The organism is Streptomyces sp. NPDC111520 (assembly GCF_055635295.1).
Window position 1 is genome coordinate 1 of the sequence record NZ_JBVKBW010000015.1, and the last position, 56,227, is coordinate 56,227.

The 56,227-nt window shown below is 73.4% G+C and carries 48 protein-coding genes and 1 pseudogene (1 of these 49 cut by a window edge); 38 read left to right on the forward strand and 11 right to left on the reverse strand.

Translation table 11 applies throughout. The features are described from left to right. A partial coding sequence (locus tag ACZ7MY_RS30365; protein WP_499606472.1) for an IS110 family transposase occupies positions 1–263 on the reverse strand: 263 nt, incomplete at its 3' end. A gap of 460 nt (positions 264–723) precedes the next feature. Between ACZ7MY_RS30365 and ACZ7MY_RS30370 the strand changes: the two genes are divergently transcribed. From ACZ7MY_RS30370 to ACZ7MY_RS30395, 6 genes are all read left to right on the forward strand, one after another. Then, complete coding sequence (locus ACZ7MY_RS30370; protein WP_499606473.1) at positions 724–2,196, forward strand: NAD(P)H-hydrate dehydratase; 1,473 nt, start codon at positions 724–726, stop codon at positions 2,194–2,196. An 80-nt stretch (positions 2,197–2,276) separates the two neighbouring features. After that, entirely contained in the window at positions 2,277–3,527 is a 1,251-nt protein-coding gene (locus ACZ7MY_RS30375; protein WP_499606474.1) for a L,D-transpeptidase, read from the forward strand. A gap of 35 nt (positions 3,528–3,562) precedes the next feature. Beyond that, entirely contained in the window at positions 3,563–4,699 is a 1,137-nt protein-coding gene (gene alr / locus ACZ7MY_RS30380; protein ID WP_499606475.1) for an alanine racemase, read from the forward strand. 32 nt (positions 4,700–4,731) lie between these two features. After that, entirely contained in the window at positions 4,732–6,012 is a 1,281-nt protein-coding gene (locus tag ACZ7MY_RS30385; RefSeq protein ID WP_499606476.1) for an alpha/beta fold hydrolase, read from the forward strand. An 11-nt stretch (positions 6,013–6,023) separates the two neighbouring features. Further along, entirely contained in the window at positions 6,024–6,548 is a 525-nt protein-coding gene (gene tsaE / locus ACZ7MY_RS30390) for a tRNA (adenosine(37)-N6)-threonylcarbamoyltransferase complex ATPase subunit type 1 TsaE (RefSeq protein ID WP_499606477.1), read from the forward strand. Between the two features lie 124 nt (positions 6,549–6,672). Beyond that, the gene (locus tag ACZ7MY_RS30395) at positions 6,673–6,843 is read left to right on the forward strand and encodes a hypothetical protein (protein ID WP_499606478.1); all 171 of its coding nucleotides are present in this window, start codon (positions 6,673–6,675) and stop codon (positions 6,841–6,843) included. A 128-nt stretch (positions 6,844–6,971) separates the two neighbouring features. Here the strand turns inward: ACZ7MY_RS30395 and ACZ7MY_RS30400 are convergent, their stop codons facing one another. Then, positions 6,972–7,514 (reverse strand): hypothetical protein, encoded by a 543-nt coding sequence (locus ACZ7MY_RS30400; RefSeq protein WP_499606479.1) that lies wholly within the window; start codon positions 7,512–7,514, stop codon positions 6,972–6,974. 164 nt (positions 7,515–7,678) lie between these two features. Between ACZ7MY_RS30400 and tsaB the strand changes: the two genes are divergently transcribed. The 5 genes from tsaB to ACZ7MY_RS30425 all read left to right on the forward strand — a co-directional run bounded on the left by tsaB (position 7,679) and on the right by ACZ7MY_RS30425 (position 11,002). Continuing rightward, entirely contained in the window at positions 7,679–8,332 is a 654-nt protein-coding gene (gene tsaB / locus ACZ7MY_RS30405) for a tRNA (adenosine(37)-N6)-threonylcarbamoyltransferase complex dimerization subunit type 1 TsaB (RefSeq protein ID WP_499606480.1), read from the forward strand. Positions 8,333–8,340: 8 nt separating this feature from the next. Beyond that, a complete protein-coding gene (rimI, locus tag ACZ7MY_RS30410; protein WP_499606653.1) occupies positions 8,341–8,844 on the forward strand; it encodes a ribosomal protein S18-alanine N-acetyltransferase in 504 nt (167 codons plus the stop codon). After that, positions 8,837–9,952: a tRNA (adenosine(37)-N6)-threonylcarbamoyltransferase complex transferase subunit TsaD gene (gene tsaD / locus ACZ7MY_RS30415; protein ID WP_499606481.1), complete on the forward strand. Its 1,116-nt coding sequence runs from the start codon at positions 8,837–8,839 to the stop codon at positions 9,950–9,952. The genes rimI and tsaD overlap by 8 nt, the downstream gene beginning before the upstream one ends. Next, a complete protein-coding gene (locus ACZ7MY_RS30420) occupies positions 9,949–10,209 on the forward strand; it encodes a hypothetical protein (protein ID WP_499606482.1) in 261 nt (86 codons plus the stop codon). Before tsaD ends, ACZ7MY_RS30420 begins: the two co-directional genes overlap by 4 nt. Before the next feature lie 139 nt (positions 10,210–10,348). Next, positions 10,349–11,002 (forward strand): HAD family hydrolase, encoded by a 654-nt coding sequence (locus ACZ7MY_RS30425; protein WP_499606483.1) that lies wholly within the window; start codon positions 10,349–10,351, stop codon positions 11,000–11,002. Between the two features lie 6 nt (positions 11,003–11,008). On the opposite strand, the gene ACZ7MY_RS30430 is transcribed toward ACZ7MY_RS30425, so the two are convergent. Beyond that, positions 11,009–12,193 (reverse strand): THUMP-like domain-containing protein, encoded by a 1,185-nt coding sequence (locus tag ACZ7MY_RS30430; RefSeq protein ID WP_499606484.1) that lies wholly within the window; start codon positions 12,191–12,193, stop codon positions 11,009–11,011. 361 nt (positions 12,194–12,554) lie between these two features. Here ACZ7MY_RS30430 and groES point away from each other — a divergent pair, with 361 nt between their 5' ends. Beyond that, complete coding sequence (gene groES, locus ACZ7MY_RS30435; protein ID WP_018562788.1) at positions 12,555–12,863, forward strand: co-chaperone GroES; 309 nt, start codon at positions 12,555–12,557, stop codon at positions 12,861–12,863. Between the two features lie 122 nt (positions 12,864–12,985). Then, on the forward strand, positions 12,986–14,614 hold the full coding sequence (groL, locus tag ACZ7MY_RS30440; RefSeq protein WP_499606485.1) for a chaperonin GroEL: 1,629 nt from the start codon (positions 12,986–12,988) through the stop codon (positions 14,612–14,614). A gap of 65 nt (positions 14,615–14,679) precedes the next feature. Here groL and ACZ7MY_RS30445 read toward each other — a convergent pair whose 3' ends face one another. The 3 genes from ACZ7MY_RS30445 to ACZ7MY_RS30455 form a co-directional block, all read right to left on the reverse strand. Further along, the gene (locus tag ACZ7MY_RS30445) at positions 14,680–15,465 is read right to left on the reverse strand and encodes an SDR family NAD(P)-dependent oxidoreductase (RefSeq protein ID WP_499606486.1); all 786 of its coding nucleotides are present in this window, start codon (positions 15,463–15,465) and stop codon (positions 14,680–14,682) included. A 10-nt stretch (positions 15,466–15,475) separates the two neighbouring features. Next, positions 15,476–16,135, reverse strand: a complete 660-nt coding sequence (locus tag ACZ7MY_RS30450) for an MOSC domain-containing protein (protein ID WP_499606487.1) — start codon at positions 16,133–16,135, stop codon at positions 15,476–15,478. Positions 16,136–16,200: 65 nt separating this feature from the next. Continuing rightward, on the reverse strand, positions 16,201–17,256 hold the full coding sequence (locus ACZ7MY_RS30455) for an aminotransferase class V-fold PLP-dependent enzyme (RefSeq protein ID WP_499606488.1): 1,056 nt from the start codon (positions 17,254–17,256) through the stop codon (positions 16,201–16,203). A gap of 84 nt (positions 17,257–17,340) precedes the next feature. Here ACZ7MY_RS30455 and ACZ7MY_RS30460 point away from each other — a divergent pair. After that, a pseudogene (locus tag ACZ7MY_RS30460) lies at positions 17,341–18,264 on the forward strand (LysR family transcriptional regulator). A gap of 68 nt (positions 18,265–18,332) precedes the next feature. Here ACZ7MY_RS30460 and ACZ7MY_RS30465 read toward each other — a convergent pair. Further along, positions 18,333–18,647 carry a WhiB family transcriptional regulator gene (locus tag ACZ7MY_RS30465; RefSeq protein ID WP_319138961.1) on the reverse strand — a complete coding sequence of 105 codons (315 nt, stop codon included), beginning with the start codon at positions 18,645–18,647 and terminating at the stop codon, positions 18,333–18,335. 470 nt (positions 18,648–19,117) lie between these two features. On the opposite strand from ACZ7MY_RS30465, the gene ACZ7MY_RS30470 reads away from it, so the two are divergent. The 11 genes from ACZ7MY_RS30470 (at position 19,118) to manB (ending at position 32,355) form a co-directional block, all read left to right on the forward strand. Next, positions 19,118–19,729 (forward strand): response regulator transcription factor, encoded by a 612-nt coding sequence (locus tag ACZ7MY_RS30470; RefSeq protein ID WP_003948568.1) that lies wholly within the window; start codon positions 19,118–19,120, stop codon positions 19,727–19,729. A gap of 262 nt (positions 19,730–19,991) precedes the next feature. Next, a complete protein-coding gene (locus tag ACZ7MY_RS30475; RefSeq protein ID WP_499606489.1) occupies positions 19,992–20,606 on the forward strand; it encodes a sigma-70 family RNA polymerase sigma factor in 615 nt (204 codons plus the stop codon). A gap of 99 nt (positions 20,607–20,705) precedes the next feature. After that, a complete protein-coding gene (guaB, locus tag ACZ7MY_RS30480) occupies positions 20,706–22,208 on the forward strand; it encodes an IMP dehydrogenase (RefSeq protein ID WP_499606490.1) in 1,503 nt (500 codons plus the stop codon). Between the two features lie 106 nt (positions 22,209–22,314). Continuing rightward, positions 22,315–23,436, forward strand: coding sequence for a GuaB3 family IMP dehydrogenase-related protein (locus ACZ7MY_RS30485; protein ID WP_499606491.1), 1,122 nt, complete (start codon positions 22,315–22,317; stop codon positions 23,434–23,436). A gap of 323 nt (positions 23,437–23,759) precedes the next feature. Further along, positions 23,760–25,373: a glycosyltransferase family 2 protein gene (locus ACZ7MY_RS30490; protein ID WP_499606492.1), complete on the forward strand. Its 1,614-nt coding sequence runs from the start codon at positions 23,760–23,762 to the stop codon at positions 25,371–25,373. Next, a complete protein-coding gene (locus ACZ7MY_RS30495) occupies positions 25,370–26,371 on the forward strand; it encodes a glycoside hydrolase family 26 protein (RefSeq protein WP_499606493.1) in 1,002 nt (333 codons plus the stop codon). Before ACZ7MY_RS30490 ends, ACZ7MY_RS30495 begins: the two co-directional genes overlap by 4 nt. Further along, positions 26,368–28,116 carry an ArnT family glycosyltransferase gene (locus ACZ7MY_RS30500; RefSeq protein ID WP_499606494.1) on the forward strand — a complete coding sequence of 583 codons (1,749 nt, stop codon included), beginning with the start codon at positions 26,368–26,370 and terminating at the stop codon, positions 28,114–28,116. Before ACZ7MY_RS30495 ends, ACZ7MY_RS30500 begins: the two co-directional genes overlap by 4 nt. Next, on the forward strand, positions 28,113–29,663 hold the full coding sequence (locus ACZ7MY_RS30505; protein ID WP_499606495.1) for a glycosyltransferase family 39 protein: 1,551 nt from the start codon (positions 28,113–28,115) through the stop codon (positions 29,661–29,663). Before ACZ7MY_RS30500 ends, ACZ7MY_RS30505 begins: the two co-directional genes overlap by 4 nt. 173 nt (positions 29,664–29,836) lie before the next feature. Next, the gene (locus tag ACZ7MY_RS30510; protein WP_499606496.1) at positions 29,837–30,619 is read left to right on the forward strand and encodes a polyprenol monophosphomannose synthase; all 783 of its coding nucleotides are present in this window, start codon (positions 29,837–29,839) and stop codon (positions 30,617–30,619) included. 114 nt (positions 30,620–30,733) lie between these two features. After that, positions 30,734–31,267 carry a GtrA family protein gene (locus ACZ7MY_RS30515; protein WP_499606497.1) on the forward strand — a complete coding sequence of 178 codons (534 nt, stop codon included), beginning with the start codon at positions 30,734–30,736 and terminating at the stop codon, positions 31,265–31,267. Further along, complete coding sequence (gene manB / locus ACZ7MY_RS30520; RefSeq protein ID WP_499606498.1) at positions 31,264–32,355, forward strand: mannose-1-phosphate guanylyltransferase; 1,092 nt, start codon at positions 31,264–31,266, stop codon at positions 32,353–32,355. The genes ACZ7MY_RS30515 and manB overlap by 4 nt, the downstream gene beginning before the upstream one ends. Positions 32,356–32,365: 10 nt before the next feature. On the opposite strand, the gene ACZ7MY_RS30525 is transcribed toward manB, so the two are convergent. Continuing rightward, positions 32,366–33,601 carry a nucleotide sugar dehydrogenase gene (locus ACZ7MY_RS30525; RefSeq protein WP_499606499.1) on the reverse strand — a complete coding sequence of 412 codons (1,236 nt, stop codon included), beginning with the start codon at positions 33,599–33,601 and terminating at the stop codon, positions 32,366–32,368. 1,041 nt (positions 33,602–34,642) lie between these two features. On the opposite strand from ACZ7MY_RS30525, the gene ACZ7MY_RS30530 reads away from it, so the two are divergent. The 8 genes from ACZ7MY_RS30530 to ACZ7MY_RS30565 all read left to right on the forward strand — a co-directional run bounded on the left by ACZ7MY_RS30530 (position 34,643) and on the right by ACZ7MY_RS30565 (position 48,544). After that, on the forward strand, positions 34,643–36,349 hold the full coding sequence (locus ACZ7MY_RS30530) for a glycerol-3-phosphate dehydrogenase/oxidase (protein ID WP_499606500.1): 1,707 nt from the start codon (positions 34,643–34,645) through the stop codon (positions 36,347–36,349). Between the two features lie 103 nt (positions 36,350–36,452). Further along, positions 36,453–38,078 (forward strand): serine/threonine-protein kinase, encoded by a 1,626-nt coding sequence (locus ACZ7MY_RS30535; protein ID WP_499606501.1) that lies wholly within the window; start codon positions 36,453–36,455, stop codon positions 38,076–38,078. A gap of 121 nt (positions 38,079–38,199) precedes the next feature. After that, positions 38,200–40,065, forward strand: coding sequence for a protein kinase domain-containing protein (locus ACZ7MY_RS30540; protein ID WP_499606502.1), 1,866 nt, complete (start codon positions 38,200–38,202; stop codon positions 40,063–40,065). A gap of 81 nt (positions 40,066–40,146) precedes the next feature. Next, entirely contained in the window at positions 40,147–42,024 is a 1,878-nt protein-coding gene (locus ACZ7MY_RS30545; protein WP_499606503.1) for a serine/threonine protein kinase, read from the forward strand. Positions 42,025–42,107: 83 nt separating this feature from the next. After that, positions 42,108–43,517, forward strand: a complete 1,410-nt coding sequence (locus ACZ7MY_RS30550) for a serine/threonine-protein kinase (RefSeq protein ID WP_499606504.1) — start codon at positions 42,108–42,110, stop codon at positions 43,515–43,517. A gap of 4 nt (positions 43,518–43,521) precedes the next feature. Continuing rightward, positions 43,522–45,036, forward strand: coding sequence for a serine/threonine-protein kinase (locus ACZ7MY_RS30555; RefSeq protein ID WP_499606505.1), 1,515 nt, complete (start codon positions 43,522–43,524; stop codon positions 45,034–45,036). Positions 45,037–45,158: 122 nt separating this feature from the next. Next, positions 45,159–46,760, forward strand: coding sequence for a succinic semialdehyde dehydrogenase (locus ACZ7MY_RS30560; RefSeq protein WP_499606506.1), 1,602 nt, complete (start codon positions 45,159–45,161; stop codon positions 46,758–46,760). Further along, positions 46,760–48,544, forward strand: coding sequence for a GMC family oxidoreductase N-terminal domain-containing protein (locus ACZ7MY_RS30565; RefSeq protein WP_499606507.1), 1,785 nt, complete (start codon positions 46,760–46,762; stop codon positions 48,542–48,544). Before ACZ7MY_RS30560 ends, ACZ7MY_RS30565 begins: the two co-directional genes overlap by 1 nt. Before the next feature lie 523 nt (positions 48,545–49,067). On the opposite strand, the gene ACZ7MY_RS30570 is transcribed toward ACZ7MY_RS30565, so the two are convergent. After that, positions 49,068–49,370 carry a chorismate mutase gene (locus ACZ7MY_RS30570; RefSeq protein ID WP_499606508.1) on the reverse strand — a complete coding sequence of 101 codons (303 nt, stop codon included), beginning with the start codon at positions 49,368–49,370 and terminating at the stop codon, positions 49,068–49,070. Between the two features lie 276 nt (positions 49,371–49,646). On the opposite strand from ACZ7MY_RS30570, the gene guaA reads away from it, so the two are divergent. The 3 genes from guaA (at position 49,647) to ACZ7MY_RS30585 (ending at position 52,752) form a co-directional block, all read left to right on the forward strand. After that, on the forward strand, positions 49,647–51,230 hold the full coding sequence (guaA, locus tag ACZ7MY_RS30575) for a glutamine-hydrolyzing GMP synthase (RefSeq protein ID WP_499606509.1): 1,584 nt from the start codon (positions 49,647–49,649) through the stop codon (positions 51,228–51,230). Between the two features lie 89 nt (positions 51,231–51,319). Further along, the gene (locus ACZ7MY_RS30580; RefSeq protein ID WP_499606510.1) at positions 51,320–52,114 is read left to right on the forward strand and encodes a class II aldolase/adducin family protein; all 795 of its coding nucleotides are present in this window, start codon (positions 51,320–51,322) and stop codon (positions 52,112–52,114) included. Positions 52,115–52,233: 119 nt separating this feature from the next. Next, positions 52,234–52,752: a DoxX family protein gene (locus ACZ7MY_RS30585; RefSeq protein WP_499606511.1), complete on the forward strand. Its 519-nt coding sequence runs from the start codon at positions 52,234–52,236 to the stop codon at positions 52,750–52,752. Here ACZ7MY_RS30585 and ACZ7MY_RS30590 read toward each other — a convergent pair. Together ACZ7MY_RS30590 and ACZ7MY_RS30595 are read right to left on the reverse strand one after the other, a co-directional pair. After that, positions 52,690–52,953 (reverse strand): hypothetical protein, encoded by a 264-nt coding sequence (locus ACZ7MY_RS30590; protein ID WP_499606512.1) that lies wholly within the window; start codon positions 52,951–52,953, stop codon positions 52,690–52,692. The two genes, ACZ7MY_RS30585 and ACZ7MY_RS30590, sit on opposite strands and share 63 nt — an antisense overlap. After that, on the reverse strand, positions 52,950–54,203 hold the full coding sequence (locus tag ACZ7MY_RS30595; protein ID WP_499606513.1) for a PspC domain-containing protein: 1,254 nt from the start codon (positions 54,201–54,203) through the stop codon (positions 52,950–52,952). Before ACZ7MY_RS30595 ends, ACZ7MY_RS30590 begins: the two co-directional genes overlap by 4 nt. 109 nt (positions 54,204–54,312) lie before the next feature. On the opposite strand from ACZ7MY_RS30595, the gene ACZ7MY_RS30600 reads away from it, so the two are divergent. Continuing rightward, positions 54,313–55,614 (forward strand): PspC domain-containing protein, encoded by a 1,302-nt coding sequence (locus tag ACZ7MY_RS30600; protein ID WP_499606514.1) that lies wholly within the window; start codon positions 54,313–54,315, stop codon positions 55,612–55,614. After that, positions 55,611–56,227 carry the 5' portion of a LuxR C-terminal-related transcriptional regulator gene (locus tag ACZ7MY_RS30605; protein ID WP_499606515.1) on the forward strand. It continues 55 nt past the right edge of the window, so the window shows 617 of its 672 coding nt (coding positions 1–617); it begins with the start codon at positions 55,611–55,613; its stop codon lies beyond the right edge, outside the window. The genes ACZ7MY_RS30600 and ACZ7MY_RS30605 overlap by 4 nt, the downstream gene beginning before the upstream one ends.

Below are 56,227 nucleotides of genomic sequence, written 5' to 3' on the forward strand. Positions count from 1 at the left end.
CCGGGCAGGTAGGCGACCTGGCAGCCCGCGTCGCGGGCGACGGTGAGGGGGAGAGCGCCGATGGAAGCGGGCTGGTCCACGATCACCAGGACGGTGCCGAACTTGTCCCGGAGCTTGTCGAACACGGCCCGCAGCTTCGGTTCGCTGTTGACCAGCGGCTTGTCGAAGACTTTCTTGCCGGCCGGGGTCAGCCCGTGGCCGTGATGTGCGCTCTTTCCGACATCCAGGCCGAGGAAGACGCCCACCTCGCCGATCTCGATCACCGTGCCCCCACATGGTTCGATCCGGTGCCGGCCTCGGCGGTGGGTCCGTTCGCGCGCATCCACGTTATGCAGACCTGCCGCCCGAAAGCGGCCGGGCATTACGCCCGGCCGGGCGGTGGTCGGGCCTCTGATCAGCGTCTCCGACGGCACCCCTCGGACCCGGCGACACCACCCCCCAGGTCATCCCTTCGACAGGGGGCAACAGTCATACCGGGCCCGGAGGCCAGCGGCCCTCTTGCAGGACCGCGAAAAAGATAACGGGGGCGCGCCCTGCCGGTGGGTTTTCGGCTGTCGCGCCGTCTCGCGCCCACCCACCGGGGCGACTCCCTCCGTCCGTCCCCGCCCCGGTCGACCGGGACCGCCGCCGGGACGAGGAGGCGAACGACCCCGGCAGCGACCACGACATACCCGCGCGCACGGACGGCGCGCAACCACAGCCCCGCGGTGGGAACATGGCCGCATGCGGGTGGCGTACAGCGTGGAGACCGTACGGGCGGCGGAACGGGCGCTCATGGCGCGGGTTCCGGACGGGGCCCTGATGCAACGGGCGGCAGCCGGACTCGCGGCGGCGTGCGTGAACGCGCTCCGCGCCGGGGGCGGGGTCTACGGGGCCCGCGTCGTCGTGCTGACCGGGAGCGGGGACAACGGCGGTGACGCCCTGTACGCCGGAGCCCGTCTGGCGCGGCGCGGGGTGGCGGTGACCGCCGTACTGCTGGCGCCGCAGAAGGCGCACCGCGGGGGCCTGGCGGCCCTGCGTGCCGCGGGCGGCCGGGCGGTCGCCCCGGACGACGTGGACGCGGTGGCGCTGGTCGACCGGGCCGACCTCGTGCTGGACGGCATCGTGGGCATCGGCGGCAAGGGCGGCCTGCGCCCGGAGGCGGTGCCGGTGGCGGAGGCCGCGCGGGCGTCCCGGGCGGTCGTGGTCGCCGTGGACCTGCCCAGTGGCGTCGACGCGACCACCGGTGAGGTCCGGGGCGCAGCGGTGCACGCCGACATGACGGTGACGTTCGGCACGTACAAGCCGGGCCTGCTCGTGGACCCCGCCGCCGGGCACGCCGGCGCCCTGCGCCTGGTCGACATCGGTCTCGGCCCCTTCCTGGACGGCACCCCGCCCGATCTGGAGGCGCTGCAGCACGCGGACGTCGCCGCCCTGCTGCCGGCCCCCGACGCGGAGAGCGACAAGTACCGGCGCGGGGTGGTCGGCGTCGTCGCGGGCTCCGAGCGCTACCCCGGCGCGGCCGTGCTCGCGGTGGCGGGGGCGCTGCGCGCGGGCGCGGGGGCGGTGCGGTACGTGGGCCCGGGGGCGCGGGCCGTGCTGGCGCGCTTCCCGGAGACGCTGGTGTCGGCGGGTCCCCCGCACAAGGCCGGCCGGGTGCAGGCCTGGGTGGTGGGCCCGGGGCTGGGCGACGGGCCGGAGGCGCGGCGCTCGGTGGACGACGTGCTCGCCTCGGACGTGCCCGTGCTCGTCGACGCGGACGGTCTGCGGCTGCTGGACCGCGCCGTCGTGCGCTCCCGCACCGCGGGCACCGTGCTGACCCCGCACGCGGGGGAGGCGGCGGCGCTGCTGGGCGTCGCCCGTGAGGAGGTGGAGGCGGCGCGGCTGGACCATGTGCGGCGCCTGGCAGAGGCGTTCGGGGCGACGGCGCTGCTGAAGGGCTCCACGACGCTCGTGGCGTCCCCGGAGCCGGGGGTGCCGGTCCGGGTCAACCCCACGGGGACGTCCTGGCTGGCGACGGCCGGCAGCGGTGACGTGCTCTCGGGGATCACGGGGTCCCTGCTGGCCGCCGGGCTCGCCCCGCGCGACGCGGCCTCCGTCGGCGCCTATCTGCACGGCCTGTCGGCGCGGGTCGCCGCGGGCCCGGTGGGCGCGCCGATCGCCGCGCACGACGTGGCGGCCGCCCTTCCCGGCGCCTGGCGCGACATCAGGTCCTGAGCCGGCGTCAACTGGGCGAAACGGGTGGAGTCCGCCGACGCGGCGTTCTGCGGGGCGGCCGCAGGTCAATTTGTGTGTACATGGGAATGTATGCCAGGAGCAGGGCCCGGCTGCTCGTCGCGGCGGTGATCGCCCTGGCGGCACTCGGTACGCACACGACGGCCGCCGCGGACGACGACTGGCCGGTGCCGGTCGACCGCCTCGTCCCCGGGGTCCCCTTCGGCCCCGAGGCCTCCCGGCAGGTCGACACCCCGGACCAGGGCGCCCCACCGCGCCGGATCGGCATGTCGCCCACCGAGCCCGTGCGCAGCGCCGTGCCCGCGGAGGACCAGGACGACGACTGGGTGGACCCGCAACTGGTGGAGTTCGTGCCGGCCGAGGACACCGAGCGGGCCCGGAAGTTCCAGGAGGAACGGGCCGCGCGGGAGCGGGAACGGGAGCAGGAGCGGGAGCGGGAGCGGGAGCAGAACCAGAGCCAGAATCAGGAGCAGGACCAGGAGACGTACGACGACGTGGACGAGGGCGGCGACCCCGGGGACGGGGAGGAGGCCGGCGACGGCGGCGACGGCGGGAGCGCGGAGAACCCCGAGAACGCGGAGAACCCCGAGAGCGCCGAGAACCCCGAGAGCGCCGAGAACCAGGAGCACGCGCAGAACCCGCAGAACCAGGAGCACCCGCAGAATCCGCAGAACCCGCAGAACCCGCAGAACACGGAGCGCCCGGAGAGCGCCGAGTACTGCACCTCCTTCACCGGGCCCTACCAGCGCGAGGTGGAGAAGCGGCTGCGGCTGCGCGTGAACGGCAAGCAGTCCGAAGCCGACTGCGCGGAGATCCGCCACTACCAGAAGGCCAAGGGCATCGTCCCCGCCAGCGGCTTCGCCGGTCCCACCACCTGGGGCCACCTCCGCCTCGACGAGGCCACCAGGAAGGGCCCGAACGCCTCCCGCCGGTGCCCGGCCCCCGCCCGGGGCAAGAAGATCGTCTGCATCGACCTCAACCGCCAGCTGCTGTGGGTGCAGAGCAGCAGCACCAAGGTCGTCTTCGGCCCGGTCGCCATCCGCAGCGGCCGCAAGGGCTACCTCACCCGTACCGGCCGCTTCACCGTCTACTGGCGCCACAAGAACCACGTCTCCGACATCTACGACGCGCCGATGCCGTACAGCCAGTTCTTCAGCGGCGGCCAGGCGATGCACGCCACTCCCGGGAGCGTCTACAAGGCCCCGGGATCGCACGGCTGCATCAACCTCTCCAACCGCAACGCGCGCCTGCTGTGGGACGCCGTGAAGATCCAGGAGGCGGTGTACGTGTGGGGCGCCAAACCCGCCGTGTGACGGCGGCACAGGCCCGGCCTGAGACACTGGGCGCGATGGAAGAGACGAATCTGCGCGCCCAGGCCACGATCGACCTCGCCGCCCTGCGGTCCAACGTCGCGGCGCTGCGCGCCCGCGCGCCCCGCTCCGGGCTGATGGCCGTGGTCAAGGCGGACGCCTACGGCCACGGGTTGGTGCCGTGCGCCCGGGCCGCCCTCAAGGCGGGTGCCGGCTGGCTCGGCACGGCCACGCCCGAGGAGGCGCTGGCGCTGCGCGCGGCCGGGATCACGGCGCCGGTGCTGTGCTGGCTGTGGACGCCGGGCGGCCCCTGGCGGGCGGCCGTCGAGGCGGACGTCGACGTGACGGTCAGCGCGCTGTGGGCGCTGCGCGAGGTCTCGGAGGCCGCCGCGGCCGCGGGCCGCACCGCGCGCGTCCAGCTGAAGGCGGACACGGGCCTGGGCCGCAACGGCGCCCAGCCCTCGGAGTGGCCCGACCTGGTCGCCGCCGCCCGGGCCGCCGAGGCCGAGGGGCTGGTCAAGGTCACCGGGCTGTGGTCGCACTTCGCCTGCGCCGACGAGCCCGGTCACCCCTCCATCGCGGCGCAGCTCGCCGTCTTCCGCACCGCCCTGGAGACCGCCGAGCGGGCCGGACTGCGCCCCGAGGTCCGGCACATGGCGAACTCCCCGGCCACCCTGACCCTGCCCGAGGCGCACTTCGACCTGATCCGGCCCGGTGTCGCGGTGTACGGCATCTCGCCGGTCCCGCAGGTGGGCGGCCCGGCCGACTTCGGGCTGCGGCCGGTGATGACGCTGTCGGCGCGGCTGGCCTCGGCCAAGCGCGTCCCCGGCGGCCACGGGGTCTCGTACGGGCACCACTACACGACCCCCGGCGAGACCACCCTCGCGCTGGTGCCCGTCGGGTACGCCGACGGCGTCCCGCGGCACGCCTCGGGCACCGGCCCGGTGCTGGTGGCGGGCAAGTGGCGGACGGTCGCCGGGCGGGTGGCGATGGACCAGTTCGTGGTCGACCTCGGGGGCGACCGCGCCGACGCCGGGGACGAGGCGGTACTGTTCGGCCCCGGTGACCGCGGTGAGCCGACCGCCGAGGACTGGGCGCGGGCGGCGGGCACCATCGCGTACGAGATCGTCACTCGGATCGGGTCCCGGGTGCCGCGCGTCTACGTGGGTACGTAAACGCGTAGCCGAGGGGAAGCAGCGGTACGACCATGACCGAGAGCGGTAGGGCAACGGGGGCGATGGAGGCGGTGGCCGGAGCGGCCGCCGCTTCCGGTCGCTGGCAGCGCGCGGGGATCGTCGGCGCGGCCATCGGCGTCGTGGCGGCGGGCGCCGCCGCGGGCGTGGCGCTGGAACGGGCCACGGTGGGGCGGGGCATGCGCAAGCGCGCCAGGCTCGCCCTGGATCTGGCCGGCCCCTACGGCTCGTTGCGCGGGATGCCGGGCCGCGCCGTCGCCGAGGACGGCACCGAGCTCTACTACGAGGTCGAGGAGGCGGACCCGGCGGCGCTCGACGCGGCCGCACCGCGTCGGCGCCGGCAGTTCTTCCGCCGGGCCGGCCAGGCGCCGCCGCTGACCGTGGTGTTCAGCCACGGCTACTGCCTCAACCAGGACTCCTGGCACTTCCAGCGCGCCGCGCTGCGCGGGTCGATACGCGCCGTCTACTGGGACCAGCGCAGCCACGGCCGCTCCGGCCGGGGCAAGGAGCAGGCGGACGGCGGGGCCGCCACGATCGACCAGCTCGGCCGCGACCTGAAGGCGGTCGTCGACGCCGCCGCGCCGGAGGGCCCGCTGGTGCTCGTCGGGCACTCCATGGGGGGCATGACGGTCATGGCCTTCGCCGACCAGTTCCCCGAGGTGGTCGCCGAGCGGGTGGCCGGCTTCGCCTTCGTCGGCACCTCCTCCGGCAAGCTGGCCAGCGTGACGCTCGGTCTGCCGGCCGCGGGCGCGCGGGCGCTGCGGGCACTGGCGCCGGGGGTGCTGCGGATCCTGGGCACCCAGGTCGACCTGGTGGAGCGGGGGCGCCGGGCGACGGCCGACCTCTTCGCCGGGATCATCAAGCGCTACTCCTTCGGCTCCGAGGTGGACCCGGGCGTCGCGCGCTTCGCCGAGCGGATGATCGAGTCGACCCCGATCGACGTCGTCGCCGAGTTCTACCCGGCCTTCACCGAGCACGAGAAGAGCGAGGCGCTGGACGTGCTGGACGGTCTGCCCGGGCTCGTACTGGCCGGGGACAAGGACCTGCTGACGCCCAGTGAGCACAGCCGGGCCATCGCCGAGCGCCTGCCGGACACCGAGCTGGTGGTGGTGCCCGGGGCCGGGCACCTGGTGATGCTGGAGCACCCCGAGCTGGTCAGCACGCACCTGGCCGCACTGCTCGCCGAGGCGGCCGACGCCTCGCGCGCCCCGGTCCCGCAGGCGCTGCGCGCACTGGCCGTGCCGGCGCCCGCCGGTCCGGACAGGGCGGACCGGGTGGTCTCCGGCGGCGCGTAGCATTCGGGCACATGGGCATGGAAGCCATCGGCATGGAAGCGATCCGGGTCACGGTCAAGACCCCCGACCAGATGCGCGAACTGGGGCGCCGTCTCGCGCCGCTGCTGCGCGCCGGCGACCTCGTCGTCCTCAGCGGTGACCTGGGCGCCGGCAAGACCACGCTGACCCGCGGCCTCGGCGAGGGTCTGGGCGTCCGGGGCGCGGTGACGTCGCCGACCTTCGTGATCGCGCGGGTGCACCCCTCGCTGGGCGGCGGCCCGGCCCTGGTGCACGTGGACGCGTACCGGCTGACCGGCGGTCTCGACGAGATGGAGGACCTGGACCTCGACGTCTCGCTGCCGGAGTCGGTGGTCGTGGTCGAGTGGGGCGAGGGCAGGGTCGAGGAGCTCTCGGACGACCGGCTGCAGCTGGTGATCCACCGCGCGGTGGGCGAGGTCGCCGCGGACGGACAGGAGGACCACGACGTGCGCGAGGTCGTCGTCACCGGGGTCGGCGCGCGCTGGGCCGGCGAGGACCTGGCGGGGCTGGGCGTCTGAGCGCGTAACCGTTCCGACAAGGTGTCGGGAAGATGTTGCGTACGGCACGTCCTCCGTGTTCTGCTGGAGTCCAGGAGCTGGTTAGGGCTGCCTAACCCGACCCCGTCGGACCCAGGAGGCATCCATGTCGGCCCACACGGCCCCGGAGCCGGAGCAGGGTTACTCGATGCAGGCGCTGCTCGCGGCCTCCGCGGCGGCGAACGCGGTGTGCACCCCGCCGGGGGAGCACGAGGAGCCGGAACCGGACGCGGCGCAGGACGAGCCCACGGCGCGGCCCGAGGCGGACGCGGCGTAGTCCCCGTCAGCCGCCACCGGGGCGCCCCGGGACCGGACCGCCGCGCGTCGCGCGGAGGGCGAGGGCGCCGGTGCCGCGTCGCGCGTGTGCCGTGAGGGCCCCGCAGGCGTTCACTCGTCCGGGGGAAATCAGCGGACGACGACGATCTTGCTGCCGATGGTCGCGAACTTCCAGAGCGCGGCCCCGTCCTTCCGCTTCTCGCGGATGCCGCCGGTGTGCTGGCCCGGGGGCGGGGCGTCCGGCAGGGAGCCGTCCTTCGCCGCGCTGAAGCCGATCACCACGCTGTCCACGGTCGTGAACCGCACCACGTTCTCCACGGCCACCCCGTCGCCGCCGACGCCCGTGGCGCTGCGGGAGGCCACGGCGTAGGTGCCGGGGGCGGGGTCGACCGTGCCCGGGACGACCGTGTAGGTGGTGCGCGCCTTCCCGTCCTCGCCGACCAGCCACACGCGGTCCGAGCGGAGCGAGTAGACGACGCGGGTGCCGCTGCCGGAGCCGGCGGGGAGCTCGTCCCGCCGCTGCGGTGAGGGCGAGGCGGAGGCCACGGCGGGGGTGCCGGGGTCCGCGGCGTCCACGGGACGGACGCCCTTGGGCATCTCGTCGGCGGAGCTGGAGGCCTGGACGGCGAGCACGCCGACGGCGGCCAGGGCGGCTGCGGTCAGTCCGGTCACGATCGTCCCTGAACCGATCCTTGCCACGGCTTTCCTCCGGAGGTGGGCGTCACGCTGGGTTGACGTTAGCAGCCGTGCCGCACGGCGAAGGGAGCGCCGTCCCGGGGGCCCGCGGAGCCCCCGTCCTGGCAGGGCCACCCCGGTGAACGCCGTAGGCTGAACGCGTGCTGCTGCTTGCCTTCGATACCGCAACCCCTGCCGTGACGGTCGCCCTGCACGACGGCCGGCGCGTGCTCGCAGAGTCGACGGAGATCGACGCGCGACGGCACGGGGAACTGCTGATGCCCGCCGTGGACCGTGTGCTGCGGGAGGCCGGGACGGGCCTCGGCGACGTGACCGGGATCGTGGTCGGGGTCGGCCCCGGCCCCTACACGGGGCTGCGCGTCGGACTCGTGACCGCGGTCTCCTTCGCCGACGTCCTCGGTGTCCCCGTGCACGGGATCTGCACCCTCGACGGGCTGGCGTACGCCGCCGGGATCGAGGGCCCGTTCCTCGTGGCGACGGACGCCCGCCGCAAGGAGGTCTACTGGGCCCGGTACGAGGGCCCGCGGGCCCGGGTGACCGACCCGGCCGTGGACCGTCCCGGGGACATCGCGGCCGAGGTCGCCGGGGTGCCCGCGGTCGGCGCGGGCGCCGCCCTATACCCCGGGGTCTTCACCGACGTCCGCCCGCCCGCCGACCAGTCCGCCGCCGCGCTGGCCGCGCTGGCCGCCGTGAAGCTGGCGGACGGCGAGGACTTCCTCCCCGCGCTGCCGCTCTACCTGCGCCGCCCGGACGCCCAGGTGCCGGCCGGCTACAAGGCGGTCCTGCCGAAGTGACCGCCGTGATGCGCGAGATGCGCTGGTGGGACCTGGACCCGGTGATGGAGCTCGAACGCCGGCTCTTCCCGGACGACGCGTGGTCGCGCGGCATGTTCTGGTCCGAACTGGCCGACGCGCGGCACCCCTCGGCGACCCGGCACTACGTCGTGGCCGAGGACGGGGCCGGACGGATCGCCGGCTACGCGGGCCTGGCCGCCGTCGCCGGCACCGGCGACGTGCAGACCATCGCCGTCGCCGCCGACCACTGGGGCACCGGCCTCGGCGCACGGCTGCTCGGCGTACTGCTGCGGCAGGCCACCGCCTTCGAGTGCCACGAGGTGCTGCTGGAGGTACGCGTCGACAACGACCGCGCCCAGCGGCTCTACGCGCGCTTCGGCTTCGAGCCGATCGGCTTCCGGCGCGGCTACTACCAGCCGGGCAACGTCGACGCCCTCGTGATGAGGCTCGGCGAGCTGCCGGCCTCCCCTGACGTACCGGGACTACAAGGAACAGAGACCACCCATGGCTGACGAACCCCTTGTCCTCGGCATCGAGACGTCCTGCGACGAGACCGGTGTCGGCATCGTGCGCGGGCACACCCTGCTCGCCGACGCGATCGCGTCCAGCGTCGACGAGCACGCCCGCTTCGGCGGCGTCGTCCCCGAGGTCGCCAGCCGCGCGCACCTGGAGGCGATGGTCCCCACGATCCAGCGCGCCCTGAAGGAGGCCGGCGTCGCCGCCTCCGACCTCGACGGGATCGCCGTCACCGCGGGCCCCGGGCTCGCCGGCGCCCTGCTGGTCGGCGTGTCCGCGGCCAAGGCGTACGCCTACGCGCTCGGCAAGCCGCTGTACGGGGTCAACCACCTCGCCTCGCACATCTGCGTGGACCAGCTGGAGCACGGGCCGCTGCCCGAGCCGACCATGGCGCTGCTGGTGTCCGGCGGCCACTCCTCGCTGCTGCTCGCCCCCGACATCACCGGTGACGTCCGCCCGCTGGGCTCCACCATCGACGACGCGGCGGGCGAGGCCTTCGACAAGGTCGCCCGCGTGCTGGGCCTCGGCTTCCCCGGCGGCCCCGCCATCGACCGCGTGGCCCGTGAGGGCGACCGGGACGCGATCCGCTTCCCCCGCGGCCTGACCGGCTCCCGCGACCCGCTCTACGACTTCTCCTTCTCCGGCCTGAAGACCGCCGTGGCGCGCTGGATCGAGTCCAAGCGCCGGGAGGGCGTGGACGTGCCGGTCGCGGACGTCTCCGCGTCCTTCCAGGAGGCCGTCGTCGACGTCCTCACCCGCAAGGCGATCCGGGCCTGCAAGGACAACGGCGTCGACCACCTGATGATCGGCGGCGGCGTCGCCGCCAACAGCCGGCTGCGCTCCCTGGCGCAGGAGCGCTGCGAGGACGCGGGGATCGTCCTGCGAGTGCCGCGGCCCAAGCTGTGCACCGACAACGGGGCCATGGTCGCGGCCCTCGGCGCGGAGATGGTGGCCCGCGGCAGGCCCTCGTCCACCTGGGACCTGCCGGCGGACTCCTCGCTGCAGGTCACGGACGTGTCCGTGCCCGGTCACACCCACGACCACGAGCACGCCCATGACCACGACCACGTCCACGAGCTCGCCAAGGACAACCTCTACTCGTGACCGTCGCCCTGATGTGGGAGGCCCGTGCCGTCGAGGGGCGCGGGCCGGAGCTGCTGGCGTGGGCCCGCGCCCGCCCGCTGTCGCCGGCCCCGCTGCGGCGGGAGACCTTCTCCGCCCCCCAGGACCGGGTACTGGTCATCACCTGGTGGGACGCCCCGTACGACGCGGAGCTGCCCGAACTGCCCGAGCCGGACGGGGGGCTGGCCCGGCGGGCCGTCCACCGGTGGCGCTTCGAGTCGGTGGGGGAGGGGGCGTAGGTCCTGGCCGCGGGACGCCGGTCGTAGGATGTCTCCGGCGCCGAACGCGACCGGGCTTGTGCCGTGGCGCCCCCGAGCAGGCGTCCTGCCGGACGACCGGTGTCCGGGAGGCGTTCCCCCCAGGTGGCGAGAAGACCCGATGACCGACCCCGGCTGTGCCGTCCTCTTCGACCTCGACGGCGTCCTCCTCGACAGCCGGCGGGCCATGCGCAGGGCGATCCTCGACGTCGCCGGCGTGGCCCTCGGTGAGCCCGTCGACGACAGCCGCCTGCCGGCCGGGCTCGACCACCTTCCCCACCACGAACTGCTGGCGCGGCTCGGCGTGACCGACGAGGAGACCGTGTTCGGGGCGGCCTGGGAGGACGCGCTCAGCCTCGCCACGTGGGGCGCGTCCCCGTTCCCCGGCGCCGCCGGCGTGCTGCGCGACCTCGCGGCCTCCGGCGCGGCGACGGGGGTGGTGACCATGCAACCGGCGAGCCGGGTGGCACGCCTCGTCCCCGCGGAGTTGTCCGCGCACTTCGGCGTGGTGGTCGGGTGGGGCGACGCGGCGCCCAAGCCCTCGGGGGAGGGCATCCTGCTCGCGCTGGACCGCCTCGGGGTGCCGCCGGAGCGCGCCTGCTTCGTGGGCGACAGCCCCTCCGACATGGCCGCCGCGGCGGCCGCGGGGGTTCCCTCGATCGGCGCGCTGTGGGGATACACCGGGCCCGCCCTGGGCGACGCGGGGCCCACCGCCCTCGCCGGGGCCCTCACCGAGGTGCCGGGCGTCGCGAGGAGCCTCCTCGGGCGGCCGTGACCGGCGTCAGCCGCCGGTCCGGGCCGGGGCGCCCAGCAGCATGCTCGGGGCGCCCGCGACACGGGTGAGGAAGACCGTGGCCGCGTTCGGGCCCTGGGGCTTGACCCGGCGGCGGACCTCCTCCGGTTCGACGGCCGAGCCGCGCTTCTTGACGGTCAGCACGCCCACCTCGCGCTCGCGCAGCAGCGCCTTGAGCCGCTTGAGGTTGAAGGGCAGCACGTCGGTGATCTCGTAGGCGGTCGCCCAGGGCGTGGTGTGCGGCTCGTCCGAGGTGACGTACGCGATGGTCGCGTCGATCAGACCGCCGCCGACCCGCGCCGCCACGTCGGCCACCATGTGGGCCCGGATGACCGCGCCGTCCGGCTCGTACAGCCAGCGCCCCACGGGGCGCACCCGCGGGTCGGGCAGGCCGGCGGCGGGCAGCGAGGCGCCCGACGGCAGGAGGGTCGCCCGGCGGGCCCCCGGGGCCGTGCCGAACCACAGCACCGCCTCCTTCACGTCGCCGTGGTCGGAGACCCACTCCGCCTCGGCGTCCTCCGGCACGGCCTCGTGCGGGATCCCCGGCGCCACCTTCAGGGCGGCCAGCGGGGCCTTCCGGGCCGCCGCGACCGCCCACGACAGCGGCGGGGAGTACGCCTCGGGGTCGAAGATCCTGCCCCGCCCGCCGCGCCGGGCCGGGTCGGCGAAGACCGCGTCACAGCCGTCCACGACGGTCTCCGTCACGTCGGCGCAGCGCACCTCGATCAGGTCGGCCAGCCCCAGCGCCTCCGCGTTCGCCTGTGCCACCGCGCAGGTCAGCGGGGAGCGGTCGACCGCCAGCACCTCCACACCGGCGCGGGCGAGCGGGACGGCGTCGCCGCCGATGCCGCAGCACAGGTCGGCCAGCCGCCGCACCCCGAGCGCGGCGAACCGCTCGGCCCGGTGCCGGGCGACGGAGGCCCGCGTCGACTGCTCGACCCCTTCTGGCGTGAAGTACATCCGGTACGCGTCCTCGCCGAACTTCGCCGCCGCCCGCTGCCGCAGCCGTGCCTGCGTCAGCGCGGCCGCCACCAGGCCGGCGTCGTGCTCCCGCCGCAGCCGTGTCGCGGTCGCCAGTTCGGCGGCGGGGTCGTAGTCCCGCAGGGAGGCCAGCAGCAACTGGCTCTCATCGGTCAGGAGGGCCGAGAACGCGTCAAGATCCACGCCGTCCATTGTCCCGCGCCGCCGCGGGCGCCGTCCGGGGGCCGTGACCGGTTCTGCCGCCGTTGCGTACGGCCGGCCGTACCCCCGGGGCGCCGTCCGAGGCCCGGCGGCGCGCCGGGCCCGGAACCGCGGGCCGGAATCGTGGGGCCGGGCACGCCGTTCCACCAGGGGGAGGGCGGCTCGTACGGCGCGGCGTTGGCACTCCGCTTGACCGAGTGCTAAGCGCGTCATAATCTCGGACCTGGCACTCAGCCTTGCCGAGTGCCAGCACAAACGCGACGGGCAGGTCCGGCACCCGCGACGACGGGCCTACCAGGTCGCCACCCCAGACAGACACTCCCGTGAGCCCTTTGAAGGGGGAGGTCGGATCGTGACGACCGCCAGCACCAAGGTTGCCATCAAGCCGCTCGAGGACCGCATCGTGGTCCAGCCGCTGGATGCCGAGCAGACCACCGCCTCCGGCCTGGTCATCCCGGACACCGCCAAGGAGAAGCCCCAGGAGGGCGTCGTCCTGGCCGTGGGCCCGGGTCGCTTCGAGGACGGCAACCGCATCCCGCTCGACGTCAAGGTCGGCGACATCGTGCTGTACAGCAAGTACGGCGGCACCGAGGTCAAGTACAGCGGCGAGGAGTACCTCGTCCTCTCGGCTCGCGACGTCCTCGCGATCGTCGAGAAGTAGGACCGGCGCCGCGCGCAAGCGAGTAATGCCGTGACCACGCCCCGGGCACACCGAGTCCTCACGGACCGGGGACCCGGGGCGCGGTCTTCGACGAGAACCCAAAGACGAGGAATTCCGCCGGTATGGCCAAGATCCTGAAGTTCGACGAGGACGCGCGTCGCGCCCTTGAGCGCGGCGTGAACAAGCTCGCCGACACCGTGAAGGTGACGATCGGCCCCAAGGGCCGCAACGTCGTCATCGACAAGAAGTTCGGCGCCCCGACCATCACCAACGACGGTGTCACCATCGCGCGTGAGGTCGAGATCGAGGACGCGTACGAGAACCTCGGCGCGCAGCTCGTGAAGGAGGTGGCGACCAAGACCAACGACATTGCGGGTGACGGCACCACCACCGCCACGGTGCTCGCCCAGGCGCTGGTCCGCGAGGGTCTGCGCAACGTGGCCGCCGGCGCCTCCCCCGCCGCCCTGAAGAAGGGCATCGACGCGGCCGTCAAGGCCGTCTCGGACGAGCTGCTCGCCACCGCCCGCCCGATCGAGGGCAAGGACGACATCGCCGCCGTCGCCGCGCTGTCCGCCCAGGACAAGCAGGTCGGCGAGCTGATCGCCGAGGCGATCGACAAGGTCGGCAAGGACGGTGTCATCACCGTCGAGGAGTCCAACACCTTCGGCCTGGAGCTGGACTTCACCGAGGGCATGGCCTTCGACAAGGGCTACCTGTCGCCGTACTTCGTGACGGACCAGGAGCGCCAGGAGGCCGTCCTGGAGGACCCCTACATCCTCATCACCCAGGGCAAGATCGCCTCCATCCAGGACCTGCTCCCGCTGCTGGAGAAGATCCTGCAGGCCGGCGCCTCCAAGCCGCTGCTGATCATCGCCGAGGACGTCGAGGGCGAGGCCCTGTCCACCCTGGTGGTCAACAAGATCCGCGGCACCTTCAACGCCGTCGCGGTGAAGGCCCCCGGCTTCGGCGACCGCCGCAAGGCCATGCTCGGCGACATCGCCACCCTCACCGGTGGCACCGTCGTCGCCGAGGAGGTCGGCCTCAAGCTCGACCAGGTCGGCCTGGACGTGCTCGGCAGCGCCCGCCGCGTGACCGTCACCAAGGACGACACCACCATCGTCGACGGTGGCGGCGAGTCCGCGGAGATCAGCGGCCGGGTCAACCAGATCAAGGCCGAGATCGCCTCGACCGACTCCGACTGGGACCGCGAGAAGCTCCAGGAGCGCCTCGCCAAGCTGGCCGGCGGCGTGTGCGTCATCCGCGTCGGCGCGGCCACCGAGGTCGAGCTCAAGGAGAAGAAGCACCGTCTGGAGGACGCCATCTCCGCGACCCGCGCCGCGGTCGAGGAGGGCATCGTCTCCGGTGGTGGCTCCGCGCTCGTCCACGCGGTCAAGGTGCTCGAGGACGGCCTCGGCAAGACCGGCGACGAGGCCACCGGTGTGGCGGTCGTCCGCCGCGCCGCGGTCGAGCCGCTGCGCTGGATCGCCGAGAACGCCGGCCTGGAGGGCTACGTCATCACCTCCAAGGTCGCCGAGCTGGAGAAGGGCCACGGCTTCAACGCCGCGACCGGCGAGTACGGCGACCTGGTGAAGTCCGGTGTCATCGACCCGGTCAAGGTCACCCGCTCCGCCCTGGAGAACGCCGCCTCCATCGCCTCCCTGCTCCTCACCACCGAGACCCTCGTGGTGGAGAAGAAGGAGGAGGAGCCCGCCGAGGCCGGTCACGGTCACGGCCACGGCCACTCCCACTGAGCTGGACCGCGAAGGCCCTCGTTCCCACCCGGGAACGGGGGCCTTCGGGCTGCCGGGGACCGGCCTCAGTCGCGGGGGTAGGCCGGCCCGAAGCGCCGCCCCGCCTTCGACGAGACGCGGCCGAGCGCGCCGCTCGGCGCCAGCCTGGCCGCGGCCACCGCGACCTTGTAGCGCGGGTCGGGCACGCTGAGTGAGCGCCCGCGGGCCAGGTCGCGCAGGGCCGCGGCGACCACCTTGTCGGCGTCCAGCCACGCCCAGGAGGGGATGCTGCCGGTCTCCATCCCTGCCCGCTCGTGGAACTCGGTGCGGACGAAGCCCGGGCACAGCGCCATCAGCCGCACCCCGGTGCCCGCGAGCTCCCGGGCCACGCCCTGGGTGAAGCTGACGACCCACGCCTTGCTCGCCCCGTACGTACCGCGCGGCACGAAGGCCGCCACTGAGGCCACGTTGACCACGAAGCCGCGCCCGCGCTCCCGCATGGCCCCGGTCGCGGCGCAGGTCAGCCGGAGCACCGCCTCGCAGTGCACCTTGAGCATGGTCAGCTCGTCGGCCACCGGCACGTCGCCGAAGCCGCCCCGGTTGCCGAAGCCCGCGTTGTTGACCAGCACGTCGACCGGCCGTTCGCGGTCCCGCAGCCGTGCCTCGACCGCCTCGATGCCCTTGTCCTCCGACAGGTCGGCGGGCAGCACCTCCACGGCCACGCCGTACGTGCGCCGCAGTTCCCCGGCGTTCTCCTCCAGCCGCCGCCCGTCGCGGGCGACCAGGACCAGGGCGTGGCCGTCCTTCGCCAGCCGGCGTGCGAAGGCCGCGCCGATTCCCGCGGTGGCTCCCGTGATCAGTGAAGTCGTCATGCCCCGCAGGCTAGTGAGCCCCCGTCCGCCGGCGGGCCGCGGCGCGCACGTCCGCCGGGAGCGCGTCCGCCGCCAGCAGCCGGGGGAGCAGCGCGGGCTCCAGGGTGACCGCGCGGAAGGTCAGCGCGACGGTGACGCCGTGGTCCGGGCGGTGGACGACCTCGACCGGGTCGCCGGGGCGGACCTCACCGGCCTCGGCGACCCGCAGGTAGGCGCCGGGCAGCGCGGCCCGCGTGAACGTCTTGATCCAGCCGCCCTGTTCCAGCCAGCCCTGGAAGGTGGCGCAGGGGATCCGGGGACAGGACACCTCCAGGACGGCGCCGTCCGGCCCGCCGATCCGCCAGCGCTCGCCGATCAGTGCCTCGTTGACGTCCAGGCCCGAGGTCGTCAGGTTCTCCCCGAACATGCCGTTGCGCAGCGGCAGGTCGAGCCGGCGCTCCCAGGTGTCCAGGTCCTCGCGGGCGTAGGCGTAGACCGCCTGGTCGGTGCCGCCGTGGTGCGCCACGTCGTAGGCCCGGTCGCCGGCGAGGCCGACCGCGCCGGTGCCCTTGGGGCCCGGTGCGGTCACCGCCACCGGGCCCGGGACCGGGTGCTTGTCGATGCCGGTCGTCCCGGTCGTCTTCCACGGGTTCGGTCGGGGCCGGCCCACGTTCACCGAGAGCAGCTTCATCCCGCGACCGTACGGCGCCGGCCGGCGCCCGGCGAGGTGTTTTCCGGCGGCCGGGGCCCGGGTGCTCAGCCCGCGAGCACCCGCAGCAGCCGGTCCACGTCGGCCTCGGTGTTGTACAGGTGGAAGGCCGCCCGCAGGTTCCCGGCCCGGGCCGAGACCCGGATGCCGGCCGCGGCCAGCCGCTCCGCCGCGTCGCCCAGACCGGGCACGGCCACGATCGCCGAGGCCCGCGCGCCGGACGGCACCGCCTTGTGGCCCAGCCGCAGCAGTCCCGCCCGGAAGCGCTCGGCCAGCGCGACGTCGTGCGTGCCGACGGCCTCGACGCCCAGTTCCTCGATCAGTCCCAGGGAGGCCGCCGCCCCCACGTACGGCAGCAGCGGCGGCAGCACGTCGAAGCGCCGGGCGGAACGCGCGAGGTGCGCGACCGGCCCGTAGCAGTCGCCCCAGGGGTCCTCGGCCGCGTACCAGCCGGCGAACTGCGCCGACAGCCCGTCCTCGGCCCCCTCCCGCACGGTCAGGAAGGACACCCCGCGCGGGGCGAGCAGCCACTTGTAGCCCCCGCACACCACGTAGTCGAGGCCGTCCGCGCGCAGCGGCAGCCAGCCGACCGCCTGGGTGGCGTCGACGAGCACGCGCGCCCCGTGCCGGGACGCGGCCTCGCGGACCGCCGCCAGGTCGGCGACCCGGCCGTCCGCGGACTGCACCGCGCTGACGGCGACGAGGCCGGTCCCGGGGCGTACGGCGTCGGCGACGCCCTCCAGGGGCACGGTGCGCACCGTGACGTCGGCGCGGGAGGCGAAGGGGTTGACCAGCGAGCTGAAGTCGCCGTCGGCCAGCACGACTTCGGCCCCGGCGGGGAGCGCCGCGGCGATCATGCCGACGTGCGTGGTGACGGAGGAGCCGACGGCGACGCGGTCGGCGCCGACCCCGGTGAGGCGGGCGTAGGCGGCGCGGGCGGCCGACAGGGCGCGCTCGTGGCGTACCCAGTCGTCGGTGCCGTCGGACCAGGTGCCCACGGCGGTCCGCAGCGCCTCGGCGGAGCGGAGCGGGCCGACGCCCGACGAGGCGGTGTTGAGGTAGGTGGTACCGGCGTCCAGCGCGAATTCCCCGGCGATGTCCATGGTTCCTCAGCCTGCGCCCCGAACTGCCCTAAGTCCATCATCGATCACCGAACGCGACCCCCAAGGAACGCTTATGCTCGGAGCGTGTTCGAGGCCCGCCACCTCCGTGTGCTGCGCGCCGTGGCCCGTACCGGCTCGCTGTCGGGCGCCGCGCGCGAACTGGGCTGCACGCAGCCGGCGGTCAGCCAGCAGATGAAGGCGCTGGAACTCGCCGCGGGCACCCCGCTGCTGGTCCGCGGCGGGCGGACGACCCGGCTGACCGACGCGGGCGAGGCGCTGGCCCGGCACGCGAGCGGCATCCTCGCGGGGCTCGCCGCCGCGGAGGAGGAGGTCGCGGCCATCGGGGGACTGCGCGCCGGCCGGGTGCGGCTGGTGTCGTTCCCGAGCGCCGGCCCGTCCCTGGTGCCGACCGCGCTGGCCGCGATGCGCGCCGCGCACCCGGACGTACGGATCACGCTGGCCGAGGCGCAGCCGCCGCGCGCCGTGGAGATGCTGCGCGCCGGGGAGTGCGAACTGGCGCTGGTCTAACGCTACGAGGACGACCGGGGCGCCGAGGACGCGGTCGCCTGGGAGGGGCTGCTGGTGCGCCGGTTGCTGACCGACCGGCTCTTCGCGGTGCTGCCGGCCGGACACGCGCTGGCCCGCGACGGGGGCCCGGTGCGGCTGTCCGACCTCGCCGACGAGCCGTGGATCGCGGGCTGCCCCTACTGCCGCCGGCACCTGGTCGAGCTGTGCGGGCGGGAGGGCTTCGAGCCCCGCATCGACTTCGCGACCGACGACTACCCGGCGGCGGTCGGCCTGGTGGCGTCGGGCATGGGCGTCTCGGCGCAGCCCGGTCTGGCGCTGGAGGCCGTCCGGCTGAGCGGAGTGGCCGTGCGCGAGTTGCGGCCGGCGGTACGCCGGGACGTGGCGGCGCTGACGCTGCCCGACCTGGCCCAGGTGCCGGCCGTCGACATGATGCTGGGGCGGCTGCGGCTCGCGGCCCTGCGCGACCCCGGGACGGCCTGAGCCCGCGGCACCGCGGGCGCGCCGTCGCTTGTGATGAAACGTTTTCTCGTCGGCTGACGTCCGGTGGGTCAGTGACTGCCGGTGGCGTGCGAGCTCATGACCCGGTTGCGGGACCGGCCCATCATCTCCTCGCGCTCGTCCTCGGTGAGTCCGCCCCAGACCCCGTAGGGCTCGCGGACCGTCAGAGCGTGCGTCGCGCACTCGGCGCGTACGGGGCAGCGCATGCACACCTCCTTCGCCGCCGCCTCACGCGCGCTCCGGGCGGCACCGCGCTCTCCCTCGGGGTGGAAGAACAGGGAGCTGTCGACGCCGCGGCAGGCGGCGACCAGCTGCCAGTCCCAGAGGTCGGCGTTGGGGCCCGGGAGGCGGGAGAAGTCTGCCATTGCTCATCTCCTCGAGAGGTGGGCTGCAGGGACACCGTCCAGGCGCGAAGCTCTGGGAGGGTGCTGTCGACGTTACATCTACTGTCGAAGTAGATGTAAATATGATTCATCACAAAATCGCCAACGAACTCCCGCCATGCGGGTAAAAAGCCTCCAAACAGGCAAAATCTGACATTGCCCCCCGGTCGGCGGCTGATGTGTGCTGCAAGCGGGCGCCCGTCGTGCCGCTTTTTGAGGCCCGGCGAACGGCCGCGACCTGGGATGTTGCTGATCCGTGTCGGTCCGTGCACGGAGAGTGCGGGAGTCGCCCGCCAAACTCCGTAACTCTTTCGAGTGAGGGTCGTTGAAGGTGCGGAAGTGGTTGGCGGTCGAACTAATCGGGCAGGCGCCCGAGGCCGTCATCCCCACCGGTGAACGATTCGTACAGCCTGGAGGCTCAACGTGACGCGGATCAGCTGCGGAGGACGGTCATGACTTCCGTTCTCGTCTGCGACGACTCCCCGCTTGCCCGAGAGGCCCTGCGCCGCGCGGTCGCGACCGTGCCCGGCGTGGAGCGCGTGACGACCGCGGCCAACGGCGAGGAAGTCCTCCGCCGCTGGGGCGCCGACCGCTCGGACCTCATCCTCATGGACGTCCGGATGCCCGGCCTCGGCGGCGTCGAGACCGTACGGCGGCTGCTGTCCGCCGACCCCGGCGCCCGCATCATCATGCTCACGGTCGCCGAGGACCTGGACGGGGTGGCCCTCGCGGTCGCCGCCGGTGCCCGTGGATACCTGCACAAGGACGCCTCGCGCGCCGAGTTGCGGGCCACGGTCACCCAGGCGCTGGCCGACCCGACCTGGCGGCTCGCCCCGCGCCGGCTGCGCTCGGCCGAGATGGGCGCCGCCCCGACCCTGACCGCCCGCGAGATCCAGGTGCTGGAGGGCATGAGCCACGGCCGCTCCAACGCCGAGATCGGCCGCGAGCTCTTCCTCTCCGAGGACACCGTCAAGACGCACGCGCGACGCCTCTTCAAGAAGCTCGGCGCCTCGGACCGGGCCCACGCGGTGGCGCTCGGCTTCCGCTGGGGCCTGGTGCGCTGAGGCAGCGGCTTCAAGGGCTGGAGGGGCCGATGAGCTGTGGGGCGGCTGTGCGGCTGCCCCGCTCGTACCGGTTTCCGCGCCGAGGGCGCATGCTTGAGGTATGGACTCTCGGGGACACGGTCGGGCGGGGCGGCGGGTGCACGACATGACTACGGCCGGTGCGGTCCCTCGAAGCGCCCCGCACGGCGCGCCGCATAACGCTTCGGAGCACAACCACGGGTCCGAGCCCACGGAGCGGCCCTCGGCGATGCACTATGGACGGATGCGCGACGAGGCCACCGGCAATGAGACAGCCATAGGGGCACTCGTACGTCGGGCCGTGGACGGCGACGAGCAGGCGACGCACGATCTGCTCGCCCACGTGCACCCGCTCGCCGTGCGCTACTGCCGTACCAGGCTGTCGCGGCTGCCGGGCGACGCGCGCCACTTCGTGGACGACCTCGCCCAGGAGGTCTGCCTCGCGGTGCTGTGCGCACTGCCCCGCTACCGGGACCAGGGCCGGCCCTTCGAGGCGTTCGTCTTCGGCATCGCCGCGCACAAGGTCGCCGACCTGCAGCGGGCCGCCATGCGCGGTCCGGGCTCGACGGCCGTGCCCTCCGACGAGATGCCCGAGCAGCCGGACGCCTCGCTCGGGCCCGAGGAGCGGGCGCTGCTCAGCAGTGACGCGGAGTGGGCGAGGAAGCTGCTCGCCAACCTCCCGGAGCACCAGCGGGAGCTGGTGCTGCTCCGCGTCGCCGTGGGCCTCACCGCGGAGGAGACCGGTCAGGTGCTCGGCATGTCGCCGGGCGCCGTCCGGGTCGCCCAGCACCGGGCGCTGTCCCGGCTGCGCGCGCTGGCGGAGGAAGCCGCCGCCGGCGCCCCCGGGTTGAGCGCCTGACGCACGCCGTCCCGGCCCCCGCCCCAGGGGCGGAACAGGTTTCCCGCGGGAGCCATTAGCATTGAACATCTCGCCGGGCAAGACCATGGGGAAGGTGTCATGACGTTGAACGCCGACGGAGTAGCCGAGAAGTTCGGGTTGCTCGGACTCACCTACGACGACGTGCTGCTGCTCCCAGGCGCGTCGGACGTCGTGCCGAACCAGGTCGACACCCGCTCGAAGGTCTCCCGGAACGTCAGCGTGAACATCCCGCTGCTGTCGGCGGCGATGGACAAGGTCACCGAGGCGCGGATGGCCATCGCGATGGCCCGCCAGGGCGGTGTGGGCGTCCTCCACCGCAACCTGTCCATCGAGGACCAGGTCAACCAGGTCGACCTGGTGAAGCGGTCCGAGTCCGGCATGGTGACGGACCCGATCACCGTCCACCCCGACGCCACCCTCGCCGAGGCCGACGCCCTGTGCGGCAAGTTCCGCATCAGCGGCGTCCCCGTCACCGACGCCTCCGGCAGGCTGCTGGGCATCGTGACCAACCGCGACATGGCCTTCGAGAGCGACCGCTCCCGGCAGGTCCGCGAGGTCATGACGCCGATGCCGCTGGTCACCGGCAAGGTCGGCATCTCCGGCGTCGACGCGATGGACCTGCTGCGCAAGCACAAGATCGAGAAGCTGCCGCTCGTCGACGACGAGGGCCGCCTCAAGGGCCTGATCACGGTCAAGGACTTCGTCAAGGCCGAGAAGTACCCCAACGCCGCCAAGGACGCCGAGGGCCGGCTGCTGGTCGGCGCCGCGGTGGGCGTCGGCGACGAGTCCTTCCTGCGCGCCCAGCGGCTGGTCGAGGCCGGTGCCGACTTCCTGGTCATCGACAGCGCGCACGGCCACAGCCGCGGCATCCTCGACATGGTCGCCAAGGTCAAGGCCAACATCAGGATCGACGTGGTGGCCGGCAACGTCGCCACCCGCGACGGGGCCCAGGCGCTGATCGACGCGGGCGCCGACGGCATCAAGGTCGGTGTCGGCCCCGGCTCCATCTGCACCACCCGCGTGGTCGCCGGCGTCGGCGCCCCGCAGGTGACGGCGATCTACGAGGCCTCCCTCGCGGCCGGCCCGGCCGGCGTCCCGCTGATCGGCGACGGCGGCCTGCAGTACTCCGGCGACATCGCCAAGGCCATCGCGGCCGGCGCGGACACCGTCATGCTGGGCAGCCTCCTCGCGGGCTGCGAGGAGTCGCCGGGCGAGCTGCTCTTCATCAACGGCAAGCAGTTCAAGTCGTACCGCGGCATGGGCTCGCTCGGCGCGATGCAGTCGCGCGGGCAGGCCCAGTCCTACTCCAAGGACCGCTACTTCCAGGACAACGTGCTCTCCGAGGACAAGCTCGTCCCCGAGGGCATCGAGGGCCAGGTGCCCTACCGCGGCCCGCTCTCCGCGGTGGCCCACCAGCTCATCGGCGGTCTGCGCTCCTCCATGGGATACGTCGGCTCCGCGACGGTCCCCGAGCTCAAGGAGAAGGGCCGCTTCGTGCGGATCACCGCGGCCGGGCTCAAGGAGAGCCACCCGCACGACATCCAGATGACCACCGAGGCGCCGAACTACCACGGGCGCTGACGGTACGAGCGGACGAACCGGAGCCCGCGGCCCGCACGGCCGCGGGCTTCCGGCTGCCCTGCCTGGGATACTGGACGGGCAGGCCACGAAGGAAAGGCATAGCGAAGTGACTGAGATCGAGATCGGGCGGGGCAAGCGCGGCCGCAGGGCATACGCATTCGACGACATCGCCGTCGTCCCGAGCCGCCGTACGCGGGACCCCAAGGAGGTCTCGATCGCCTGGCAGATCGACGCCTACCGCTTCGAGCTGCCCTTCCTCGCGGCCCCGATGGACTCCGTGGTCTCCCCGGAGACCGCGATCCGCATCGGCAACCTCGGCGGCCTCGGCGTGCTCAACCTCGAGGGCCTGTGGACCCGCTACGAGGACCCCGAGCCGCTGCTCGCCGAGATCGCGGAGCTGGACGACGCCTCCGTCACCCGGCGCCTGCAGGAGCTCTACGCGGCGCCGATCAAGGAGGAGCTGATCGGGCAGCGCATCAAGGAGGTGCGCGACGCCGGTGTGGTCACGGCCGCCGCGCTCTCCCCGCAGCGCACCGCGCAGTTCTCCAAGGCCGTGGTCGACGCGGGCGTGGACATCTTCGTCATCCGCGGCACGACGGTCTCCGCCGAGCACGTGTCGGGTTCCCACGAGCCGCTCAACCTCAAGCAGTTCATCTACGAGCTCGACGTGCCGGTCATCGTCGGCGGCTGCGCCACCTACACCGCCGCGCTGCACCTGATGCGCACCGGCGCCGCGGGCGTCCTCGTCGGCTTCGGGGGCGGCGCCGCCCACACCACCCGCAACGTCCTCGGCCTCCAGGTGCCGATGGCGACCGCGGTCGCCGACGTGGCCGCGGCCCGCCGCGACTACATGGACGAGTCGGGCGGCCGCTACGTGCACGTCATCGCCGACGGCGGCTTCGGCTCCAGCGGCGACCTGCCCAAGGCGATCGCCTGCGGCGCCGACTCCGTGATGATGGGCTCCCCGCTGGCCCGCGCCACCGACGCGCCCGGCCGCGGCTTCCACTGGGGCATGGAGGCCACCCACGAGGAGCTGCCGCGCGGCAAGCGCATGAACCTGGGCACCGCCGGCACGACCGAGCAGATCCTGCTCGGCCCCTCCCACGCGCCCGACGGCTCCATGAACTTCTTCGGCGCGCTGCGCCGCGCGATGGCCACGACCGGCTACTCCGAGCTGAAGGAGTTCCAGCGGGTCGAGGTCACGGTGTCGCCGACGCACCACCGCTGACGGCCGCCGCGCCGCCACGGCGCGGCACAGGGGCCCGGACCGCCACAGGCGGTCCGGGCCCCTCGTCGTTCGGCCCGCTCCGCCCCGCGGTCTGGTGCGCGTGGCGCCGCTGGTTTTGAGACACACCGAATGGTCGCTGATTGGTAACCGAAAGTTCTTTTTTCTACTTACCTGCAAGGTCCACATATCGGACATGACGGCTTCCTTGTTCATGTGGCATGCCTGCAGGTTGCATATATGCTGCCGGGGCTCGGCGATGTGTGCGACATGTGGAGGCCGAGTAAAGGGTGGGGGCATACGGGCCGGTGGCCCGGGGGGTGGAAATGAGTTCTCTTCAACCTGCGTACGCAGGGGGAAGCCGGGGGCGGCAGCCTGCCGTGAATCGCCGTCACGCGACGCGGAAGCACGCCCCGCAGCTCGGGTTGCTGCCCAAGCCGCCCTCGGACCGCGAGAAGTACGCGTACGCCAGGCGCAATCTGTGGGTGCTGACCATCAGCTCCGTGATCAGCTTCTGCTGCCTGGGCTACAGCCAGTACAAGCTCGCCCAGTCCAATCCGCTGCTGTGGCTGTACGCGCCGCCGCTGCTGTTCACCGTGGTCTACTACCTGATCTCGTTGCGGGTGAACGGGTTCTCCCGGGGCTTCGACCTCAAGCGCCACCGGCAACTGGTGCGCGAATGGCGGCCCCAGGCCTACCCCTCCGTCGACGTGTTCCTGCCGGTGTGCGGTGAACCCATCGAGGTGCTGCACAACACCTGGACGCACGTCCGGGCGCTGGCCGACCGCTACCCGGGTGTGTGCGTCCCGTTCGTACTGGACGACGGCGCCAGCCCGGAGCTGGAGGCAATGGCCGCCGATTTCGGATTCCGTTACGGCACCCGCCCGAACCGCGGCTGGTTCAAGAAGGCGGGCAACCTCCACTTCGGTTTCGGGCAGTCGGATGGCAAGTACATCCTGATCCTCGACGCTGACTTCACCCCGCGCTCGGACCTCCTCGAGGAAATGCTCCCGTACATGGAGGCGGACGAGCGGACAGGCATCGTCCAGTCGCCGCAGTTCTTCCGCGTGCTCGACTCCCAGAACTGGATCGAGCGCGGCGCGGGCGCCGTGCAGGAACTCTTCTACCGATCGGTGCAGGTGTCCCGGCAGAGCAGCGACGGCGCGATCTGCGTCGGCAGTTGCGCCGTCTACCGGCGGGCCGCCCTGGACACCAACGGCGGTACGACCCTCATCGAGCACTCCGAGGACGTGCACACCGGCTTCGACCTGCGCGGCCTGGGCTGGGACCTGCGCTACATCCCCGTCGCGCTCTCCACCGGGGTGTGCCCCGACAACGCGGGAGCCTTCTTCAACCAGCAGTACCGCTGGTGCTCCGGCTCGATGAGCCTGCTGGGAAGCAAGAAGTTCTGGGACGCCCGGATCAAGTTCTCCAGCCGGCTCTGCTACCTGTCGGGCTTCTTCTACTACATCCACACCGCGCTGTTCACCTTCGCGGCGCCGGTCATCCCGATCGTGCTGCTGCTGACCCTGCCGGACAAGCTCGACGTGGACCACCTGCTGATGGTGCTGCCGAGCATCGTCTACACCACCGTCATCTTCCCGATCTGGCACAAGTCGCCGTACCGGCTGGAGGCGTGGTCGGCCCGGCTGATGTACGGCTGGGCGCACTTCTTCGCGATCTGGGACATCCTGCGCAAGCAGCGGATGGGCTGGCAGCCCACCGGTTCGTCAGGGGCGAAGAAGAACAAGACCCGACGGTTCTGGCTCGGCATCCGCATCTGGAGCGCCGGCACCGCCGTGGTCTGGGTGTGCGCCGCGGTCTGGCGCATGCTGGACGGCTACCCGCCGGACTACGCCCTCGTCCTGTCCTCCGGACTCTTCTACGCGCTCGTCGTCGGACGCGTTCTGGTCCAGCCGAGAAGCGAGATCTCCGCATGAGCCGGTTCACCCTGTCCCTGCGCCGCGCGGCGCTCGCGGCCCTCCTCGTCTGCGTCGCCGGCTGCACGTCGACCGCCACCGGCTCCGGGCCCGGCGGCGGTCCCGCGCAGGACCCCGGCGCGTCGAGCGAGGCGCCCGAGACGGCCTACGACGTCACGGACCTGCTGCACCCCGACAAGAAGTTCTTCGGCGTGGCGCTCGACGGCGCCCCCGACTCCCTGGCGCCGGTGACGAAGTACACCGACCTCGTCGGCAAGCAGCCCAACATCGTCGCCTCCTACTCCGCGTGGGGCAACGACTTCAACATCGACGGAGCCCGCCGCGTGCTGGACTCGGGGGCGATGCTCTACGTCTCCTGGGAGCCCTTCAAACCGTCGATCGCGAAGATCGCCGACGGATCGCAGGACGAGTACATCCGGCGCTACGCCTCCGAGGTGCGCAAGGGCAACGCACCGGTGGCCATCAGCTTCGGCCACGAGATGAACGGCCACTGGTACCCCTGGGGCACGAAGGGCACGACCCCGGCCCAGTTCGTGAAGGCATGGCGCCACATCCACGACATCTTCCAGGACGAGGGCGCCACCAACGTCATCTGGGTCTGGAGCCCGAACGTCGTCAACCCGGTCCCCGACGTCGCCCTGAAGCCGTACTGGCCCGGCGACGCCTACGTCGACTGGGTCGGCGTGGTCGGGTACTGGACGGCCACGGGGGCGTCGACCTTCGAGACCCTGTACGGCCCGACGACGAGCCAGGTGCGCACGTTCACGAAGAAGCCCTTCATCCTCTCCGAGACGGCGTCCGAGCCCGGCGAGCGCCGCCGGTCGGACGTCCGCAACCTCGTCGAGGGCGTCGAGGGCGACGACGACATGCTCGGCTTCATCTGGTTCAACATCGCCAAGCGCGCCGACTGGCGCCTCCAGGCGAGCCCGCTGGCCCTGGCGGAGTTCAAGCGCCTGGTCGCCGACGACCGGATCGGTTTCGAGGTGCCGGAGCAGTGACCGAGCAGAGCCCCACCCACGGCGACGCGTTCGACCCGTGGTCGCGGCCCACCGGCCGGCACGACGCCGACGTGACGTGGCAGGAGCACGGAGCGTACCCGCAGTACCAGCCGGAGCCGTACGAACAGCACGACGCGTACGCGGCGGCGCAGCCCTACACGCTGACGGACGCCCACCCGGCGGACCCGCGGCAGGCCGTGCCCGAGGTGCCGGCCGACCCCGGCTACGTCGTTCCGGAGGTGCCGGTGTCGGCCTGGTCGGTCGACACCCGGCGCAGCACCTGGATCGGACGGAGCGTGGTGCTGTGCGTCCTGCTGGTCCAGGCGGGACTGTCGTTCCGGATCAGCGGGCGCGCCTTCGACAGCGAGGCGCGGTACCTGGCGGTCGGCCACTACCGGCTCGACCACCTGCTCAACGGCACCGACGTGCCGGCCGGCCTCGCGGGCCACCTCCCCGGCCACCCGGCGGTCTACCCGGTGCTGGCCGCGGCGGCGGACTCGGTGGGCGGCCTGTTCGCCGCCCGCCTGCTCAGCCTGTTCTTCATGCTGGGCGCCACCGCGCTGCTCTACGCGATGACCAGCCGGCTGTTCAGCGAGCGGGCCGGACTGTCGGCCGCCGCGCTGTTCGCGGTGGTCGAGTCCACCGCGATGCTCGGGAACCTCGCCGGCTTCGACGCGATGGCGCTCTTCCTGATCGCCGGGGCCGCGTGGGCCCTCGTCCGGACCGGCCGGTCGCACCCCGCCCTGGCGCTGCTCGCCGCCCCCCTGGCGGCCCTCGCCACGGTGACCAAGTACGTCGCCGCGCTGTACCTGCCGAGCCTGGTGGTCCTCGCCGTGCTGTCCGCCTACCCCTACCGGGGCGCGCGGGCCTTCCTGCGCGGCCTGTTCTTCGGCGCCGGGACGCTGCTGGTCCTCGCGGGCGCCTACCTCTTCGGCGGGCTGCACGGCTTCGTCTCCGCCACCACCGGACGGGCGCACGGCACGGACCCGGCGCTGGACGTGCTGTGGCGCGGCGCGCAGTGGGGCGGCCTGGTCCTCCTGGTCGCCGTCGGCGGCGCCGTCGACTACGTACGCAAGTCGCGCATGGGGGAGATGCCCTGGGCGACGGGCGACACCCCCGGGGCGGTCCGGCGTACGGCGCTGGGCCTGGTGCTCTGCGGCACCGCCCTGCTGGCCCCCGTCTGCCAGGCCTGTCTGAACGACGACGCCTCGCTCTTCACGCACGTGGGGTTCGGCCTGCTGTTCGCCGCGCCCATGGCGGGACTCGGCATCTCCCGGCTCGTGGGGGCGCACTTCCGCTACCCGCAGCTCGGCATCATGGTCTGGGTGGGCGTCCTGGTCGTGGGCATGGCCCAGACCCGGTCGCTCTACCACCCCGCGGCCTCCGGCCAGGTGGTGGAGTCGCTGCGGAAGGTCGTCGGCAAGGACGGGCGCTACCTCGCGGAGCACTCCGACATCCCCGCCTACTACCTGCGGGACGTGACCCGCCCGGACCAGTGGCAGGGCACGCGCGGCATCGACTTCACCGACAAGGGCGGCGAGCACCACACCGGCGCCGACGGTTTCCGCAGTGCCGTACGGGCGGGGTGGTTCGACGCGATCGTGCTCGACGGGGACGCCACCACGGCCAACGACAAGGCCATCACCGACGCGCTGCACGGCAACCCCGCGTACCGGCTGGTGTCCGTGCTGCCGTCCAGCGACGCCTACGGTTCGACCACCTACCGGATCTGGGTGAAACGATGACCCTCACCGAACCCGCCCACGAGCCGGCGCCCGCCGCCGCCGGGGAGGAACCGGCCCCGCGGCGGCACGGCCGGCCGGAGGACGGCGGCAGCCGGGCCACCACCGCGCTGCTCTTCCTGGTGCCCGCCGGGCTCACGCTCGCCCTCACGCTGCACGGCATCGGCGACCGGCAGCTGTGGCGTGACGAGCACGCCACCTGGTGGGCGACCGGGCTCTCCCTCGGTGACCTGGGCGCACTGATCCGCAACATCGACGTGGTCTTCGCCCCGTACTACTTCGTGATGCACCTGTGGGTCCTGGTCGCCGGGGACTCGCCCACCGCCCTGCGCATCCCGGCGGCGTTCGCCATGGCGGCGGCGGCCGGGCTGCTCGCGCTGGTCGGACGGCGGATGTTCACCCCGGCGACCGGGATGCTGGCCGGGCTGGTCTTCGCCACGGTGCCCTCGGTCACCCAGTACGGGGAGGAGGCGCGGCCCTACGCCTTCGCGGTGGCGTTCGTCCTGCTGTCCACCCTGATCCTGCTGCGGGTACTGGAAACGCCGAGCCTCAGGGGCTGGGCGGCGTACGCCGTGACGATCCCCCTGATCGGTTTCAGCCACCTGGTGTCCCTGTCGGTGCTCGCCGGACACCTGGGCCTGGTGGTCACGGCGAAGCGCAAGGGCGACCGCATCGCCCACTGGGCGTTCGCCGCCTCCGCGCTGACGGGTCTGTCCGTGGTGCTCCCGATGCTGGCGCAGGGCTCCGGCCAGAGCGGGCAGATCGCCTGGAACAACCCCACCTTCCAGGACCTGGTCAACCATCCGGAGAAGCTGTTCGGCTCCTGGGTGACCGGCGGGGCGGTGATGGGGCTCGGCCTGGCCGGCCTTTTTGTCGCCCGCAGGTACGCGGTGCTGCTGGCCCCCTGGGTGCTGCTGCCCCCGGTCCTCACCTACCTGACCGCGGCGCAACTGCACCTGTTCCTGCCGCGGTACCTGCTCTTCACCGTGCCCGCCTGGGTGCTGTTGGCGAGCGCCGCCGTCACCCGGCTGTCCGGGCCGCTGAACACGGCGGCCCGCACCGGCACCGCCCGGCGCGTCGTCGCCGGGGCACTGGTGGCGGCCGCGGCGGTCGTGTTCGCCTGGCAGGCACAGCCCGGCCTGGCGCTCGCCCGGCAGAACGATCCCGCCGAGCCGGACTACCGGGCGGCGGCCGAGGTCGTCGCGCACGGGCTCCGGCCGGGCGACGGGATCGCCTTCTCCGGGCAGAAGTCCGAGCGCCGCGCGATGGCCTACGAGTTCCGCGACGCCGGGACCTCCGGCTGGCCCAAGGACGTGCTGATGTGGCGGACCCCGCAGGAGATGGGCAACTTCGGCGCCCTGGAATGCCCGGAGCCCGCCAAGTGCCTCGCGAAGACCGACCGGCTGTGGGTGGTCTCCACGTCCCAGCTCGGCAAACCGTTCGCCGACATGCCGGAGAAGACGGCGGTCCTGCTGTCGAGCCGGTTCAAGGTCGCGGACACCGACTCCCTGCCCAACGTCCGCGTCCTGCTACTGGAACGCATCCGGTAGCCACCGCACCCCACCGGGGAGGACCGCGGTCCCGCGGATCTCCCCGACCCACGTACACCTGCCAGGACGGTCACCACGCGCGCGGCGACGTGTGCCGCGTGACCGTCCGCCCGAGACCCGCGCGCCCAGCAACCCGGCACAGCTCCCGCCGGCGCGGCGACCAAGGAGATGCCATGAACCACCCGTTCCCGGACTCCCTTCCCGTCACATGGGGGGACGTACCGGTCACGGTCGTCATGCCGACGTACAACGAGGCGGCGAACCTGCCGCACATCACCGACCTCGTGATGCGACTGCCGGTCCCCGGACTGCATCTGAAGATCGTGGACGACTCCAGCCCGGACGGCACCGGCCGGCTCGCCGAGGAACTGGCCGCCAAACACAACGAGTTCGGCGCTCGCCCGCGCATGAGTGTACTGCACCGTACGGCCAAGAACGGCCTGGGCAGGGCGTACACCGACGGCATGCTGACCGCCCTGGACGAGGGCGCGGAGTTCGTGGTCCAGATGGACGCCGACGGCAGCCACCCCGCCGACGTCATCCCGCAGATGCTGGGCACGGCGCTCGCCACGGGCGCGGGCTTCGTGGTGGGCAGCCGGTACGTCGACGGCGGCTCGCTGGACAAGGAGTGGGGCAAGCACCGGCAGCTGCTCTCGCGCTTCGCCAACCGCTACGCCCGCGCGGTCCTCGACACCCGGATCCGCGACATCACCGCCGGCTTCAACCTGTGGCGGGCGAGCACGCTGCGTGACGTGGACCTCAGGACGCTGGACAGCGCCGGCTACAGCTTCCAGGTGGAGCTGAAGTTCCTGGCCACGCGGAGGGGACACAACGGCGTGGAGATCCCGATCCGCTTCGAGGAGCGCACCGAAGGCGTCTCGAAGATGACGCTCGGGACGCAGATCGAGTCGGCGCTGGTGCCGCTGCGGCTGCGGATGCGCAACCGCAGGGGCTGAACGGGACTCCGCCGGCCGCGGCCCGGCCGGCGGAGGAACCGATGCAGGACGACGACCACGACGACCACGAGGACCACGAGCCGCGAGACGGCCGAGACAAGGGACGACTTCACCATGGGCGGACGGCACGCGCTTCCTTCGCGGTTGGGGCACCTGTACCGCGAGATCGCGAAGTTCGGCCTGGTCGGGCTCTCGGGATTCGTGGTCAACCTCGGCGTCTTCAACCTCATCAGGCACGCCGCGCACTGGCAGACGGTACGGGCGAGCGTCCTGGCGACGGTCGTCGCGATCATGACCAACTACCTCGGTCTGCGGTACTTCACGTACCGCGACCGCGACCACGACACGGAGGGCCGGAGCGGCCGGAAGCGGGAGCTCGGGCTCTTCCTGTTCTTCAGCGCGGTCGGCCTGGTCATCGAGAACTCCGTGCTCTACACGACCACGTACGGATTCGGCTGGGACGGCACGCTCGCCAACAACGTCTTCAAGTTCGTCGGCATCGGCATCGCCACGCTCTTCCGCTTCTGGTCCTACCGGACGTGGGTCTTCAGGACCGCCGGCCGTGGCGCGCAACCCGCCCCGCCGGACCGGCACGTGCCGGCCGCGTCCTCCGAACCCCTCCTGAACGTCTCCTGGGAGAAGACATGAGCGAGGCCATTCTCCTCGTCGGCGGCAAGGGCACCCGGCTGCATCCGCTGTGCACCTTCACCCCCAAGCCCCTGCTGCTCGTCGCCGGGGTGCCGCTGCTGACCCACCAGCTGGCACGCGCCGCGGCGGCGGGGGTGACCCGGATCGTCTTCGCCACGTCCTACCTCGCGGAGCTCTTCGAGCGGGAGTACGGCGACGGTGCCGGGCTGGGGCTGGAACTGGTGTACGTCACCGAGACCGAGCCCCTGGGCACCGGAGGCGCGATCCGTAACGCCGCCCGCCACCTGACCTGCGGGCCGGACGATGCCGTCCTCGTCTTCAACGGCGACATCCTCAGCGGGCTCGACATCCGGGGTCTGCGGGACGGCCACCGGGCCTCCCGCGCCGACGTGACCCTGCACCTGACCCGGGTCGCGGACCCCCGCGCGTACGGGCTGGTGCCCACCGACGGGGACGGCCGGGTCACGACGTTCCTCGAGAAGCCCGAGCGGCCGGAGCAGATCGTCACCGACCAGATCAACGCGGGCTGCTACGTCTTCACGCGCTCGGTCATCGACAGCATCCCCGAGGGGCGGGTCGTCTCCGTCGAGCGCGAGACCTTCCCCGGCCTGCTGTCCTCCGGCGCCCTGCTGCGCGGCGTCGTCGACGACACGTACTGGCTGGACCTCGGCACGCCGTCGGCCTTCGTCACCGGCTCCGCCGACCTGGTCCGCGGACACGTGCCCTCGCCCGCGCTGCCCGGGCCGGCCGGGGACGCCCTGATCCTGCCGGGGGCGCTGGTCGACCCGCTGGCGGTCCTCACGGCGGGCACGGCCGTGTGCGCGGGCGCCGTGGTGGAGGCCGGGGCCGTGGTCGAGGGCAGCGTCGTCCTGCCCGGCGCGCGGATCGGCCGGCAGGCGCTCGTCCGGCGGTCCGTGATCGGACGCGAGGCGGTCCTCGGCGAGGGCACCAGCGTCGTCGAAGCAGTGGTCGGCGACCGCGCCCACGTCGGCCCCCACAACGAACTCCCCGCGGGTGTGCGCCTCGACTGCGGCGTCCGCCTGCCCGAACGGGCCGTCCGCGTCTCGGCGCCCGCCTCCCCGGTCTGAGACCGGGGGCTCACAGCCGTGCGGCCGCCCCCGCCGGGGTGGCGCCGCAGGTGTCCAGCATCAACTGGGCCTTCACCGCCAGGCCCTGCATGTCGTAGGTGCGGTGGTGCTGGAGCAGGATCGTCAGGTCGGCGTCCGCCGCGGCCTCCCACAGCGAGTCGGCGCGGGGGACCGGGCGGTCCAGCACCCGCCACCGCGGGACGTACGGGTCGTGGTAGCTCAGCTGCGCCCCCAGCTCGGCCAGCCGGGCGCCGATCTCCCGGGCCGGCGAGCGCTCCTCGTCCGGCAGGTCCGGCTTGTACGTGACGCCCAGCAGCAGCACCCGGGCCCCGCGCAGCGACTTGCCGTGCTCGTTCAGCAGGGCCGCGGCGCGCTGCACCACGTAGCGCGGCATCCGGGCGTTGACCTCCTGCGCGTACTCGACCAGCCGCAGCGGATGGCCGTGCACCCGGCCCTGGTACGGCGGGTGCCCGGGGTCCAGCGGCATGGTGTGGCCGCCGACCCCCGGGCCGGGGCGGAAGGCCTGGAAGCCGTGGGGACGGGTCTCGGCGCAGCGGATGACGTCCCAGACGTCCACGCCGATGTCGTGGCAGAACACGGCCATCTCGTTGGCCAGCGCGATGTTGACGTGCCGGTAGTTGGTCTCCAGCAGGTGCACGCTCTCCGCCTCGCGCACGCCCCGGGCCCGGACGATCCGCTCGGTGAACCGGCCGTAGAAGACGGCCGCGGCCTCCGTGCAGGCGGGGGTGAGCCCGCCGATCACCTTCGGCGTGCCGGGGTGTCGTGCGGGGGCGTACGCCAGGTGGAAGCCTTGGCCGGCCCGCAGGCCGGAGCCCTCCTCCAGCAGCGGACGCAGGAAGTCCTCCGTCGTCCCCGGGTACACCGGCGACTCCAGGACCACCGTGCTGTGCGGCCGCAGGTGCCCGGCCAGGGCGCGGGCGGCCTCCGCCAGCGCCGTCAGGTCCGGCTCCCCGCCCTCCCCGAGCGGCGTCGGCGCGCACAGCACGGCCGCCCGCGCCCGGCCCAGGGCGGCCGTGTCCGCGGTCGCCCGGAAGCCGCCCGCGAGCATCCGCCGCACGTCGGCGGCGGCGAGTGCGCCGCAGGGGACCCGGCTGCCGGCGTTGATCGCGTCCACCACGTGCTCGTCCGGGTCGTACCCGATGACCCCGAGGCCGGCGGCGCTGGCCGCCTGCGCGAGGGGCAGGCCGGCGGGGCCGAGTCCGATGACTGCGAGGTCTGAGGGCATGGGGGTCCTCTCCTGCGACGGGGGGCGTCGTGGTACCCGAATGGCGCGAAATCAGGCTAACCAGACAGGTAGCTGATATGACTGCACGCCACGCGGTGCGGCTCTGTATGCCCGGGGTCCGTGGGTGTGTGCGGCGCCGCTGTGGTTGTTGTTGCGGCCGGTTGTCGTGTGCGGCGCCGCTGTGGTTGATGTTGGGTTTCTCCCCCACCCACCCCTCGCACCTCGTTGTGGGGTCGGGGCCGCGCCGGCACACTCCCCCGACGTTCGGCCGGGGGGACCCCCAGAACGCTCGCGGTTTACGTCTACATCCTGAGGCATCGCGTCCGCCGCTCGTCTCCCCCAGCCTTCGGCCGGGGGGACCCCCATGGGCCCACCCCGCCACACCCCCTCCCGTCGTATGGGCGCACAACGGCCGGTGGGGGGCATGAAGGCAGTCCGGGGTTGCCCCGAACCGCTCTCTGACCCCCCACGGCCCCGCGGTTCAAGCCCGCATCATTCGGCACGGGTCTGCCACCCGCCTCCCCCCCAGCCTTCGGCCAGAGGGGAGCACGCCGCCACACCCCCTTCCCGTTGTGCGGGCGCAGGGTGTCCCGTTGGGGGTGCGTTGGACAGGTGCGGTGCCCCGGGCTGCCTTGTGACCTCCCACCGGCCGTTGGCCGCCACGGATACGGAGGGGGTGGGGTCGGAGGGGTGGGCGTTCTGGACGCTGACGTGTATTTGATGTGCGGCACAGACGGCACCGACGAGTGCTGCCCGCCATGCACATAAATATGCGGTACAGAATGCCCACCCCGGAGGCCCCGCCCCCGGCCCACCCATGCACAGAGCGAGCCCCGCACCAATCGCGCCGGGCAATCGGGCGGGAGGGTGGGGGACAAACCCAACAGAACCCACAACGGCGCCGCACACGCATCGCTGGGCACACCCACACGCAGCCCGGCCCGGCGGAGCCCGAGGTAGCCGGGGGCCACGACACGGGTAACGATCGTGGGGACGGGGAATGCGCTGAGGCGCGACCCCGCGTCACGACGGGAGGCCAGGATGCTGACGGCGACACTGGGACCGGCGGAGCGTGCCTCCGCGCTCGCCCGGATGGCGGAACAGGAACTCGACGTGCTCGTGGTGGGCGCGGGCGTCGTGGGCGCCGGGACGGCGCTGGACGCCGCGACGCGCGGGCTGACGACCGGCATCGTGGAGGCCCGCGACTGGGCGTCCGGGACGTCGAGCCGGTCGAGCAAGCTGATCCACGGCGGACTGCGCTACCTGGAGATGCTGGACTTCGCCCTGGTCCGGGAGGCCCTCAAAGAGCGGGGACTGCTGCTCCAGCGTCTGGCGCCGCACCTGGTGAAGCCGGTGCCGTTCCTGTACCCGCTGCAGCACCGCCTCTGGGAGCGCTTCTACGCGGGCGCCGGCGTGACGCTGTACGACACGATGGCGCTGTCGTCCGGGCACGGCCGCGGGCTGCCGCACCACCGGCACCTGAGCCGCAAGAGCGCGTTGCGCGTGGCGCCGTGCCTGAAGAAGGATGCCCTGGTCGGGGCGCTGCAGTACTACGACGCGCAGATGGACGACGCCCGGTACACGATGACGCTGGTCAGGACGGCCGCCGCCTACGGCGCGCTGGCCGCGAACCGGGCGCGGGTGATCGGGTTCCTGCGCGAGGGCGAGCGCGTGGTGGGCGCCCGGGTCGAGGACGTGGAGGCCGGGGGCGTCTACGAGGTGCGCGCGCGTCAGATCGTGAACGCCACCGGGGTGTGGACGGACGACACGCAGGCGCTGATCGGGGAGCGCGGGCAGTTCCACGTGCGGGCGTCCAAGGGCATACACCTGGTCGTGCCGAAGGACCGGATCCACTCCGCGACGGGGCTGATCCTGCGGACCGAGAAGAGCGTGCTCTTCGTGATCCCCTGGGGCCGTCACTGGATCGTGGGGACGACGGACACCGACTGGGGCCTGGACAAGTCGCACCCGGCCGCGTCCAGCGCCGACATCGACTACCTGCTGGAGCACGTCAACTCGGTGCTCGCCGTGCCGCTGACCCGGGACGACGTGCAGGGCGTGTACGCGGGGCTGCGCCCGCTGCTGGCGGGCGAGTCCGAGGCCACCAGCCAGCTGTCGCGCGAGCACACCGTGGCGCACCCGGTGCCGGGCCTGGTGGTGGTCGCGGGCGGCAAGTACACCACGTACCGGGTGATGGCCAAGGACGCCGTGGACGCGGCCGTGCACGGCCTGACGCACCGGGTCGCCGAGTGCGTCACCGAGGACGTCCCGCTGGCCGGCGCGGAGGGCTACCACGCGCTGTGGAACGCGCGGGCCAGGATCGCGGCGCGCACCGGCCTGCACGTGGCGCGGATCGAGCACCTGCTCAACCGCTACGGCTCGCTCTCCGAGGAACTGCTGCAGCTGATCGAGGAGGACCCCTCGCTGGGCCGCCCGCTCAGCGGGGCCGACGACTACCTGCGTGCCGAGGTCGTCTACGCCGCCTCGCACGAGGGCGCGCGGCACCTGGACGACGTGCTCACCCGGCGCACCCGCATCTCCATCGAGACCTTCGACCGCGGCACGCTCAGCGCCCGGGAGGCCGCCGAGCTGATGGCGCCCGTCCTGGGCTGGGACAAGGAGCAGGTGGAGAAGGAGGTCGAGCACTACGAGAAGCGGGTGGAGGCCGAGCGGGAGTCCCAGCGCCAGCCCGACGACCAGACCGCGGACGCCGCCCGCCTGGGCGCCCCGGACATCGTCCCGCTGTGAGCCGCCGCCGGTACGCCGGGTGAGGCGTGGGCCACGGCCTTGACGGGATCCGTGGCCCGGCCGGATATCGTTCCTTCTCGTACGTGGCAGGAAGGGGCGCACGATGTCCGACCTCGGACGCCTGGTGGCCGGCAGGTACCGGCTGGTCGAGCGGATCGGCCGTGGCGGCATGGGCACGGTCTGGCGGGCCGAGGACGAGCTGCTGGGGCGCGCGGTGGCGGTGAAGCGCCTGCACCCGCCGCAGCCGCACCTGCACGAGGACGAGCTGGAGACGCTGTTCGAGCGGACCCGGCGGGAGGCGCGCAGCGCGGCGCGGATCAGCCATCCCAATGTGGTGGTGGTGCACGACGTGGTGGACGACGAGGGTCTGCCGGTGATCGTGATGGAGTACGTGCCGTCGACGACGCTGGGGGACGTGCTGAAGGAGCGGGGTCCGGTGGTGCCGGGGGAGGCGGCGCGGATCGGGCGGGCGATGGTGGCGGCGTTGCGGGCGGCGCATGCGGCGGGGGTGCTGCACCGGGATGTGAAGCCGGGCAATGTGCTGCTGGCGGAGTCGGGCCGGGTGGTGCTGACGGATTTCGGGATCGCGCAGGCTTCGGGGACGTCGACGCTGACGCGGACGGGTGAGCTGATCGGGTCGATCGACTTCCTGGCGCCGGAGCGGCTGACCGGTGGCGCGCCGGGTCCTGAGGCGGATCTGTGGGCGTTGGGGGCGACGTTGTTCCAGGCGGTGGAGGGGCGTTCGCCGTTCCGCCGGGACACGGCGATCGAGACGGCGTACGCGATCGCGACGGACGAGGTGCCGGTGGCGGGGAACGCGGGCCCGCTGGGGCCGGTGATCGCGGGGCTGCTGGTGCGGGAGCCGCAGGGCCGGCTGTCGGCGCCGGAGGCCGAGCGGATGCTGCGGGCGAGCGCCGCCGAGACCGAGACCGCGAGCGTCCCCCGCGAGAGCCTGACCCTGTCGCACACCGCGCCGACCACCGTCGTGCGGCCCCCGGAACCGGTCGCGCAGCCCGCGCCCCCGCACGCACCCACCCTTCCGTCGGGGGTCCCCGTCCCGGCGGAGCCCCCGCGGGCGCGGCGCCGCACCGGGGTCCGGGTGCTGCTCGCCGCGGTGCTGGCCGCCGCCCTCGCCGGCGGCGGCTTCTACGCCGCGCAGCACTTCGGCGGCTCCACCGGCACCCAGGGCGACCGGCCGGCCCCGAGCCACTCGGCGACCTCCTCGTCGCCGTCCTCCCCGGCGTCCTCCTCCCCACCCCCCTCCCCGTCCGCTCCGGGCCCGTCGCCCGTGCCGGCCGGCTACCACCTCGCCGAGGAGCCCGAGCGCGGCTTCTCCGTCCCGGTCCCCGACGGGTGGACCCGCCAGGTGCAGGGCGAGCAGGTCATCTACGTCGACCCGAGCGGCCTGGCCGGCCTGCGGATCGGCACGCTGGACTACGCGGCGAGCGATCCGCTGGAGCACTTCGCGGAGGAGGAGCAGCAGACCATCCCCAAGCTGGACGGGTACGAGCGGCTGCGGATGCAGAGCACCCGCTGGCGTGACCGCCCGGCCGCCATATGGGAGTTCACCTTCCAGGGCAAGGCCCGCGGCTTCCGGGCCATCGACCTCGGCTTCGGGGAGCCCGGCGGACGCGAGTTCGCCGTCTACCTCTCCGCGCCGACGGCCCAATGGGGTGATTTCCGGACGGTCTTCGACGACGCGGTGGCCGGACTCGTCGTCCACGACTAGCACACGGCGGGGCCGGGGTGGGACCACGGCCCCGAGTCAGGGATGATGGAGGTCTCCATCCCGCGGTCGCCGTTGGCAGGCGATGAGGGAGCTTCATCTTCAGCGACTGCAGAGGGAATTCATGGGCCAGGCGCACGACACCGACCAGCGGCTCATCGCCGACCGGTACCGACTCGGCGCCGTCCTCGGCAAGGGCGGCATGGGCACCGTCTGGCGGGCCGTCGACGAGACGCTCGGCCGTACGGTCGCGGTGAAGGAGCTGCGCTTCCCGCACAACATCGACGAGGACGAGAAGCGCCGCCTGATCACCCGCACCCTGCGCGAGGCCAAGGCGACCGCCCGGATCCGCAACACCGGCGCGGTGACCGTCTTCGACGTCGTCGAGGAGGACGACCGGCCCTGGATCGTCATGGAACTGGTCGAGGGCCGCTCGCTGTCGGACGCGATCCGCGAGGACGGACCGCTCTCGCCCAAGCGCGCCGCCGAGGTCGGGCTGACCGTGCTGGACGTGCTGCGGGCCGCCCACAAGGAGGGCATCCTCCACCGTGACGTGAAGCCGTCCAACGTCCTGATCGCCGACGACGGCCGCGTCGTGCTGAGCGACTTCGGCATCGCCCAGATCGACGGCGACCCGTCCGTCACCTCCACCGGCATGCTGGTCGGCGCCCCCTCGTACATCTCGCCGGAGCGGGCGCGCGGCCAGAAGCCGGGCCCGCCCGCCGACCTGTGGTCGCTGGGCGCGCTGCTGTACGCCTCGGTCGAGGGCCGGCCGCCGTACGACAAGGGCTCGGCCATCGCCACGCTCACCGCCGTCATGACGGAGTCGCTGCAGACCCCGCGCAACGCGGGCCCGCTGGCCGACGCGATCCACGGGCTGCTCAACAAGGACCCGGAGCTGCGGCTCGACGACGCGGGCGTGCGCCCGCTGCTCACGGGTGTCGCCCACGCGCCGGACGTCCCGGTCGCCGAGGCCACGCGCACCATGCCGCTGCCGCCCTCCGACCCGCAGCCGACGCCCACCGACGCGCCCCCGGCCACCCGGGCCGCCGCCGCCGACCAGGCGGCGCTGCGGGCCGCGAAGGCCAAGCCGGAGCCCGAGGCGACCCCGGCGACCGCGTCCGCCCCGGTCACGCCCGTACCGGTGCCGGCGGCCGCCCCGGCCACCGCCCCGCGGCTGCCGCTCCTGGCGTCGATGGACGAGCGCCGCCGCCGCGCGGTGCTCTTCGCGGCGATCGTGGTCGTCCTCGTGCTGCTCGGGACGGGCATCGGCATCTGGGCCGGCCAGGGCGACGACGACCCGGGCGCCCGTCAGCCCGCCAATCCGTCCGCCCCGGCGAGCGCCAAGTCCGGTGACGACGGCGTCCAGGACGGCAAGTCCGGCGACGACAAGGGGGGCCAGGGGAGCGAGTCCGGCGACGGCAAGGGCGGCGACGACTCCGGCAAGGGGAAGGGCGACGACAACTCCGGCAAGGGCTCGGACACTTCCTCCTCCGGCTCCGGCGACGGCTCCGGCAGCGGGAAGGACGGCTCCGGCGCGGTTCCGGCCGGCTGGACGACCTACACCGACTCCGAGGGCTTCTCGATAGCGCTGCCGGCCGGCTGGGCCGCGAACAAGGAGCGGGCCGGCAACGGCTGGATCTTCAACGCCCGCCGCAGCCCCCGGGTGCAGGTCGACTGGACCCACACCCCCGGCAAGAGCGCGGCGGACGCCTGGCGCCAGAACGAGGCCGGTGCTGCGGGCAGGTTCCCCGGTTACCAGAAGGTGGACATAAAGGACGTGAACTACCGCGGCTACCGCACCGCCGCCGACTGGACGTTCACCTACATGTCCGGCGGCACCAAGATGCGCGCCGTCAACCGGGGCTTCGTCGTGGACGACGGACACGGCTACGCCATCCTCTTCTTCGCGTCGGACGCCGAGTGGAACAGCAAGAAGACCACGGAGATGCGCGATGCGCTCTTCAACACCTTCAAACCGGCCAAGTGAGGGCGCTCGGGCACGTATCGTGAGTCATTGCGGACTGTCCGCATCCACAACGGATCGGATCTGACGCTTTGGGGAGGCGTCGTGGACGACTACGCGGGACGCGTACTGGCCGACCGCTACCGCCTGCCGCGGCCGCCCGCCGACGAGTTCGAACTGGTGGAGACCAGGGCCTGGGACACGTTCAGCAACCAGGAGGTGCTGATACGCCAGGTCCTGCTGCCCGAGGTCGTCAGCGCCGAGCCGGGACCGCACCACGGGGACGGCGGGGACACCGCCCACCGGGCCCTGGAGGCGGCTCAGGCCGCGGCCGCGATACCCGACCACCCCCGGCTGGTGCAGGTCTTCGACATCTTCGTCGAGGACGGCAGCGTCTGGATAGTGAGCGAGCTGGTCGCCGCCCGCCCGCTGGCCGCGGTCCTCGCCGACAAGCGGCTGAGCCCCTACCGGGCCGCCGAGGTGGCCTCCGACGTGCTGACCGCGCTGCGCGTGCTGCACGCCCACGGCTGGGTGCACCGCAACGTCACCGGCCGGACCGTGCTGGTCTGCGACGACGGCCGGGCGATGCTCTCGGGGCTGGCCGTGGGCGCCGCCCAGGAGGCGCTGTGCGGCTACAACCCGGTGCCGGTGCCCGCGATGGCCGGGGGCGGCGAGGCGCCCGGCGGCGGCTGGGAGGGCCCGCACTCCGCGCTGGAGCTCGAGCGCGCCCGGCAGGCCCGGCTCACCGTCGTCGGTCCCGTCACCGAGCGGTGGGCCCCCGAGCAGGCCACCGAGGTCCACGAGAACTGGCAGCTCGCTCCACCCGTCGGCCCGGCCGCCGACCTGTGGGCACTGGGGTCGCTGCTCTTCCGCAGCGTCCAGGGGCATCCTCCGTTCCCGGAGGAGAGCACCGCGGAACTGGTCCAGCTGGTCATCGCCGAGCCGCCCGCGTACGCCGAGGAGTGCGGACCGCTGCGGCCCGTCGTGGAGTCGCTGCTGCGCCAGGACCCCGAGGAGCGGCCGGACGCCGAGGAACTGCGCGGCTGGCTGCGCTCGCTCGTCCGCTCCGCGCCGGAGCCGGACCTGGGGCTGAGCACGGTGCCCGTGCCCGCCGACGACCCGCACAAGCTGCCCGTCGTACGCCGCCGGGGCGAACTGGTGCGCCGCCGCAAGGCCGCCGCCGACCCCGTGCCCGCCCACCCCGCGCACGGGCGCCACAAGCGCACCAAGGAGCGGCGGCAGCGCTCGGGGCGCGGTCCGCGCAGCCTCGGGATCACGCTGGTCGGGCTGGTGCTGCTGCTGATGGTCGCCGCCGTGTTGTACGCCGTGCTCTTCATGCCGCGCGGCGGGTCCACGGACGACGAGGGCGCGGCCGGTGCCACGCGGACCCTGCCCGCGCAGGTGCCCGGCGGTGACGAGCGGCCGCAGACGACCGCCCCGCCGCCCGGCAAGGCCACGCGCAGCTCCGCCCCGGCCACGAGCGCCCCGCCGCCCACACGGTCGGCCCCGGCGGACGACGCCGCCACCACCGGCCTCGGCGGCGACTTCACGCTGCGCACCGACGCGGAGGGCTTCCGGCTCGCCGTCCCCAACGGCTGGCAGCGCACGCCCAGGAACGCCGACGGGCAGGTCCGCTACACCGGCGGCGACTACCAGCTGCTGGTCGTGCCCGGCCGTGACACCGTCGCCGACAAGGGCAGCGACCCGATCGTCTACCAGAACGACGAGCCCGAGCTTTCCGGCTTCCGGGCCTCCGGCTGGTCCTCGGCCTCCGGGCTGCGCCGCCTGGACATGGGCGGGATCACGGCCGCGGAGGGCGAGTTCAGCTGGAGCGACGGCTCAGGCCGGCAGCTGTTCGCGCGCAATCTGGTGATGATCCGCGACGGCAGGTACCACGTCGTCCTGGTCATCGGGCCGGACGGCCGTCGCGCCGACGTCAAGCGGTACTTCGAGAAGGCCGCGGAGACCTACCGCACCACCTGAGCGCGGTGCCCGGACCGGAACCGCCCGGTCCCGGCGCGCGTTGGAGAGGCCGTGGGGGCAGGGGAGTGAGCGGGAGCGGAAGCGTGCTGGCCGGACGGTACCGGCTCGGCGACGTCATCGGCCGCGGCGGCATGGGGCGGGTCTGGGAGGCCCAGGACGTCGTGCTGCGGCGCACCGTCGCCGTCAAGGAGCTGACCCTCGGCGCCCATCTCGCGGAGGACGACCGCGCCGTGCTCCAGGAGCGGATGAAGCAGGAGGCCCGGGCCGCCGCCCGGATCAACCACCCCAACGTGGTGACCGTCCACGACGTCGTGGAACAGGACGGCCGGCCCTGGATCGTCATGGAACTGGTGGACGGCCGCTCCCTGGACGAGGCGGTGCGCGAGGACGGCCCGCTGTCCCCCAGGCGGGCCGCCGCGGTGGCCGCCGCCGTGCTGGAGGCGCTACGCGCGGCGCACGCCGCGGGCGTGCTCCACCGGGACGTGAAGCCGGCCAACGTGCTGCTCGCCCGCGACGGCCGGGTCCTGCTGACGGACTTCGGCATCGCCGTCGTCGAGGGCGACTCGGCGATCACCCGCACCGGCGAACTCGTCGGTTCCGTCGACTACCTGGCGCCCGAGCGGGCCCGCGGCGGCCGTCCCGGCCCGGAGTCCGACCTGTGGTCGCTGGGCGCCACGCTCTACGCGGCGGTCGAGGGGCGCTCGCCGTTCCGCCGTACGTCGCCGATCGGCACCCTGCAGGCCGTGGTGTACGAGGAGCTGCCCGAACCCCGGGCGGCCGGCCCGCTGCGCCCGGTCATCGCGGCGCTGCTCGCGAAGGAGCCCGCCGCGCGCCCGCCGGCCGGGCAGCTGGCGACCACGCTCACGGCCATCGCGGCGGGCGGCCCCCGGCGCCGCCGCCCCGGCGGGCGCCGCGCCGCGCTCGTGGCGGCCGCGGTCGCCGGGGCGCTGCTGGCGGGCACCGGAGGCGTCCTCGCGGTGGTCGAGGGGCGCGGCGACGGCACCGGCGATGCCACCGGGGTCCCGGCCGGCTACGTGCGCGTCCACGACCCGGCGGGCTTCAGCCTCGCCGTACCGCGCGGCTGGCAACGCCAACTGGACGGCGACCAGATCGACTACACGCCCGACGGCGGCGCCCACCGGCTGCGCGTCGGCGTCGGCCGCGCCGCGCCGGGCGTCAACCCGTACATGCACCTGCTCGAACTGGAGAAGAGCGTGCAGGCGCTCCCCGACTACACCCGGGTGCGGCTGCACCAGAACACCTTCCGGGGCGGCGACGGCTGCCTGTGGGAGTTCACCTGGACCGACTCCAAGGAGCACCCGGGCCCGCGCCGTGCCGTCGACCAGGCGTACGTGACGGCCGACGGCCGCGAGTACGCCCTCTACATGGGCGCGCCGGCCGGCGACTGGGCGGCCTCCGCCGCCCGGTTCCAGGTGGCCCTGCAGACCTGGCGGCCGGAACCGGCCGGGGTGACCGGCGGTGCGGCATCATGACCCCATGAGGGGCGACGGGGGGCGGCTGGTCGCCGGGCGGTACCGGATCACGGGGCGGCTCGGGCGCGGCGGCATGGGCACGGTGTGGCGGGCCGACGACGAACTGCTGGGCCGCCGGGTGGCGGTCAAGGAGCTGCACGCCGAGGGCGACGAGGACCGCGCCCTGCGGGAGGCGCGCACGGTCGCCCGGATACGCCACCCCCATGTGATCGTCCTCTTCGACGTGGTCGAGCACGACGGCTCCCCCTGGATCGTCATGGAGCTCGTCGACGGCCGCTCGCTCGCCGACGTCCTCGCCCAGGACGGCCCGCTGCCCCCGCGCGAGGCCGCCCGGATCGGCGCCGCCGTCACCGGTGCGTTGCGGGCCGCGCACGAACGCGGCGTGCTGCACCGGGACATCAAGCCCGGCAACGTCCTCGTCGAGCACGGCACCGGGCGGATCGTGCTGACCGACTTCGGCATCGCGCGGGTGACCGGAGCGACCACGCTGACCGAGGCCGGGGACTTCGTGGGCTCGCCCGAGTACACCGCCCCCGAGCGGATGTCCGGGCAGGCCGCGGGGCCCGCCTCCGACCTGTGGTCGGTGGGCGTGCTGCTGTGCGCGGCGGTCGTCGGGCGGTCCCCGTTCCGCCGGGACTCCCTGGGGGAGGTGCTGCACGCCGTCGTGTTCGAGGAGATCCGGCCGCCGGAGCGGACCGGGCCGCTCCTGCCGGTCGTCGAGGCCCTGCTGCGGCGCGAGCCCGAGCGGCGGCCGACCGCGCAGGAGACGGAGGAGCTGCTCGCCGGGTACGCGGAGACCGGCGTGCCGCCCACCGCGGTGCCCGCGCCCGCGCCGGGCACGGAGACGGTGCGCCAGGACGCGCCGCTTCCCCGGGCCCGGCGCAGACGGGGCCCGCTGGCGGCCGTGCTGGGCGTGGCGGTGCTGGCGGGGGCCGGCGTCGCGGCGGCCTCCCTGCTGCCGGACGCCGGTTCGACGGGCGGCGCCGCTCCGGACCGGACCGCCGTCACGAGCGGCGCGCCCGCGCGGACCTCCCCGTCCGCCGCGTCCGCTCCGGCGGACCCCGCGTCGGCCACCCCGTCGCTCCCCGCGGGATTCCGCACCGTCGACGACCCCGCGGGCTTCTCGCTCGCCCTGCCGGAGGGCTTCCGGCGCTCCCTCGAACCGCCGCGCGTCTTCTACTACTCCGCCGGCAAGGAGTTCCGCGTCGGCATCCGCACCCAGCGCCCGGACCCCCGCGGGCCCGAGGCGGTCATGCGCGCCCAGGACGCCGCCGGCCCGGCCGCCTACCAGGGTTACCGGGACGGCTTCGTCACCCCGACCACGCAGAACGGGCACCCGGCCGCGCTGTGGGAGTTCACCTGGGACGGCTTCACGCACGGCGTGCCGCGCCGCACCTTCGACCTGTGCTGGGAGGAGGGCGGCCGCCAGTACGACCTGTGGGTCTCCTCGCCGCTCCAGCAGGCCGAGCGGGGCCGTGACTACTTCGACACCGCCCGCGCCGCCTTCCGCGCCGGGTGAGTGCCCGCGCGGGGCGGGCGGGGCACGGGTCGCGGCGTTCCTGCCAGCTTTTGCTGGCGTCATGGTGAAAACCGGCTACTGACGGGTATGCACGCGGTGTCACCGCATCGTACGCTCCCGCCATGACGGACTCTCCTACTGCCGGTAACGGCAATCCGGTCGCCCCCTCCGGCACCAGGACCGCCGCGGACGTGGTGACCCCGGACCTCGTGGCACGGCTGACGCGAGGCGTGGCCGGCAGCGGCCGGACCGTGAACCACACGCCGCTGACCGGCGAGAAGCTGGCGGAGCTCCCGGAGTCGACGCCGCAGGACGTGGCGGCGGCCTACGAGAGGGCGCGGGAGGCGCAGAAGGCGTGGGCGGCGACGCCGGTGCGCCGCCGCGCGGCCGTGCTGCTCCGCTTCCACGACCTGGTGCTGGCCCGGCAGTCCGAGGTGCTGGACCTGATCCAGCTGGAGACGGGCAAGGCGCGCCTGCACGCGCACGAGGAGGTGCTGGCGGTCGCCGTCGCCGCCCGGCACTACGGCGTCAAGGCCCCGTCGTACCTGAGGCCCAAGCGGCACACCGGTGCCATCCCGACCCTCACCAAGGTGCGGGAGCTGCGGCACCCGCGCGGCGTCGTCGGCCAGATCGCGCCGTGGAACTACCCCCTCGAACTCTCCGTCGGCGACGCGCTGCCCGCCTTCGTCGCCGGCAACGCCGTCGTGATGAAGCCCGACACCGAGACCGCGCTGACCGCCCTGTGGGCGCGCGAGCAGCTGATCGAGGCCGGACTGCCCGCCGACGTCTGGCAGGTCGTCATCGGCGAGGGCCCGGTCGTCGGCCCGGCGGTCGTGGAGCACGCCGACTACGTGTCCTTCACCGGTTCCACCCGCACCGGCCGGGACGTGGCGACCCGCGCCGCGGCCCGTCTGATCGGCGCCTCCCTCGAACTCGGCGGCAAGAACGCCCTGCTGGTGCTGGAGGACGCCGACCTCGACAAGGCGGCCGAGGGCGCGGTCCGCGCCTGCTTCTCCTCGGCGGGCCAGCTGTGCATCTCCATCGAGCGGCTCTTCGTCCACGCCTCCGTCGCGGACGCCTTCCTGGAGCGCTTCACCGCGCGCACCCGGGCCCTCCGGCTCGGCACCGCCCTCGCCTACGGCGCCGGGATGGGGTCGCTGGCCGGGGAGCGCCAGTTGGAGACCGTCACACGGCACGTGGAGGAGGCCGTCGCCAAGGGCGCCACCGTCCTCACCGGCGGCCGGGCCCGGCCCGACGTCGGCCCGTACTTCTTCGAGCCGACCGTCCTGGACGGCGTCGAGCCGCCGATGGCCGTGTGCGCCGAGGAGACCTTCGGCCCGGTGGTGTCCGTGTACCGCTTCACCGACGAGGACGACGCGGTCGAGCGCGCCAACGCGACGCCGTACGGCCTCAATTCCAGCGTCTGGACCAAGGACACCCGCCGCGGCGCCCGCGTCGCCGCGCGCCTGCGCAGCGGCACCGTCAACGTCAACGAGGGCTACGCCTCCGCGTACGGCAGCGTGCAGTCCCCGATGGGCGGCATGAAGGACTCCGGGCTCGGCCGCCGGCACGGCTCCGAGGGCATCCTCAAGTACACCGAGGCGCAGACCGTGGCGACGCAGCGGCTGCTGCCGATGGCCCCGTCGCTGGGCATGGACGACTCGGCGTACGCGGCCCTCATGAGCCGCAGCCTGCGGGTGATGAAGACGCTGAGGCTGCGCTGATGGAGGGGGAGCGGATGTCCTACGACTACGACGTGATCGTGATCGGGTCCGGCTTCGGCGGGGCCGTGTCGGCGCTGCGGCTGACCGAGAAGGGCTACACGGTCGGCGTCCTGGAGGCGGGCCGCCGCTGGACCCGGGATTCGTTGCCGAAGAACTCCTGGCACGTCAAGGACTACCTGTGGGCCCCGGCGCTCGGCCTGTACGGCATCCAGCGCATCCACCTGCTGGACAACGTGATGATCCTGGCCGGCGCGGGCGTCGGCGGCGGTTCGCTGAACTACGCCAACACCCTCTACGTCCCGCCGAAGGCCTTCTTCGAGGACCGCCAGTGGGGCCGCATCACGGACTGGCAGGAGGAACTGGCCCCCTACTACGACCAGGCCAAGCGCATGCTCGGCGTGCGGCTCAACCCGACGATGACCCCCTCGGACGTCCACCTCAAGGCGACCGCCGAGCGGATGGGCGTCGGCGACTCCTTCCACATGGCCCCGGTCGGGGTGTTCTTCGGCGACGGCCGGGACGCCGCGGGCGACGCGCGGGCGGTGCCCGGCGGCGAGGTCCCCGACCCGTACTTCGGCGGCGCCGGCCCGTCCCGGCGGGCCTGCACCGAGTGCGGGGAGTGCATGACCGGCTGCCGCCACGGCGCCAAGAACACCCTCAACGAGAACTACCTCCACCTCGCCGAGCAGGCGGGCGCCGAGATCCACGCGATGACCACCGTCACCGCCCTGTCGGAGAACCCCGAGGGCGGCCACGACGTCACCGTCGTCCCCACCGAGCGCCGCCGCAAGGCGGAGCCGCGCGTGCTGCGCGCCCGCCACGTGGTCGTCGCCGCGGGCACCTACGGCACCCAGACCCTGCTGCACCGCATGCGCGACGCGGGCCGGCTGCCGGGCCTGTCCGCCCGGCTCGGCGAGCTGACCCGCACCAACTCGGAGGCATTGGTGGGCGCGCAGACCGACAGCCGCCGCTACCGCCGGCGCACGGGCGAGCGGCAGGTGGACTTCACGCGTGGTGTGGCCATCACGTCCTCGATCCACCCCGACGAGAACACCCACATCGAGCCGGTCCGCTACGGCAAGGGCTCCAACTCGATGGGCGGCCTGTCGATCCTCCAGGTCCCGCACGGCACCCGGCTGCCGCGCGGACTGGCCTACCTGGCGCACTGCGCGCGGCACCCGGTGCTGCTGATGCGGTCGCTGTCCAACCGCCGCTGGTCCGAGCGCACCATCATCGGGCTGGTCATGCAGTCCCTGGACAACTCGCTGACCACCTACCGCAAACCCAAGGGCCTGGGGAAGGGCCTGCTCACCGCCCGCCAGGGGCACGGCGCGCCCAACCCCTCCTTCATCCCCGAGGGCGCCGAGGCCGCCCGCCTGCTCGCCGAGGAGATCAACGGCTTCGCGGGCAGCAACGTCGGCGAGTTGATGGGCACCCCGCTCACCGCCCACTTCCTGGGCGGCTGTCCGATCGGCGAGGACGCCGAGCACGGTGTGATCGACCCGTACCACCGGCTGTTCGGGCACCCGGGGATCCACGTGGTGGACGGCGCCGCGGTCTCCGCGAACCTGGGGGTCAACCCCTCGCTCACCATCACCGCCCAGGCCGAACGCGCCATGTCGCTGTGGCCCAACAAGGGCGACGCCGACCCGCGTCCGGCCCAGGGTGAGGCCTACCGGCGCGTCGCCGCGGTCGAGCCCAAGGCGCCGGCCGTCCCGGCGGAGGCCTTCGGCGCGCTGCGGCTGCCCGTGCTCCCCGTACCGCCGGTGCCGCCCAAGGCCTGACCCCGCCGGACGCCCGTGGACGCCCGGACACGAGGAGGGGCCGCGCCCGCCGGGGACGCGGCCCTCGGGCCGCTGTTCCGGCCGCCGCCGGACCGCCCGGAGAGCGCCATGTGCGGCCCGACTCACTCGATCGAGGGTCGGATACCTGCTCAAGTGCCGCGAAATGAGTAGTGTGTTCCTCGCAGAGCGGCCGGTCCCGGGCGTCCCCGGAACCGACCGCCACTTTGAGGTGTGACCGGGCTGCTGTCCCCTGCCGTCCGGTCACTGATCACCGCAGCGAGGTCCCACGGCGCGACCGCATTGCTTCCACTCGCGCGGGCGCGCCTCATCGCTCCGGTGGCACCCCGCCCAGCTGCGTCTGAGCGGTGTCCACGCGTGGTCTTCGACGTCCTTGCTTCCCTGGCCCAGGGTGACCGCGCCTGGCTGGCACGGACACCGGATTCAACGAAGGCGTCCGTAGGCGGTCACGTGCCGTACGGGTGATGCCCCCCGAACGGGTCACAGGGCCGGTGCCGCGGGGGTTTCAGACCCGCCCGCGGCACAGCTCCAGCAGGGTCATGGCGAGTGCGGTGCCGGGCCTGCCCAGCGGGTCGCTGTAGCGGCGCAGGACGTCCATCTCGCGGGAGAGGTGGACACGGCGGCCGCCGGACTGCATGCGGGCGTGCTGGATGCCGGCCGAGACCGTCATCCGTTCCCGCACCAGGGCGATGATCCGGGCGTCGAGGTCGTCGATCCGCTCGCGGGCGGCCGCGATGACGGCGGCGGGGTCGGCGGCCGGCGGAGCCGCGGGGTCGGTGGTGGGCGGTGCCGCGGGGGTGCTGCTCATGGGGTTCCTCCTGGGGGACGGGCCCCCGGGCCGCCCGGGACGGGAAACGCCAGGCGCCCCGGGCCGTGTGGCCCGGGGCGCCTGGTGACGTCTGGATGCGTTTCCTCGCTCAGACAGCACGACCATGGCAGCCGGACCAGCCGGTGCCATAGGTAAACGCGAAGTGCGTGCTGCTGAACATGGCGGACAGTGTGACTCCTCGGGCCGGGGAAGTAAAGCCGCGGGCCCCGGTAGAATCGGCAGGGACCCCACGTTCGACCCGCCGGAAGGCCCACCGTGGCATCAGCGACCCCAGCCGCCCCCGACACCGTTCTCGTCGTCGACTTCGGGGCGCAGTACGCCCAGCTCATCGCCCGTCGTGTGCGTGAGGCCCGGGTCTACAGCGAGATCGTGCCGAGCACCATGCCCGTCCAGGAGATGCTGGCCAAGCGGCCCGCGGCGATCATCCTGTCGGGCGGGCCCTCGTCCGTCTACGCCGAGCACGCCCCCCGGCTGGACCGTGCCCTCTTCGAGGCGGGCATCCCCGTCTTCGGCATGTGCTACGGCTTCCAGTTGATGGCGATCACCCTCGGCGGCACCGTCGACAACACCGGCGCGCGCGAGTACGGCCGTACCCCGCTGCACGTCGGCAAGACCGGCTCCACGCTCTTCGAGGGCACCCCGGCCGAGCAGTCGGTGTGGATGTCGCACGGCGACACCTGCACGGCCGCCCCGGAGGGCTTCTCCGTCTCCGCCGCCACCGACCTGGTGCCGGTGGCCGCGTTCGAGAACGACGAGAAGAAGCTCTACGGCGTCCAGTACCACCCCGAGGTGCTGCACTCCGAGCACGGCCAGCAGGTGCTGGAGCACTTCCTCTACCGGGGCGCCGGCATCGCGCCGGACTGGACCACGCACAACGTGGTCGAGGAGCAGGTCGCCGCGATCCGCGCTCAGGTCGGCGACAAGCGCGCCATCTGCGGCCTGTCCGGCGGCGTGGACTCCGCGGTCGCCGCGGCCCTGGTCAACAAGGCCATCGGGGAGAAGCTGACCTGCGTCTACGTGGACCACGGCCTGATGCGCAAGGGCGAGTCCGAGCAGGTCGAGAAGGACTTCGTCGCGGCCACCGGCGTCCAGCTGAAGGTCGTCGACGCCGAGGAGCGCTTCCTGACCGCGCTCGCCGGGGTGTCCGACCCCGAGGAGAAGCGCAAGATCATCGGGCGGGAGTTCATCCGGGTCTTCGAGCAGGCCGCGAGCGAGATCGTCGCCGAGGCCGGCGCGCACGGCGAGTCGGTGGAGTTCCTGGTGCAGGGCACCCTCTACCCGGACGTGGTGGAGTCCGGCGGCGGCACCGGCACCGCCAACATCAAGTCCCACCACAACGTGGGCGGCCTCCCCGAGGACCTGCAGTTCCAGCTCGTCGAGCCGCTGCGCAAGCTCTTCAAGGACGAGGTCCGCATGGTCGGCCAGGAGCTCGGCCTGCCCGAGGAGATCGTCCAGCGCCAGCCCTTCCCGGGCCCGGGCCTGGGCATCCGCATCGTCGGCGAGGTCACCAAGGAGCGCCTGGACCTGCTGCGCGAGGCCGACGCCATCGCCCGCGAGGAGCTGACCGCCGCCGGTCTCGACCGCGACATCTGGCAGTGCCCGGTGGTCCTGCTGGCCGACGTGCGCTCGGTGGGCGTGCAGGGCGACGGCCGTACCTACGGCCACCCGATCGTGCTGCGCCCGGTCTCCAGCGAGGACGCGATGACCGCGGACTGGTCGCGGCTGCCGTACGAGGTGCTGGCCCGGATCTCGACCCGGATCACCAACGAGGTGGCCGACGTCAACCGCGTCGTGCTGGACGTCACCAGCAAGCCCCCGGGCACCATCGAGTGGGAGTAGCCCCCCGCGTGGGGCAGGCTTGGGGCGATACCGGGGAAACCTGGTATCGCCCCTGTCCATCTGCGGTACCTCGGGGTAACTTCCGCGCCATGACCGACACCGCGCCGCCGCAGCCCGTACCCCCCGACCGGCTCCATTTCGCGCTGCCGCCCACCTTCGAGGACCCCGCGGCCGAACGCCGCCACCGCAAGGAGCGGCTCGTGGTGGCGCTGCGCGCTTTCGCGGAGCTGGGGTTCGAGGACGGGGTGTCCGGGCACATCACCGTGCGCGACCCGGAGCTGGCGGACCATTTCTGGGTGAACCCCTTCGGCGTGCCGTTCCGGCACCTCACCGTGGGCGAGCTGATCCTGGCCAACCAGCACGGCGCCGTCGTCGAGGGCCGGCACCACGTCAACCAGGCGGCGTTCACCATCCACGCCCATGTGCACACCGCGCGGCCCGACGTGACGGCCGTGGTGCACAGCCACTCGACCTACGGCCGGGCGCTGGCCGCGCTGGGGGAGCGGCTGGAACCGATCACCCAGGACGCCTGCGCCTTCTACGAGGACCACTCGCTGTTCGACGCGTACACCGGGGTCGTGGTGGACGAGGCCCAGGCGCGGCGCATCGCGGTGGTCCTGGGAGCGCACAAGGCGCTGGTCCTGCGCAACCACGGACTGCTGACGGTCGGCGAGACCGTGGACGCGGCGGCGTGGTGGTTCATGACGATGGAGAGGTCCTGCCAGGTGCAGCTGAGCGCGAAGGCGGCAGGCAAGCCGGTGTGGATCGCGCACGAGGACGCGATCGCCACCCGTGAGCAGTTGGGACATGATCTGGTCGCCTGGATCAACTACCAGCCCACCTATGAGCGGATAGTCCGCGAGAATTCAGAGCTTTTTGATTGAACGACGGCCGCTTCGCCTACGTATCTCCCAGGGCGCTCCTGGAGAATCGGTCCGGGAGGGGGTCCACGGCAGGTGCGTGCGAGAGGGCGGACGTCATGAGCGTGACGGGCACAACGGGCATGAACGGTATGCGGGACACGGAGCGGTACCCCAGTCAGGGTCCGTGGCGGGACACGGCACGGCGCTACGCCCTGCTGCCGCTGCGCATCTTCCTCGGCGTGACCTTCGTCTACGCCGGCTTCGACAAGCTGATGTCCGACACCTTCTTCAACGACGGCGCCGCGGGCTCGCTCGTCGGCCTGCTGAACGGGATCCGCGACAGCGCCGCGATCCCGGCCATGGTCGACCTGGCCCTGAAGAACCCGCACGGGTTCGGCTACGCGATCGCCTTCGGCGAGATCGCCGTCGGCATCGGCACGCTGGTCGGCCTGCTCAGCCGGATCGCCGCCCTGGGCGGGGCGCTGATCTCGCTGAGCCTGTGGCTCACCGTCAGCTGGGCCACGCAGCCGTACTACTACGGCAACGACCTCGCCTACCTGATGGCCTGGCTGCCGCTGGTCCTCGCCGGCGCCCCGCTACTGTCCGTCGACGCCATGATCGCCGGACGGCGCGGCCGGGGACGGCGCGGCCTGGCCTGACCGCCGGGCGGCCCGCCCCCGGACCATCCGGGAGGTGACCGAGCCGAGTGCCGCGAGCCCCAGACCCGCACAGGTCAGGGGCACCGCGGCCGCCGGGGACAGCGACACCTCGCCGGCGGCGTCGAGCAGGAACACCGCGGCCAGCCCCAGCAGGACCAGCCCGGTCAGCAGCGCCGAGGGCGCGAACGGATGCCTTCTCACGGGAACTGCACCACCTTCACCTGTCCGACGCCCATCTCCACGTCGAGTTCCACCGTGCCCCGCGACTTCCGGCCGTCCGCCGGGTCCAGGGTCACCTTCCGGTCGAGACCGGGCTGGACGTCGACGTCCTTCTCCTGCTCGCCCGGCAACTGCAGGTCGCCCACGCCCACCTGGACGTGCATCCGCAGTGTGACGTCCTCCGGAACCCTGACGACCAGCTGCCCCGCGCCGACCTCGGCCCGCGTCGAGACCGTGCGTCCGCCCGGCTCCAGCTCCGACAGGTCCAGCGTCGCCCGGCCGGTGCCCAGCTCGTACGAGTCCTGCACCGCGGAGAGCGTGGCGGGCGTCCAGGTGCGCTGCTTCCAGTCGGTGCCGACCGAGCGCGGCAGCGTCGTGGAGCCGACCAGCAGCGCGGCGGTCAGCAGCACCACGAAGACGGTGCCGCCGCCGAGCCGCCCCCACCAGGTGCTGACCACGAAACCCAGGCCGAAGACGGCCAGCGCGGAGCCGAGGCCGATCTGCACGCTGGTGGCCAGCGGCTCGGACGACCAGGACGCGGCCAGGCCGCCCGCCGCCGCGGCCGCCGCCAGGAAGAACACGAGCACGCCCAGCCAGGCGCCGTCGCGCCGCACCGCCCGGCGCCGGTCCCGCCACTCGCGGCGGTCGCGCTCGACGTCCGAGGGACCGTCGTCCGGTCCCCACAGGTAGCCGCCCGGCCCAGGCACCGGCGCCGCGTCCTCGACCGCGGTCTCCTTCCACCACGCCGACGTCGCGGGCTGCGGAGGCGGCTGGGTCGGGGGCGGCGCGACCGGCTGGGCGGGCGCCTCGGTCGCCTGCCGCCGGTGCACCGACCAGTAGACGGCGCCGGCGAAGGCCGCCAGCAGCCCCAGCGAGAAGGCCAGGTTCCCGCCGCTGCCCAGCATCGACAGGAAGAGCCCGCAGCCGACCAGCGAGACCAGCACCGCCGTCAGCGCCGTCCCCTCGACCCGCCCGGACAGCAGCCGGTGCGCCTCGCTCTCGGTCTCCCCCGCCGCGGGGACGAGGAGCCACGCCAGGCCGTACGCCACCAGCCCGAGACCGCCGGTGAGCGCCAGCACGCCGAGCACGATCCGGAAGACCACCGGGTCGATGTCGAAGTACCGTCCCGCGCCCTCGCAGACGCCGGCGATGACCTTCCGCTCGCGGCAGCGCGCCAGCCGCGGGCCGGGCGGCGACCCGGCCGTCTCCGTCTCCGTGTACTGCTCCGTCATGGGTCCATGGTGGCGGTCCCGGACGCGTGCCGGTATCCGGAACGACCCTGACCCGGCATGGGGGCCAACCCTGATACCCACCGTGCGCGAAACGTGTGACGATCGGGACATGCCAGCCGCCGGACCACCGACCAGCCCGCCCAACGGGGCGTCGTACTTCGCGTCGCCGGACCCGGCCGGATCGCCGGTCCGCAAGCTCTACCGCAGCTCCGAGGGCCGGATGATCGGCGGCGTCGCCCGCGGGCTGGCCGGGCACCTCGGACTGCCCGTGGCCTGGGTGCGCGTGGTCTTCGTGGTCCTGGCCACCATCCAGGGCCTCGGCATCCTGCTCTACGCGGTCTTCTGGTTCGTGGTGCCGCTCGGCGTCGGCGGGGTCGTCGAGGCCAAGGAACCGCGCGACGCGCGCTCCTGGCTCGCCGGACGCAGGCCCGACCGGGGCCAGATCGTCGCGCTGATCGCGCTCGCCATGGGCCTCGGCATCCTGCTGGACAACCTCAACCTCGGCAAGGCCAACGCCTATGTGTGGCCGCTGCTGCTGATCGGGCTCGGCGTCGCCCTGGTGTGGCGGCAGGCCGACAACGCCCGCCGGGCCCGCTGGGCCGAGCTGAGCCGGCGCAAGCGGCTGCTGCCCTTCGCGCGCGGCGCCGCCGGGGTGATCCTCGTCGGCGTGGGCGTGACCGGCTTCCTCGTCGTGCAGGGCTCGGTCAGCCACCTGGGCACCATCCTGCAGGCCGCGCTCGCCGTCCTGGTCGGGGTGGCGCTGATTGCCGGACCGTACCTCGTGCGCATGACCCAGGACCTGTCCGCCGAGCGGCTGGCCCGCATCCGCGCGCAGGAGCGGGCCGAGGTCGCCGCGCACGTCCACGACTCCGTGCTGCACACCCTGACCCTCATCCAGCGGCACGCCGAGGACCCGCGCGAGGTCGCCCGGCTGGCCCGGGCCCAGGAACGGGAGCTGCGGGCCTGGCTCTACCGGCCCGAGGGCAACGGCAAGGACGACGAACCGGCCACCCTCGCCGAGGCGGTGCGCCGCGCCGCGGCCGAGGTGGAGGACGCGCACGGCGTCCCCGTCGAGGTGGTGTGCGTCGGCGACTGCCCGCTCGACGAGCGCCTGGTGGCGCAGATGCAGGCGGCCCGCGAGGCCATGGTCAACGCCGCCAAGTACGGTGGGGACGAGCCCGTGCAGGTGTACGCGGAGGTCGAGGAGAGCAAGGTCTTCGTATCGGTCCGCGACCGCGGCCCCGGTTTCGACCTCGACGACGTACCGTCGGACAGGATGGGCGTCCGGGAGTCGATCATCGGCCGGATGCGGCGCAACGGCGGCGAGGCGCGGCTGCGCCCGGCACCGGGTGGGGGCACGGAAGTGGAGCTGGAGATGGACAGGGCCCAGGGACCAGGGAGGTCGTCATGAGCACGGAACGACGCGTGAGGGTCGTCCTCGTCGACGACCACCGGATGTTCCGCACGGGGGTGCAGGCCGAGATCGGCGAGACCGAGCGGACCGGCGTCGACGTGGTCGGCGAGGCCGCCGACGTGGACCAGGCGGTCTCGGTCATCACCGCGACGCGGCCCGGCGTCGTGCTGCTCGACGTCCATCTGCCCGGCGGCGGCGGGGTCGAGGTGCTCAAGCGCTGCGCCGGGCTCATGGGGGACGCGGAACAGCCCGTGCGCTTCCTGGCGTTGTCGGTCTCCGACGCCGCCGAGGACGTCATCGGGGTGATCCGCGGCGGCGCCCGCGGCTACGTCACCAAGACCATCACCGGCCCCGACCTGGTGAGTTCCATCTTCCGGGTCGACGACGGGGACGCCGTCTTCTCGCCCCGGCTGGCCGGCTTCGTCCTGGACGCCTTCGCCTCCACCGACGCCCCGCCGGTCGACGAGGACCTGGACCGGCTGACCCAGCGCGAGCGCGAGGTGCTGCGGCTGATCGCGCGTGGCTACGCGTACAAGGAAGTCGCCAAGCAGCTCTACATCTCGGTGAAGACGGTCGAGTCGCACGTCTCGGCGGTGCTGCGCAAGCTGCA

What these genes read in the sequence shown, in the direction of transcription:
- ACZ7MY_RS30370 (WP_499606473.1), top strand. Translation starts at nt 724, where the DNA reads ATGCGGGTGGCGTACAGCGTGGAGACCGTACGGGCGGCGGAACGGGCG.
- ACZ7MY_RS30375 (WP_499606474.1), top strand. Translation starts at nt 2,277, where the DNA reads ATGGGAATGTATGCCAGGAGCAGGGCCCGGCTGCTCGTCGCGGCGGTG.
- alr (WP_499606475.1), top strand. Translation starts at nt 3,563, where the DNA reads ATGGAAGAGACGAATCTGCGCGCCCAGGCCACGATCGACCTCGCCGCC.
- ACZ7MY_RS30385 (WP_499606476.1), top strand. Translation starts at nt 4,732, where the DNA reads ATGACCGAGAGCGGTAGGGCAACGGGGGCGATGGAGGCGGTGGCCGGA.
- tsaE (WP_499606477.1), top strand. Translation starts at nt 6,024, where the DNA reads ATGGGCATGGAAGCCATCGGCATGGAAGCGATCCGGGTCACGGTCAAG.
- ACZ7MY_RS30395 (WP_499606478.1), top strand. Translation starts at nt 6,673, where the DNA reads ATGTCGGCCCACACGGCCCCGGAGCCGGAGCAGGGTTACTCGATGCAG.
- rimI (WP_499606653.1), top strand. Translation starts at nt 8,341, where the DNA reads ATGCGCGAGATGCGCTGGTGGGACCTGGACCCGGTGATGGAGCTCGAA.
- tsaD (WP_499606481.1), top strand. Translation starts at nt 8,837, where the DNA reads ATGGCTGACGAACCCCTTGTCCTCGGCATCGAGACGTCCTGCGACGAG.
- ACZ7MY_RS30425 (WP_499606483.1), top strand. Translation starts at nt 10,349, where the DNA reads ATGACCGACCCCGGCTGTGCCGTCCTCTTCGACCTCGACGGCGTCCTC.
- ACZ7MY_RS30430 (WP_499606484.1), bottom strand. Translation starts at nt 12,193, where the DNA reads ATGGACGGCGTGGATCTTGACGCGTTCTCGGCCCTCCTGACCGATGAG.
- groL (WP_499606485.1), top strand. Translation starts at nt 12,986, where the DNA reads ATGGCCAAGATCCTGAAGTTCGACGAGGACGCGCGTCGCGCCCTTGAG.
- ACZ7MY_RS30445 (WP_499606486.1), bottom strand. Translation starts at nt 15,465, where the DNA reads ATGACGACTTCACTGATCACGGGAGCCACCGCGGGAATCGGCGCGGCC.
- ACZ7MY_RS30450 (WP_499606487.1), bottom strand. Translation starts at nt 16,135, where the DNA reads ATGAAGCTGCTCTCGGTGAACGTGGGCCGGCCCCGACCGAACCCGTGG.
- ACZ7MY_RS30455 (WP_499606488.1), bottom strand. Translation starts at nt 17,256, where the DNA reads ATGGACATCGCCGGGGAATTCGCGCTGGACGCCGGTACCACCTACCTC.
- ACZ7MY_RS30465 (WP_319138961.1), bottom strand. Translation starts at nt 18,647, where the DNA reads ATGGCAGACTTCTCCCGCCTCCCGGGCCCCAACGCCGACCTCTGGGAC.
- ACZ7MY_RS30470 (WP_003948568.1), top strand. Translation starts at nt 19,118, where the DNA reads ATGACTTCCGTTCTCGTCTGCGACGACTCCCCGCTTGCCCGAGAGGCC.
- ACZ7MY_RS30475 (WP_499606489.1), top strand. Translation starts at nt 19,992, where the DNA reads ATGCGCGACGAGGCCACCGGCAATGAGACAGCCATAGGGGCACTCGTA.
- guaB (WP_499606490.1), top strand. Translation starts at nt 20,706, where the DNA reads ATGACGTTGAACGCCGACGGAGTAGCCGAGAAGTTCGGGTTGCTCGGA.
- ACZ7MY_RS30490 (WP_499606492.1), top strand. Translation starts at nt 23,760, where the DNA reads ATGAGTTCTCTTCAACCTGCGTACGCAGGGGGAAGCCGGGGGCGGCAG.
- ACZ7MY_RS30495 (WP_499606493.1), top strand. Translation starts at nt 25,370, where the DNA reads ATGAGCCGGTTCACCCTGTCCCTGCGCCGCGCGGCGCTCGCGGCCCTC.
- ACZ7MY_RS30505 (WP_499606495.1), top strand. Translation starts at nt 28,113, where the DNA reads ATGACCCTCACCGAACCCGCCCACGAGCCGGCGCCCGCCGCCGCCGGG.
- ACZ7MY_RS30510 (WP_499606496.1), top strand. Translation starts at nt 29,837, where the DNA reads ATGAACCACCCGTTCCCGGACTCCCTTCCCGTCACATGGGGGGACGTA.
- ACZ7MY_RS30515 (WP_499606497.1), top strand. Translation starts at nt 30,734, where the DNA reads ATGGGCGGACGGCACGCGCTTCCTTCGCGGTTGGGGCACCTGTACCGC.
- manB (WP_499606498.1), top strand. Translation starts at nt 31,264, where the DNA reads ATGAGCGAGGCCATTCTCCTCGTCGGCGGCAAGGGCACCCGGCTGCAT.
- ACZ7MY_RS30525 (WP_499606499.1), bottom strand. Translation starts at nt 33,601, where the DNA reads ATGCCCTCAGACCTCGCAGTCATCGGACTCGGCCCCGCCGGCCTGCCC.
- ACZ7MY_RS30530 (WP_499606500.1), top strand. Translation starts at nt 34,643, where the DNA reads ATGCTGACGGCGACACTGGGACCGGCGGAGCGTGCCTCCGCGCTCGCC.
- ACZ7MY_RS30535 (WP_499606501.1), top strand. Translation starts at nt 36,453, where the DNA reads ATGTCCGACCTCGGACGCCTGGTGGCCGGCAGGTACCGGCTGGTCGAG.
- ACZ7MY_RS30540 (WP_499606502.1), top strand. Translation starts at nt 38,200, where the DNA reads ATGGGCCAGGCGCACGACACCGACCAGCGGCTCATCGCCGACCGGTAC.
- ACZ7MY_RS30555 (WP_499606505.1), top strand. Translation starts at nt 43,522, where the DNA reads ATGAGGGGCGACGGGGGGCGGCTGGTCGCCGGGCGGTACCGGATCACG.
- ACZ7MY_RS30560 (WP_499606506.1), top strand. Translation starts at nt 45,159, where the DNA reads ATGACGGACTCTCCTACTGCCGGTAACGGCAATCCGGTCGCCCCCTCC.
- ACZ7MY_RS30565 (WP_499606507.1), top strand. Translation starts at nt 46,760, where the DNA reads ATGGAGGGGGAGCGGATGTCCTACGACTACGACGTGATCGTGATCGGG.
- ACZ7MY_RS30570 (WP_499606508.1), bottom strand. Translation starts at nt 49,370, where the DNA reads ATGAGCAGCACCCCCGCGGCACCGCCCACCACCGACCCCGCGGCTCCG.
- ACZ7MY_RS30580 (WP_499606510.1), top strand. Translation starts at nt 51,320, where the DNA reads ATGACCGACACCGCGCCGCCGCAGCCCGTACCCCCCGACCGGCTCCAT.
- ACZ7MY_RS30585 (WP_499606511.1), top strand. Translation starts at nt 52,234, where the DNA reads ATGAACGGTATGCGGGACACGGAGCGGTACCCCAGTCAGGGTCCGTGG.
- ACZ7MY_RS30595 (WP_499606513.1), bottom strand. Translation starts at nt 54,203, where the DNA reads ATGACGGAGCAGTACACGGAGACGGAGACGGCCGGGTCGCCGCCCGGC.
- ACZ7MY_RS30600 (WP_499606514.1), top strand. Translation starts at nt 54,313, where the DNA reads ATGCCAGCCGCCGGACCACCGACCAGCCCGCCCAACGGGGCGTCGTAC.